This is a genomic window from Kitasatospora sp. NPDC056076 (genome assembly GCF_042266305.1).
GTDB lineage: Bacteria > Actinomycetota > Actinomycetes > Streptomycetales > Streptomycetaceae > Kitasatospora.
This window is the reverse complement of record NZ_JBHJWG010000016.1, coordinates 41992-94894: the sequence shown is the minus strand read 5'-3', so window position 1 is coordinate 94894 and position 52903 is coordinate 41992. Positions and strand designations below refer to the sequence as shown.

Sequence of the window (52903 nt, the reverse complement as noted above, 5' to 3'; positions counted from 1 at the left end):
ACTGGTCGCCGCGGACTACGGGGAGAACGCCGAGACCGGCTCCAAGCACTACTGGGACGAGGTCTCCAAGGCCTTCGAGGCGGCCAACCCCGGCATCAAGGTCCAGGTCGAGGTCGACAGCTGGACCGACATCGGCAAGAAGGTCGACGACATGATCGCGGCCGGGAAGTCGCCCGACCTGCTGCAGACCGGCGGCTTCGCCGAGCAGGTCGCGGCGGACCGGCTGTACGCGGCCGCGGACGTCCTCTCGATGGACACCCAGGCCAAGTTCATGGACAACTTCTCGCACGCCGGGCAGGTGCTGGGGACCCAGTACGGGATCCCCTTCGTCTCCTCCTCGCGGGTGCTCTTCTACAACAAGGCGATCTTCAAGCAGGCCGGGATCACCCAGCCGCCGACCACCTGGAACGAGCTGCGGGCCGCGGCCGAGAAGATCAAGGCCAAGGTGCCCGGGGTGACCCCGTACGGGCTGCCGCTGGGGCCCGAGGAGGCGCCGGCCGAGTCGATGCTGTGGACGCTGAGCGGGGGCGGCTCGCTCTCGGACGACGTCGGCAACTACACCATCGACAGCGACCAGAACCAGGCGACCTTCACCTGGCTCAAGAACAACCTGGTCAGCACCGGGCTGACGTACCCGGACCCCGGCAAGATGAACCGCACGCCGGTGTTCCAGGACTTCGCCTCCGGGAAGGTCGCGATGCTCAACGGGCACCCGACCCTGCTGCGGATGGCGTCCGCCGGGAAGATCGACTTCGGGACGGCGGTCATCCCGAAGAAGGACGGCGTGGGGAGGACCGGGAGCCTCGGCGTCGCGGACTGGATGATGGCGTTCAAGGCCAACGGGCACAAGAACGAGATCAAGAAGTTCCTGTCCTTCGTCTACACCAAGGACTACCAGCTCAAGTTCGACGAGCAGTACAACCTGCTGCCGGTGACCCAGGACGCCTTCAACCAGATGTCCTCGGACCCCAAGCACGAGGACCTCAAGCAGTTCGCGGTGGGGCTGACCAACGCCAGCTTCTACCCGTTCGGGGACCCGGCCTGGGGTGAGGTCAGCAACCGGATCAAGACGGGGATCGGGCAGGCCGTGACCGGGGACCCGAAGCAGGTGCTGCAGGGGCTGCAGGACGCGGCGATGAAGGAAGCGGGCCGGGTCCGCAAGCAGTGAGGCCCCCTGCCGGGGGCGGGGGGCTCACCGCGAGGGCCGGTGCCGGGGCGGGGTCAGGGGAGCGTGATCGCGTAGGCCTTGCGGAGGGTCTCGTGGACCGTCCAGGTGGTGCGGTCGCCCTCGCGCAGGACGGCGCAGTCGCCGGGGCCGACGGACAGGGTCGGGCCGCCCTCGATCTCGATGGTGGCCCGGCCGCTCAGCACCACGAACATCTCGTCGGCCTCGACGTCGGTGACCACGCCCGGGGTGATCTGCCAGATGCCGCGCAGCTGGCGGCCGTCGGGGGACTCGGCGAGGACCTTTCCGGTGACCTCGGGGGTGCCGGAGACGATCTGGGACGGGTCGAGGGGCTCGGGGTCGAGGTCGGCGGTGGGGATGTGGACGGCGAAGCTGGTCATGGGGGTGACGCTAGCCGGGCGGGGGCACCGGGGTGGGGGGCAGAGTGTGTCGGGGGCGCGTCCGAGAATGACACTTCGTAGGTCCGTGGGGGATGCGGGGGGATGTGCGGAGGTGGTGCGTGGTGGGCGAGCCGAGTGGGCTGAGTGAGCGGGACCGGGCGGTGCTGGCGCTGGAGGGGCGGCAGTGGCGGACGGCGGGGGCCAAGGAGCGGGCGATCCGGGAGGAGCTGGGGCTCTCCTCCACGCGGTACTACCAGGTGCTGAACGGGTTGTTGGACCGGGAGGAGGCGTTGGCGTTCGCGCCGGTGCTGGTGAATCGGTTGCGGCGGGTGCGGGAGGGGCGGCGGGGGGCGCGGTGACGGCCGCTGCGCGGGGCTGTTGGTGGGTGGGGGGCTTTCGGGAGGGTGGGTGGGTCCGGCAGCGCGTCCCTCTCGCCTCGGTCGGGTGGGGAGGGGGAGGGGGTGCTGTGGGTGGGGTGGGTGCGGGCTTCGCCCTGCGCGGGGCCGGGGTGGGGGTGCCGGTTCCGGGGCGGGGTATGGGTGTCGGTATGGGTCTTGACGAGATGGTGGTGCCGGCGACCGAGGCCGGGCGGGACGGGTTGCGGGCGGTTCTGGCGGCGCCCGGTGAGGCGGTGGTCGCCCTGGACTTCGACGGGACGTTGGCGCCGATCGTGGCGGATCCCTCGCGGGCGCGGGCGCATCCGGGCGTGGTGGGGGCGTTGCGGGGGTTGGCGGCGGTGGTGGGGGCCGTCGTGGTCGTGACCGGGCGGCCGGCGGGGTTGGCGGCGGAGTACGGGGGGTTCGCCGGGGTGCCGGGGCTGGTGGTGCTGGGGCACTACGGGGCCGAGCGGTGGGAGGCGGGTGAGCTCTCGGCGCCGGAGGTGCATCCGGGGGTGGCCGGGGTGCGGGGCGCGTTGCCGGGGGTGTTGGAGCGGGTGGGGGCGCCCGAGGGGACGTGGGTGGAGGACAAGGGGCGCTCGGTGGCGGTGCACACGCGGCGTACGGCGGAGCCGGAGCGGGCGCTGGAGTCGTTGCGCGGACCGGTGGGGGAGTTGGCGGCCGAGTACGGGCTGGTGGTGGAGCCCGGGCGGCTGGTGCTGGAGTTGCGGCCGCCGGGGGTGGACAAGGGGGCGGCGCTGACCGGGTTCCTGCGCGAGCGCGGGGCGCGGGCGGTGCTGTACGCGGGGGACGACCTGGGGGACGTGGCGGCGTTCCGGGCGGTGGAGGAGTTGCGGGGGCAGGGGCTGGCCGGGCTGTTGGTGTGTGCCGGCGCGGTGGGGGACGCGCCGGTGCGGGAGCTCGCCGACCTGGCGGACGTGGTGGTCGACGGGCCCGACGGGGTGGTGGAGCTGTTGGGGGCGCTGGGGGAGGCCCTCAGAGGGCGTTGAGCTGGTCGAGGAACCACTGCTGCGGGGGGAGCGCGGTGGCCGCGGCGGCCAGGCGCTTGGTGCGGTCGGCGCGTTCCCCGGGGCTCATGGTGAGGCCGGTGTGCAGGGCCTCGGCGGTGGCGATGACGTCGTACGGGTTGACGGTGAGGGCGTCGTCGCCGAGTTCGGCGTGGGCGCCGGCCTCGCGGGACAGGACGAGGGCGCAGCCGTGGTCGGAGACCACCGGGACCTCCTTGGCGACCAGGTTCATGCCGTCCCGGATCGGGTTGACGAGGGCCACGTCGGCGAGGCGGTAGGCGGCGAGGCTGCGCGGGAAGTCGTCGTTGACGTGCAGGATCAGGGGCTGCCAGGCGGGGGTGGCGAACTCGGCGTTGATGGCGGCCGCGAGGCGTTCGACGGCGGCGGTGTAGTCGCGGTACTCGGCGAGGTCGGTCCGGGACGGGTAGGCGAAGGCGATGTGGACCACCCGGTCGTGCCACTCGGGGCGGGTGCGGAGCAGGTGCCGGTAGGCCTGGAGGCCGCGGACGATGTTCTTGCTCAGCTCGGTGCGGTCGACCCTGACGATGGTGCGGCGGTCGCCGACGGCGGTGCGCAGGGCGGCGAGGCGTTCGTCGACGTCGGGGCGGTGGGCGCGTTCGCGCAGGAAGTCGGCGTCGGCGCCGAGGGCGTGCACGCCCAGGTGGGTGGTGCGGCCCCCGTGGGTGACGGTGAGGGCGGCCGGGTCGAAGGCGGCGCCGAGCAGGTCCTCGCAGCAGGCGGCGAAGGCGCGGGCCCAGCGTTCGGTGAGGAAGCCGGCCCGGTCGGCGCCGAGGATGCCGGTCAGGACGGCCCGGGCGACGTCGTCGGGGAGCAGCCGGTAGTACTCGGGCGGCGCCCACGGGGTGTGGGAGAAGTGGCCGATCCGCAGGTCGGGGCGGGCTTCGCGGAGCAGCGCCGGGGTGAGGGAGAGGTGGTAGTCCTGGACCAGGACGGCGGCTCCCGGGGCGGCCTCGGCGGCGAGGGCGTCGGCGAAGGCGGCGTTGTACGCCTGGTAGGCGGCCCACTCGGTGCGGAAGCCGGCGTCGAAGGAGGGCGCGGTGGGGGTCGCGTAGAGCAGGTGGTGGACGAACCAGAGGGTGGAGTTGGCGACGCCGTTGTAGGCGCGGGCGAAGGTCTCCGGGTCGATGTCGAGCATCCGTACGGCCTGTCCGCCGACCTCGTGCCCGGCGAGGTCGAGGCGGCCGGCGGGGGCCTCCCGGGCGGCTCTGCGGTCGGCGTCGCTCAGCGCGGCACAGACCCAGACGGCGGTGGGGTCGTCGATCGCGGACAGGCCGGAGACCAGGCCCCCGCCGCCGCGGCGCAGGGTCAGCGTGCCGTCGTCGGCGGTGCCGAAGGACACCGGTCCCCGGTTGGAGGCCACCAGGACGGGGGCGGTTCCGGTCGCACTCGAACGTTCGGTCGTGAGATCGCCCATGGTTGGGATGTTGCCGGGGGGTCGGGGCGGCAAACCCGTCAACGGCGGGTGGCGTATTCCGGGACGGTGTGCATCGGGGGGCGTTCCAGGGCCGTCACGGGGTGGGTGTGGGCGGTGAAGGCGCGGGTGTGGGGGTCGCGGGTGAACTGGGTGAGGTGGGGGTGGACGAGGTCGGCGGAGGCCTTGAGGCGGTGGGAGCGGTCGAGGCGTTCCAGGGCGGTGCGGTAGATGGTGGCGGCCATCCGGCCGAGGGCCTGGCCGTCCTGGTGGCGGTGGTGCCGCACGCCGACGTCGACCTGGGCCAGCGCGTCGAGGCCGACCTGGTCCAGGGCGTCGACCAGGAGGCCGAGTTCGACGCCGTAGCCGGTGGGGAAGGGCAGCCGTTCGAGCAGTGAGCGGCGGGCCGCGTACTCGCCGCCGAGGGGCTGGACGAAGCCGGCGAGTTCCGGCCAGTGGAGGTTGAGCAGGGGGCGGGCGACGAGTTCGGTGACCCGGCCGCCGCCGGCCGGGACGATCGCGCCGCTTTCGGTCTCGAGCGGGCGGTCGTACATGGCCTTGACCAGGTGGATGCCGGGGTCGGTGAGCAGCGGGCCGACGATGCCGGAGACGAAGGCCGGGTCGAACTCGCGCAGGTCGGCGTCGATGAAGCAGACGATGTCGCCGTGGGTGACCAGAAGGGAGCGCCAGAGCACCTCGCCCTTGCCGGGGACGGCGGGCAGCCGGGGGAGGATCCGGTCGCGGTGTTCCACCCGGGCGCCGGCCTCGGCGGCGACGGCGGCGGTGGCGTCGGTGGAGCCGGAGTCGACCACGACGAGTTCGTCGACGAGCGGGATCCGGTCCATGAGCTCGCGCCGGACGGTGCGGACGATGTCGCCGACGGTGGCCTCCTCGTCGAGGGCGGGGAGGACGACGCTGACCGTCCGGCCGGTACGCCGTTTGGCGGCGAGGAGGGCGTCGACCGGCCGCTCGGCCGCGCTCCACGAGCGGCGGCGGAGCCAGGACGCCGCCTGTGGGAGGAGGGCGTGGGTCGGTTCGGCGGGCACGGTGACTCTCCTCGGCGGGATCGGGTGGGACGGGTCATCTCGCTTGGCGGACGGTCCCGTTCAGGGTTGGCGCCTTCGGATACAGTCTTCGTACAGCGGTCGGACCTTTGCACGCCGGGGTCGCCGCTGCGCACCACCACAATTTCACAAGCTCATCCAGAGGGACTGAGGGAACGGCCCGTTGACGTCCCGGCAACCTTCTCGCTCGGCTGTCGTTGACAGGCCCCGGCGGGACAGGTGCCAATTCCGGCCTGTGGCGCGACCGCGCCGCGGGGAAGATGAGGAGAGAGGCCTCCGCCATCATGGCTATCGACATCGCCGCACCTGTTTCCGTCGACCTCGGCCCCGCCGCCGCCCTGTCCTGTCGGGAGTGCGGAACCCGCTTCCCGCTCGGCCCCAGCTTCGCCTGTGTGGAGTGCTTCGGGCCGCTGGAGATCGCCTACGAGTTCGGCAGCGAGCGCGCCGAGGAGCTGCGCAAGCGGATCGAGTCCGGCCCCGCGTCCATCTGGCGGTACGCGCCGCTGCTGCCGGTGCCGGCCGACGTCGCCTCGAAGCCCAACCTGAACCCCGGCTGGACCCCGCTGGTGAAGGCGGACAACCTGGGCCGGGAGCTCGGGTTCACCGCCCAGCTGCACGTCAAGGACGACTCGGGCAACCCGACGCACTCGTTCAAGGACCGGGTGGTGGCCTGCGCGATCGAGGCGGCCCGGGCGTTCGGCTACACCACGCTGTCCTGCTCGTCGACCGGCAACCTGGCCGGTGCGGTGGGTGCGGCGGCGGCCCGGGCCGGGTTCCGCTCCTGCGTGTTCATCCCGCACGACCTGGAGCAGGGCAAGGTCGTGATGGCCGGGGTGTACGGCGGTGAGCTGGTCGGCATCGAGGGCAACTACGACGACGTGAACCGGTTCTGCTCGGAGCTGATCGGGGACCCGGCCGGCGAGGGCTGGGGCTTCGTCAACGTCAATCTGCGGCCGTACTACGGCGAGGGCTCCAAGACGCTGGCCTACGAGATCTGCGAGCAGCTCGGCTGGCGGCTGCCGGAGCAGATCGTCATCCCGATCGCCTCGGGCTCGCAGCTGACGAAGATCGACAAGGGTCTGCAGGAGCTGATCAAGCTGGGCCTGGTGGAGGACCGGCCGTACCGGATCTTCGGCGCCCAGGCCGAGGGCTGCTCGCCGGTGTCGGCGGCGTTCAAGGCCGGCCGGGACGTGATCAGGCCGGTGAAGCCGGACACCATCGCCAAGTCGCTGGCGATCGGCAACCCGGCGGACGGCCCGTACGTGCTGGACATCGCCCGCCGGACCGGCGGCGCGGTGGAGGACGTCACGGACGCGGAGGTGGTGGCGGCGATCCGGCTGCTGGCCCGGACCGAGGGGATCTTCGCGGAGACCGCGGGCGGGGTGACCGTCGGCGTGTTGAAGAAGCTCGTGGAGACCGGTCAGCTGGACCCGTCCAAGGAGACCGTCGCGATCAACACCGGGGACGGCCTGAAGACGCTGGACGCCGTCTCCGAGGCGGGCATGACCGCCGTCATCCGCCCGACGCTGGACTCCTTCCACGCCGCCGGCCTCGCGTCCGTCTGATCCACCCCCCCACCCCGCTAGGAGAGTCATGAGCGCCAACGTCCGCATCCCCACCATCCTGCGCACCTACACCGGCGGTGCGGCCGAGGTGCCCGCCGAGGGGGCCACCCTGGGCGAGGTCATCGCCGACCTGGAGCGCAACCACGCGGGCATCGCGGCCCGGATCCTGGACGACACCGGCAAGCTGCGCCGCTTCGTCAACGTGTACGTGAACGACGACGACGTGCGGTTCGCCGAGGGTCTGGCGACCGGGATCGCGGACGGTGCGAGCGTTTCGATCATTCCGGCGGTGGCCGGCGGCTGCTGAGCCGTTCCCGCTTCCCGGCCGTCCGCGCGTACGGAATTCCGCTCTCCGTACGCGCGGACGGCCGTCGGCATTTCGGTGGGAATATTTTCGGTCCGAGTCGGAGTAGAGTGTGGCTCTGCTGGGAACAGGGCTTCCCCTTCCGGCGGTGGGTGCTTCGCCGGAGCCCGTCCGGGCGCTGAGACCGGCCCGGGGCCCGGGCGGTGAAACATGTCAGGCAGATGTCAGAATTCCTGCAGGCATTTGAGTAATTCGTCCGCTATGTCCGGCGCTAATTGCCGATTTCCTCCCGGTTTGTTCGCTCTTGTCTCTCGACGGGGCTGCGGAATTCCCGGCGGCGGACCCTGTTGCAGAGGGCGTCGATCCGGATACATTCAGCGGCGGTCGACGTAATCAACCGCTCACGGAAGCCGTCCGGCGCCCCCGTGCGGAGGATTGCGGCGTGCACGGCTGCGTCCAGGGGGGGTTCCCCGGGCCGGCCTTCAAACCAGACCCGGGCCCGCGACCTGCTGGCCCGTGAAGGGCCAGCACAGCACTAGGGGAGTTCGGAATGGCTCAGGGCACCGTCAAGTGGTTCAACGCGGAGAAGGGCTACGGCTTCATCGCGGTCGACGGTGGTGCGGACGTCTTCGTCCACTACAGCGCGATCCAGATGGACGGCTACCGCACCCTCGAGGAGGGCCAGCGGGTCGAGTTCGAGATCTCCCAGGGACAGAAGGGCCCGCAGGCGGACATGGTCCGCGCGGCGGTCTGACCTCTTCCGGAACCCAGGAGCTCGGCGCGGCCCACGGCTGGTGACCACTCGCTTCTCGACGGGCCCGTACGACACGCGTCGTACGGGCCCGTTCGCGTTCCCGCGCCGGGCCGTCCGGGGTGCCGGGCGGGGGTGGGCGGGGGTGGGCGGCGGCTCGCGGGTCGGCCGTGGGGCTTGCACTCGACCACCCGGAGTGCTAATCATTGGCGTTAGCACTCACAGTGTGAGAGTGACAGCGGACCGGGTCGGTGAGGCCCCCGGGAGCGGCAGGGGAATGGACCTCCGCACACCAGGGCCGTCCGTCGCGGGCACCCCTTGGTCCGAGCAGTCGACCGTGTCCCGGAGGACCACTTCTGATGGCCAAGATCATCGCCTTTGATGAGGAAGCTCGCCGCGGCCTTGAGCGTGGCATGAACCAGCTCGCCGACGCGGTGAAGGTCACGCTCGGCCCCAAGGGCCGCAACGTCGTGCTGGAGAAGAAGTGGGGCGCCCCCACGATCACCAACGACGGTGTCTCCATCGCCAAGGAGATCGAGCTCGAGGACCCCTACGAGAAGATCGGCGCGGAGCTCGTCAAGGAGGTCGCCAAGAAGACGGACGACGTCGCGGGTGACGGCACCACCACCGCCACCGTGCTCGCCCAGGCCCTGGTTCGCGAGGGTCTGCGCAACGTCGCCGCCGGCGCCAACCCGATGGCCCTCAAGCGCGGTATCGAGAAGGCCGTCGCCGCCGTCTCGGACCAGCTGCTGGCCCAGGCCAAGGACGTGGAGACCAAGGAGCAGATCGCCTCCACCGCCTCCATCTCCGCCGCTGACACCCAGATCGGCGAGCTCATCGCCGAGGCCATGGACAAGGTCGGCAAGGAAGGCGTCATCACCGTCGAGGAGAGCAACACCTTCGGTCTGGAGCTCGAGCTCACCGAGGGCATGCGCTTCGACAAGGGCTACATCTCCGCCTACTTCGCCACCGACCTGGAGCGCATGGAGGCGACGTTCGAGGACCCGTACATCCTCATCGCCAACTCCAAGATCGGCTCGGTCAAGGACCTGCTCCCGCTGCTGGAGAAGGTCATGCAGAGCGGCAAGCCGCTCGTCATCATCGCCGAGGACGTCGAGGGCGAGGCCCTGTCGACCCTGGTCGTGAACAAGATCCGCGGCACCTTCAAGTCCGTCGCCGTCAAGGCCCCGGGCTTCGGCGACCGCCGCAAGGCCATGCTCGGCGACATCGCCATCCTCACCGGTGGCACCGTGATCTCCGAGGAGGTCGGCCTCAAGCTGGAGAACGCCGGCATCGACCTGCTGGGCACCGCCCGCAAGGTGGTCATCACCAAGGACGAGACCACCATCGTCGACGGTGGCGGCGACAGCGACCAGGTCGCCGGCCGCGTGAACCAGATCCGCGCCGAGATCGAGAACAGCGACTCGGACTACGACCGCGAGAAGCTCCAGGAGCGCCTCGCCAAGCTGGCCGGCGGCGTGGCCGTCATCAAGGCCGGCGCGGCCACCGAGGTGGAGCTCAAGGAGCGCAAGCACCGCATCGAGGACGCCGTCCGCAACGCCAAGGCCGCCGTCGAGGAGGGCATCGTCGCCGGTGGTGGCGTCGCGCTGCTGCAGGCCGGTGTCGCCTTCGACAAGCTGGAGCTGGAGGGCGACGAGGCCACCGGTGCCAACATCGTCAAGGTCGCGCTGGAGGCCCCGATCAAGCAGATCGCGACCAACGCCGGCCTGGAGGGTGGCGTCGTGGTGGAGAAGGTGCGCAACCTCCCCGCCGGTCACGGCCTGAACGCCGCCACCAACGAGTACGTCGACCTGGTCGCCGCGGGCATCATCGACCCGGCCAAGGTCACCCGCTCCGCGCTGCAGAACGCCGCCTCCATCGCGGCGCTGTTCCTCACCACCGAGGCCGTCATCGCCGACAAGCCGGAGAAGGCCGCCGCGGCCGCCGGCGGCGGCATGCCGGGCGGTGACATGGACTTCTGATCCTGATCGGACTCCGATCGGATCGGCTGATCCTCGTCCGCGTGGGCGGTTCCCTTCGGGGGGCCGCCCACGCGGCGTTTCCGCCCCGGGGCGTTCCGGCTCCGGGGCGTTGCGGCCCCGGACCCGTTTTGAAGCCACGGGCGGGCCGCGGAGAATGGACGGATGGCTTCCGACGACATCGAGACCGCCCTGCACAACGCCCGGGCCCAGATCCTGGCCGACCTCACCGCGCGGGACGTGGCGGACGCCGCCGTCGTCTCGCTGGTGGAACAGGCCGTCACCCACCGCCGCTGGTGGCTGGAGCAGTGGCCGGACGGCACCGAGTACGTGCTCGGGCTGGTCGCCCAGGACGTCCAGGACGCGCTGCTGGAGGCGTACGGCCGGTGGCCGCTGTGCACCGGCTGCGCGGCCGACGGGGACCCGCACGCGCTGAGCGTGGAGCCCGAGCTGGGGCCGGAGCCGCACTGGGTGTGCGGCAAGCAGGGAGCCGTGGTGGCGCCGGTGGGGGAGCTGGGTTAGTCCTCCAGGCGCTGGAGTTCGGTGGTGAGGTTGGTGCGGGCCGGTTCGGCGAGGCGCCGGTGGGCGTCGGGGGTGCGGTAGAGGGCCGGGAGCGCCAGCAGGTGGCGCAGGACGGCGGCGCGGCCGGTGCGGAAGTCCGGCTCGGGGACGAAGGCGTACTCCTCCCGGACGGCGGCCGCGTACGCCGCGTAGGCCTCGGGGGTGCCGCCGAGGACGGCGAGGTCCGCGTCGCAGAGCACCTCGCCGTCGCGGTCGCCGGGGGCCGGGTCGTGGCCGACGGTGAGCAGGACCAGCCGTTCGACCTCGGCGACGCGCTCGGCGGGCAGGCCGACGGCGGTCAGCGCGCGGACGGCGAGGGCGGCGCTGCGCTCCTCGTTCTCGGTGCGGTCGGGGCGGTACACGGCGTCGTGGAACCAGGCGGCGAGCCGGACGGTGTCGGGGTCGGCCGCGTGCCCGGCGAGCGCGTCGACGTGGCGCAGGACGGCGCGCAGGTGCTCGGCGGTGTGGTACCGGCGGCGCGGGTCCGACCAGCGGCGCAGCAGTTCGCGGCCGTACGGCTCGGGGTCGTCGGTGGCGCCGCAGCGGTGCAGCAGGGCGGTCCAGGCGGTGAGCAGGTCCTCGGTCGGCATGGGGCACATTGTGGCGGGTCGGGTCAGGTCAGGTCGGACCGGATCGGGTCGGATCGGCACGGGCCGGCGCTGGACCTATAGGTAGGTTGACGATATATGTAGTCGTATGACAGAACGCTCCATGCAGGAGCCCACGCTGCTGCTGCTCACCGCCCTGGCCGACCAGCCCAGACACGGCTACGCGCTGATCCAGGAGGTCGCCGCCATCTCGGACGGCCGGGTCAAGATGCGTACCGGCACCCTGTACGGCGCCCTCGACCGGCTGCTGGGCCAGGGCCTGATCGAGGTCGCCGCCGAAGAGGTGGTGGACGGCCGGGCCCGGCGCAGCTACGCGCTGACCGCGGCCGGCCGGGACGCTCTGGCCGCCGAGGCCGGGCGGCTGCGGGCCGTGGCCACCGAGGCGGAGCGGCGGCTGACCAGGATCCGGTCGATGCTGCCGGGCAGGGCCGGGGAACGGCCCGCGACGGGGGGAGGACTCTCATGACCATGCCGGTGATCGGCCCCGCGCCCTCGGCGGTGCTGCGGGCCGCGCTGCGGCTCTACCCGGCGCGCTACCGGCACGAGCGCGGCGAGGAGCTGGCCGAGGTGTTCGCCGACACGACGGCGGCGGGCGGCCGGGTGGCCCTGGCCCGGGAGGTGCTCGGTCTGGCGGTCTACGGGCTGCGGGTGCGGCTGGGGCTGACCGGCGGGTCGGCGGCCGGACGGCTGCTCGCGCTGGTGGCGCCGATGATCGCCGGTGCGGCGGTCGGGGCCACCATGGTGCCCTGGGCCGCCCACCTGGAGCGGACCACCAGGTGGCTCGCCTGGGACGACTCCTTCGGCAACCACGTCCGGGCGTTCGCCCCGCCGGCGGCCGCGCTGCTGCTCGGGGTGGCGGCCCTGCTGGGGCGGTGGACGGCCGTCCGGGTCACCGCGCTGCTGCTGGGCGCCATCGGGCTGTACGACCTGGGCCGGGCCGTCTGGGAGCCGGGCGGCCTCGACGTCTGGTGGGTCGGCTACATCGGGATGGCCACGCTGCCGTTCGTGGTGGCCGCGCTGCTGCTGGCCGTCGCGCCGACCGACCTGCTGCCCCGGCCGAACCTGCGGACCGCCGCTCTGGTGCTGGCCTCGGCGGTCGTCGGCGGGGTGCTGGAGGTGGTCCAGGACTGGGACGACACCAGCTTCCGGCTGGACCTCCAGTGGTTCGTGGTGCTGCTGCTCGCCCCGACCCTGCTGACCTTCGCGGGGCTGCGCGGGCGGACGGGGCCGGCCGCGGTGGGGCTGGCGGTGCTGGTGCTGACCGGGCCCGGCAGCCTGTTCAACATCTGGCGGGAGGCCCGCGGGGTCTCGCACCTGCTGCCGGTGGCGGTGCCGGTGCTGGCCGTGCTGGTCCTGGTGGCGCTGGCGGAGCGGCGGTTCGGTCGGCAGGAGTCCTTCGGGATGGTGCCGGGACGGGTGTGACCGGCTCCGCCCCGGGCCTGCCGCGTCCCCGCCCCCCGGCGTGACCGCACCCCCGCTCCCGGCGTGACCGGAACGGGGGTGCGGGTCTCGCCGGGGGCGGGGGGATGTGGCAGGCTGTCTGATATGTCTAGACCAATTTTCGAAGTCATCGCGCTGACGCCCCAGGACGCCCAGGCAGCCGAGTCCGGCGGCGCCGACCGGCTCGAACTGGTCACCGACATGGCCGCCGACGGACTCACCCCCTCCGTCGAGGACTTCGCCCGGATCCGGGCCGCCGTCGACCTCCCGCTGCGCGTCATGCTCCGGATCCGGGACGGCTTCGCCCCCGGCGACCTCGACGAGCTGTGCGCCCGGGCCGCCGCGCTGCGGGCCGAGGGCGCCGAGGAGTTCGTGCTCGGCTTCCTGGACGCCGGGGGCGCCGTCGACCTGGCCGCCACCACGGCCGTCGCCGAGGCGATCGCCGGCTGCCGCTGGACCTTCCACCGGGCGATCGACCACAGCGCCGACCGGGCCGCGCTGCGCGCCGCCGTCGGGGCCCTGCCCGGGCTGGACACCTTCCTCACCTCCGGCGCGGCCGCCGGGGTGGACGCCGGCCGGGAGGTGCTGTCCGCCGAGCTGGCCCGGGCGGGCGAGCCCGGGTACGCCCAGCGGATCCTGATCGGCGGCGGCCTGCGGGCCGAGCACGTCGAGGGGCTGCGGGCGGAGGGCTTCGACGCCTTCCACGTCGGCGGCGCGGTGCGGGCCGACGGCTGGCTGACGCCGGTCGACGCGGCCAAGGTCGCCGAGTGGCGGGCGATGATCGACGCCTGAACCAGGCGCCCGACCCTGTCGGAGGGGCCGGTCCCGGTGTCGGGACCGGCCCCTCCCGCGCGTTACCCGAGCTGCTCCGGCAGCGGCTCGGCGTGCAGCACCGTCAGGCCGGAGACGGCACGGGTGAGCGCCACGTACAGCCGGCGCAGGCCGGTCCGCTCGTCCGGCTCGCCGGCCACCACGGCGGCCGGTTCGTCCAGCACCACGTAGTCGTACTCCAGACCCTTGGCCAGCGAGGCGGGGACGAGGGTCAGCCGGCTCTCGGCGCTGGTCTCGGTGCCGGGGGAGAGGTGCGCCAGTCCGGCGGCGGTGAGCAGCTCGGCGAGCCGGGGGATCCGGGCGTCGGCGGCGATCAGGCCGGTCGAGCCCTCGTGCTCCAGCGCCTCCCGGCAGGCCGCCAGGACGGCCGCGTCCAGGTCCGGCTCCGCGCCGTCGACCGGGCGGATCTCCAGGGCGCCGGGGGTGTCGCGGACGGAGGTCGCCGGGGCCAGGCCCGGGGCGATCGCGGGCAGCAGCCGGGAGGCGTAGGCGATGACCTCCTCGGGCACCCGGAAGCCCTTGGTCAGCTCCTCCACGTGCGCCTCGGGCTTGCCCAGGTGGTGCAGGGCGTCCGGCCAGCTCGCGGTCGCCCACGGGGTGGTGCCCTGGGCGAGGTCGCCCAGGACGGTCGCCGAGCCGGTGGTGCAGCGGCGGCCGACCGCGCGGTACTGCATGGGGGAGAGGTCCTGGGCCTCGTCCAGCACCACGTGCCCGAGCGAGGGCGTGCGCTGGACGAGGTCCGTCGCCTCGTCGACCAGGACGGCGTCGGCGGGGGTCCAGCGGGCGGTCTTCACCGAGCGGCCGGGCTTGGGCCAGAGCACCGCCCGCTGCTCCTCGGCAGTCAGCACGCCCTCGGCGCACGCGGCCAGGAACTCCGGGTCGGAGAGCAGCCGCAGCACCAGCTTGGCCGGGTCGACGGCCGGCCAGCACTCCTTGACCACGGCCTTGACGGCGGCGTTGCGGGCCACCGCGTCCTGCACCCGGTCGTCCGGGGCCTCGCCGCCCTGCTCCATCTTGAGCAGCACGGTGTGCGCGATGCGCTGCGGCAGGGCGTCCCGGGCGGCGCCGTAGCGGACCTCGCGGGCCTTCAACTCCTCGATGATCCCGATCAGTTCGTGTGCCGGGACACGCCAGCGGCGGGAGCCGCGGACCACCACGCAGGGTTCGGTGGGCAGCGTGATGCCCGCCCGTACGGCCCGGCGGAGCACCTCGGCCATCCGGGCGTCGCCCTTGAGCCGGGCCGCCTCCGGGTCGTCCTCGCCCCGCACCTCGACGTGGGCGACCAGCTGCTGCACGGTGGCCTGGGCGACCTCCAGCTCGCCGAGGGCCGGCAGGACCTGCTCGATGTAGGAGAGGAAGGCGTTGTTCGGCCCGATCACCAGGGTGCCGGTCCGGGCCAGCCGCTCGCGGTGGGCGTACAGCAGGTAGGCGACGCGGTGCAGGCCGACCGCGGTCTTCCCGGTGCCGGGCGCCCCCTGGACGCAGATGGTGCCCGTGATGTCGGAGCGGACGATCTCGTCCTGCTCGGGCTGGATGGTGGCGACGATGTCGCGCATCGGGCCGACGCGGGGCTTCTCGATCTCGGCCGCGAGCAGGGCGGAGGAGGTCTCCTGTTCGGCGGGGTCGGTGAGGTGCTCGTCCTCGTAGGCGGTGAGCTCGCCGCCGGTGTAGCCGAAGCGGCGGCGGCGCTCGACGTCCATCGGGTCCTTGCGGCTGGCCCGGTAGAACGGCTGGGAGACCGGGGCGCGCCAGTCGATCACCATCGGGTCGCCGTCGGCGTCGTGGACGTGCCGGCGGCCGATGTAGAAGTTCTCGCCCCCGCCGCCCTCGCTGAGTTCCTCGCTGACCGCGTGGAGGTAGTCGAGCCGGCCGAAGAACAGCGGGGTGTCGGAGAGGTCGGCCAGGGCGGCGATCCTGGCCTCGATCTGGTTCTGCAGGATGACGGCGGTGACCCAGGTGCCGGTCACGTCGCGGATGTCGAGGGACTGGACGTCCTCGCGCATCGCCCGCAGCGCGGACCGGGACGAGGCCAGGTGGTCGCGCTCGCGCTGGAGCGGGTCGGTGGTGGGGGTGGCGGGCACAGCGAACCTTCCCGGCTGCCCCGGAGGCGGGCGCAGCGGATCGATGGAGCTCACGGTGGGGTACAGCCGACCGGTTGCCGTGCGGTCGGCACCTCCCCCGGCTGCCGGCGGAAAACGCGCCAGGTACCACGGTTCGGGAGGGGGCAGACGGACGATCTTAGACCCGTGCGCCTCGGGGTTCCAGCCCCGCAGGTCTCAGGGGGTGCCGGGGGTCCCGTACACCCGCAGGAGGACGTCCGTCCTGGTGGGTACGGCCTTCGGAGTGATGCCCTGGGCCGTCCGGGTGCCTACCGTTGGAGACATGAGCACCGAGAACCGCAACCCCCGTACGGGCCCGGCCGGCGCGACCGCCGTCCAGGGCCGCCACCGCAACCCGCTGAGCACCGCCGTGCGCAACGTCGGGATCGCGCTGGACACCGCCGCGCGCGTGATCTTCCTCGGGCGCGACGGTGTCCGGTACTGAGGCCCGCTAGAGGACGTCGTCCGCGTCGATGATGCGGTAGGCGTAGCCCTGCTCGGCCAGGAAGCGCTGCCGGTGGGCGGCGAAGTCCTGGTCCACGGTGTCCCGGGCGACCACCGAGTAGAAGTGCGCCGAGTGCCCGTCCGCCTTGGGGCGCAGCACCCGGCCGAGGCGCTGGGCCTCCTCCTGGCGGGAGCCGAAGGTCCCGGAGACCTGGATGGCCACCGTGGCCTCGGGCAGGTCGATCGAGAAGTTCGCGACCTTGGAGACGACCAGGACGCCGATCTCCTTGTTCCGGAAGGCGTCGAAGAGCTTCTCGCGCTGGGCATTGCTGGTCTCGCCCTTGATCACGGGCGCGTCCAGGGCCTCGCCGAGCTCGTCCAGCTGGTCGATGTACTGGCCGATGATCAGCGTCTGGTCCTTCTCGTGCTTCTTGACCAGGGCCTCCACCACCCGCCGCTTGGTCGCCGTGGTGGCGCAGAAGCGGTAGCGCTCCTCCGGCTCGGCGGTCGCGTAGGCGAGCCGCTCGGAGTCGGTCAGGGTGACCCGCACCTCGCAGCAGTCGGCGGGCGCGATGTAGCCCTGGGCCTCGATCTCCTTCCACGGGGCGTCGAAGCGCTTCGGGCCGATCAGGCTGAACACGTCGCCCTCGCGGCCGTCCTCGCGCACCAGGGTGGCGGTCAGGCCGAGCCGGCGGCGGGCCTGGAGGTCGGCGGTGAACTTGAACACCGGCGCGGGCAGCAGGTGCACCTCGTCGTAGACCACCAGGCCCCAGTTGCGGGCGTCGAACAGCTCCAGGTGGGCGTAGACGCCCTTCCGCTTGGTCGTCATCACCTGGTAGGTGGCGATGGTGACCGGGCGGATCTCCTTCCGGGTGCCGCTGTACTCGCCGATCTCGTCCTCGGTGAGCGAGGTGCGCTTGACCAGCTCGTGCTTCCACTGGCGGGCCGAGACGGTGTTGGTGACCAGGATCAGCGTGGTCGACTTGGCGTGGGCCATGGCGGCGGCGCCGACCAGCGTCTTGCCGGCGCCGCAGGGCAGCACCACGACGCCGGAGCCGCCGTGCCAGAAGCCCTCGACGGCCTGGGACTGGTACGGGCGCAGCTGCCAGCCGTCCTCGTCCAGGTCGATCGGGTGCGCCTCGCCGTCCACGTAGCCGGCGAAGTCCTCGGCGGGCCAGCCGAGTTTGAGCAGCACCTGCTTGATCTGGCCGCGTTCGGAGGGGTGCACCACCACGGTGTCGGGGTCGACCCGGGCACCGACCAGCGGGACGATCTTCTTGGAGCGCAGCACCTCCTCCAGGACCGGGCGGTCGGTGGTGGTCAGCACCAGCCCGTGGGTGGGGTGCTTGGACAGCTGGAGCCGGCCGTAGCGGCCCATGGTGTCCGCCACGTCGACCAGCAGGGCGTGCGGCACTGGGTAGCGGGAGTACTTCACCAGGGCGTCGACGACCTGCTCGGCGTCGTGCCCGGCGGCCCGGGCGTTCCACAGCCCGAGCGGGGTCACCCGGTACGTGTGCACGTGCTCGGGTGCCCGCTCCAGCTCGGCGAACGGGGCGATGGCGCGGCGGCAGTCGGCGGCCTTGGGGTGGTCGATCTCCAGGAGGAGAGTCTTGTCGCTCTGGACGATGAGCGGTCCGTCGTTCACGCGGGGGAGCCCTCCACTGGCTGACAGGCTGACTGACTGGGTCTGACGCAGACCCTCCAGTGTCGCTCATTTCGCGCGGAACGTGGGCGGGCTACTTCCATTCGTAGAGCACGGCCCGGCCCGCGCCGGTGGGCTCGTTGTCGAACTCGAACAGGCCGACCAGGTCGTTGAGGCGCAGGAAGGCGTCGGCGGCGCTCTCGAAGTAGATGCTGCCGCGCCAGCTGACGGCCCCGCCCTGGGTGAAGTGGCCGATGCCGCTGCCGTGCCAGCTGTAGGTCTCGCCCTTGTCGGTCATGCCGACGCCCTGGCCCTCGCCGAACAGCGAGCCGTCGGGCCGCAGCTCGGACTCGTAGGTGACGAACTCCCGGACGGAGTGGCCGAGCACCTGGCCGACGCCGGTCATCGACACCTCCAGTGCGGGCCCGCCGACCGTGGCCAGCACCCGTCGGCCGCTCTCCGTGGTGGTCAACTCCGCGATCCGGTCACCGAGCATGGTGGGTGCCTCCTTGTCGAGAACCCCCTGTTCCCGGAGTACGCCCGTGGGCGCGGCCCGTCAACTGCTCCGAGTGACCACGGTGCGTGCTCGCTCGTTGAGCCGGGCATGAAGAACTCGAAGCGCGTTCTCACCGCCCTGGCCCTGATGGGCACGGCCTTCGCCGCCACCGCCTCCTCGGCCGGCTCCGCCCACGCCCTCGCGGGCATCGGGGAGGGGCCCGGCGGGCTGCTGGCCGCCCCCGGATTCCTGATCGCCGACCAGGTCGGCGGCGGCTCGCTGCCGGTCGGCCAGGGCCAGATCGGCAGCCTGGCGGACCAGGCCGTCAAGCAGAAGATGAAGGAGTCGCAGGGGCACTGACGCCCCTTCACCTCCCGTCCCGCTCGTCCCGCGCTACTCGTCCAGTTCCGCGACGCCGGTGATCCGGTGCAGGGCGAAGGTGCGGAGTTCGTCGGCGTGGTGGTCGAAGGCGGTGACGAAGCCGCCCTCGACCTTCACCGGGTCGATGATCCGCTGGCTGGCGATGCCCTCGGCGTTGAGGTAGCCGATCCACATCCGCTCGCCGAGCAGGACGGCGGTCTGGAGGGTGGCGAGGGTCTCGGCGGCGGCGGTGCGGGGGAGTTGGCGCGGGTCGGGGGTCGGCTCGCGGCGGCTGGCGGTGGCGGCGCGGTCGCCGGCCCGGACGGCCTTGATCGCGGCGGCGAGCAGGGTGTCGTCGGGGGTGGGCGGCCCGTCGGGGACGGGCGTGGGGGCGCTGCGGGGCGGGGTGCGGTGGCTGTCCGGCCGGGTGATCAGGACGTCGCCCTCGGCGGATTCGGCGGCCGGGGCGTAGCCCATGGTGCGCAGGGCGGCGAGCAGGACGTCCGGGGCGGCCTGGGCGGCGAGCACGGTGGGGGCGAGCAGGCGCAGCCGCAGGTCGGCGGCGCGGCGGTCGGCGAGCACCTCGTTCAGCAGGGCCGGGTCGTCGCAGCGCAGGTACGAGGAGGCGGCGCCGACCCGCAGGATGCCGTGCCGCCGGGCGACGTCGTCGATCAGGTAGGCGAGCGGCTGGGGGACGGGCGTACGGCTGTGCTGGGCCAGGAAGGCCTGGAGGTCGGCGGCGGTGCGGCCGGCGTCGAGGGCGCGGCGTACGGAGGTCGGGGTGAAGCGGTAGACGGTGGCGCCGCCCTTGGACTCGATGTCGGCGCAGAGCGCGAGCGCCTGGGCGAGCGGGGTGAGCAGCGGGCCGGGGGCGATCGCGGTGAGGTCCGGCTGGAGGATCACGTGGTCCAGCGGCCGCGGGAGCAGCGGGGCGAGCACCTCGGCCGGGTCGGACTCGGCGGTGAGCAGGGCGCGGGCGGGGGCGCCGAGGGCGCCGCGGCCGGTGATGCCGAGCAGTTCGGCCTCGGCGAGGGTCCAGGTGGTGAGGTCGTCGCGCAGCTCGTGGCTGTCCGGGCCGGTGGGGCCGCCGCGCAGCGGGCGCTGCCAGCGCAGGGTGGGCAGCAGTTCCGCGGCGGTGGCCGGGGTGCCGGGCGGGAGTTCGGCGAGCAGGGCGAGGGCGGCCCGGCGTACGGACGGGGCGAGGGTGCGGTCGAGTTCGGGGCCGAGGGCGGCGCGCGGCTTGCCCTTGCCGTCCTGGGTGCCGGTGAGGGCGGGGACGCGGGTGGCGGTGAGCCAGGCGCCGGCCAGGACGGACCAGCGTTCGGCGGTGTCCAGTTGCAGCCAGCCGTCGTAGGCCGGGGTCGGCGCCCAGCATTCGTCGGCCTCGCCGTCGGGGGCCAGCAGCCCGGCGGTGTAGGCGAGTTCGAGCCAGAAGGCGGCCTGCTGCTCGGTGGCTTCCAGGGTCTGGGCGGCGCGCTTGAGGTCGCGTACGCCGAGGCCGCCGGCCCGCAGGGTGGGCGGCGGGGTGAGGCCCCAGGTGTCGAGGAGTTCCTCGACGGTCTTGACGGCGGTGTGCGCCTGGCCGGCGGCGGCGCTGTCCACGGTCTGTGGATCGCGCGGGGGCGCGGCGGGCTCGGGCTCGGGCTGGAGCGGTTCGACGGTGCGGTGGGTGCGGCCGCCGCGCAGGTGCAGGGCCAGTTCGCGGGGCAGCACCACGCTGCCCGGGCTGGTGGGCAGCAGCAGGCCGCGGGCCAGCAGCCATTCGACCGGGCTCTGCGCGTCCTCGGCGGTGACCGGGCGGGTGGCGTCCGGGACGGTGCCGGTGGGCGGTCCCCAGACCAGCCGGTCCAGCAGCCGCAGGGCCGGCTCGGGGGCGGTGTCCAGCAGGGCGGTGCAGCGGGCGCGGTCGGTGAGCAGGGCGGCCAGGGCGGCGACCGCGGTGACCGGGTCCGGGGTGGCGGGCTGCCCGGCGGAGGCGAGCAGTTGTTGCAGCCGGGCCGGGGACATGCCGGTGGTGGCGTCGGCGAGGGTCGGGCCGAGGCCGGTGCGGCCGGGGTTGGCGGCGGTCGGGGCGAGCGCCTCGCGGACGGCGAGCACCAGCCGTAGGCCGTTGTCGGGGCCCCAGAGCAGCGCCCGGTCGCGCAGGACGGCGACGGCGCGGGGGAGCGCGGCGGCGACGGCGGCGCGGTCGGCCGGGGTGAGCGGGGTGGCGCCCGGGTGCGGCTTGACCTTGGCCGGGCCGGTCAGCAGGGTGCGGACGGTGGCCAGGGAGGTGCCGTCCGGGGCGGTCGCCAGGGCCTCGGCGACCTGGAGGGTGAACCGGTCGAGCCGCTCCAGGGCGCGCAGCGCCGAGGCGCGCGAGGACAGCCGGGCGGAGAGCTGGGTGAGGTCGCCGGGGACGGGGTTCAGCAGGTCGGGGCGGGACCGGAGCAGGGCGGCGAGCGCGTCGTCCGGGCGGGCGCGCAGCTCCTCGGCGAGGGTGCGGGGGCCGGCGGGCGTCCTGCTCTGGCGTTGAGGGCCCTGCTGTGTGGTCATTCGACCTAGGTTAGTCGGGCGCGCCGACGGTGGGGCGTGCTCCGGTGGCGGGCCGGGGTCGGTGCGCTCGGGGGCGGCGGTGTGCGCGGCGGTGTGCGCGGCGGGTTCGTGGCGGGACTCGCGTCGGCGGGGCACGGTGGGTAGCGTCACCGCCGAGGGCGGTTCGGTGGGCGGTCGCCGCTGTTCGGCGGACGGCGTGGGCGAGGCGGGGTGTCGGTGATGACGGACGGCGAGTGGTGGCGCAAGAGCGGGCCGTGGAGCGAGCGGTCGGGGTCGTCGGGCGCGGCCGTGCCGTCGACGCCCGCCGCGCCGTCGACGCCTCCCCCGGCCGCTCCGCCGGCCGGTGCGTCCGAGGGGCCGGCGGCGGAGGACAGTGTGTACGGGCCTTCGGTCGCGTCCGGGTACACCGGGACGGGCGCCATCCCGAACGTGTCGCTGGACCTGCCGGGCGTCTCCTCGCCCGAGGCCGGTGCGGAGTCGATCCCGCCGCCGACGGTGCAGAGTTCGAGCCCGTGGACGATGACGATGCTCGACTTCTCGGACGCGCCGCGGCCGGTGCCGAAGCCGATCCCCGAGCAGCGCGCGGAGGAGGCGGCGCAGGACACGGCGCAGGCCGGGGGACCGGCCGGGCAGGCCGGTGGGCGGCCGGTGCGCCTGTCGAAGCGGCAGCGGAAGGCACAGGCGAAGGCCGTGCAGGCGAAGGCCGCCGCGGCCCAGGGGGCCCGCAGGCCGTCCCCGCTGATCCTGTTGTCCTGCGGGCTGTTGGTCGGCGGTGCGGTGTCCGGATTCTTCCCGGCCATGCTGGCGGGCTGGGGGCTCGGCTACCTGTCCCGCCAACTCTCCGATCTGACGCGCAAGTTCGTGATCCTGGGGATTCCGCTGGTGACGATGAGCGCGACCGCGCTGTTCGCGATGCGAACGGCGAAGCAGGGGGCGGGCGGTGGCGGCGGCGGGGCGCAGACCGGTTCCCCGCTGGGGCAGTTCAGCTGGTCGATGGCTCCGGGCGTGTTGCGCACCGCGGCGGTGCTGACGGCGGTGGTGCTGTTGCTGCTGAGCATGCGCCGCCGGCCGCCGCAGCAGGGCTGAGCCCTCGGGCCGTCCCTGTCCCCGTGCCCGTGCCCGTGCCCGCCCCCGTCCCCGGGGCCGAGTCCGGGGGCGGCCCGGCGGTTCAGCAGAGCGCCGTGAAGCCCGTGCAGAGCAGGCGGATGCTGCGGACGTACTTCTCGTCCTGGCCGATGCGCGGGATCAGGTCGCCCATGACCAGCGGGAACCGTTCGCACAGGTCGGCGTAGAGCTCGGCGGTGACGGTCGGCGGGGCGGCGGGCTGGTTCTGCTCCTGGAGTACGAAGCCGGTGACGTGGCTGAGCAGGGTGTCGGCGGCGGTGCCGCAGTGCTCGGCGGGCAGGCCGGCGTCGAGGAGGGTGCGCAGCAGGCGTTCCATCAGGGAGAGGCCGCCGGTGCTGAGCACGCCGGGGCTCTCGGCGAGGAGTTGGGCGCCGCCGGCGTGCTGTTTGATCTCGTGGCGCAGGGTGGTGGCCTGGGCCTCGACGCGGTCCTGCCAGCGGGCGTCGGGTGGGAGGGCGGCGAGGGCGGCGGTGCCCGCGTCGTAGGCGCGGCGGCTGATCCGGTCGGCCATCAGGGCGAGCAGTTCGTCCTTGCCGCGCACGTGGTAGTAGAGGCTGCCGGCGTGGGCGTCGAGGCGTTCGGCGACCTGGCGCATGGACAGGTTCTGGTAGCCGACCTCGGCGAACACGGCCATGCCGGCGTCGACGATGCGCTCCTTGGTGAGCTTCATGCGGTCCACCGTACCTCGTTTTCCAACGCTGTTCGAAAACTGTGCTAGCTTGGCCCCATCAGGTTTTCGAACGGCGTTGGAAAACGTCGGAACCGGGGGGAGGGCCAGTCATGGACGCCATCGTCTTCAACGTGACCACGGCCGCGCTGATGGTCATGATGGTCAACTGCGGGCTCGGCGTGGTCGGCCGTGACACCCTGCGCGGACGGCCGCTCCCGTGGGCGGCGATCGCCCTGACCGCCGTCGCCGTCGGCGGGGTGCTGCTCCAGCTGGTGTGGTCCGGCGCCATGGACGCGCTGGACGCGGACCCGGCCCGGTCCGGCTGGTGGCGCGAGTACACCTCGGTGTTCATGCAGAACGGCGGCCTCTTCGGCGGCCTGTGGAACCTCGTCACCCTCGCCGCCGTCGCCGCGCTCGCCCAGTGGTACTGGGGCGGCACGCTCACCCTCGGCTTCTTCCTGGCCGGCATCCTGCTGCCCGGCCGGATCGACACCCTGCTCGGCATCGGCGGCGGCCCCAGCACCGACCCCCGCAACTTCGCGGGCAGCTCCGGCGCCACCTACTTCCTCGGCGCCACCCTGGCCCTCGCCTTCCTCACCCGCACCCGGCTCCCCAAGGAGCTCGCCCTGGCCGCCGGCGTCCCGGTGCTCGGCCTGGCGATGTGGTTCGCCCAGGAGAACGGCCACGGGCTGGTGTCGGTCTACGGCTTCGTGCTCGCCGGGGCGGTCTGGGCGGTCCGGCGGCAGGTGGTGGCGCGGCGCGGGGCGGCGGACCGGGCGGCGGCCTGACAGTAGCGCGGCCCCCGGGCCCGTCGCCCAACTCCCTTGCGGGGTACGGTGACGGGCCCGATCCCGTTCCGCGACCCGGAGGTGCCCGGTGGCCCGTCTGTACGTCCGTTCCGACCTCGACCCGAGCGACCGGGAGGCGCACGTCGCCGTCCTGGTCGTCGACCCCGACGGCACCCCGGGCGAACGGGCGCTGGACCGGCTCGGCTCGTACTGCTACGAGGGCGACCGGGCCTTCTTCCTGCTGGCGACGGACGGTTGGGCCGAGCAGAGCCGGGACGGCGACCGGTTGACGGTGTCGGTCGCCGTCTACCCGTACGCCCTGGTGCAGGTGCGCGTCGACCCGTTCGACTTCCCGCTCCGTTCGGCCCTCGATCCGGAGGCCGCCGTGGTCCTCACCGCCGAGGTGACCGTCCCGGGCCTGCCGGCCCGGCTCTCCGAGGCCACCGCCGTGTTCACCGGGGCGGCCGACGTGCCCCTGGAGGTACTGCTGGCCTCCGAGGAGGACTGGCCGATGGTCCTCGCGCCCGGGCCGGCCGAGGACGAGGACGATGAGGCGGACGGGGCGTACGAGGGCGCCAGGGCGGTCAACTGACCTGCGAGGCGGCCATGGTGAGGATCCCGTCGAGGACGGCCGCCGGGTCGTCCGTGGTGAGCGAGTGCCCGGCGCCGGGCACGATCCGGACCCGGGCGGCCGGGGCGAGCCGGTGCAGCCGCTCGGCGACGGCCCGGGCGTCGTGCAAGGCGCTGCGCTCGCCGAGCAGGAAGAGCGCGGGCACGTCGAGGCGGGCCAGTTCGGCGTCGTCGAGGGTGGTGGCCAGCGGCAGGCGGCGGCGGAAGCCGGTCGAGGCGCGCATCAGGGTCATCAGCTCGGCCTCCAGGATGGCGCTGTTGCCGACCGCCCGGGCCAGGCGGGGGCGGAGCGCGCGCGGGGCCAGGGCGGCGAGGCCGCCGAGGATCACCCAGGTGTAGAAGCGGCGGCCGACGTCGGCCAGGCCGGCCGGGTCGACCAGGGTGAGGGTGGCGGTCCGGCCGGGGTGGCGGAGCTGGTGGTGGAGGGCGATCCAGCCGCCGTAGGAGCAGCCGACCAGGTGGGCGGTGGGGACGTCGAGCGCGGCGAGGAGGTCCTCCAGCCAGTCGGCGGCGTCGTGGCCGTCCCTGATCGGGGTGGTCTGCACGCTGGCGCCCGGTTCGCCGACGGTGTCCACGGCGATGACGGGGTGCCGCTGGGCGAGGCGTTCGACGTACGCGTGCCACATCAGCGCGTTGCCGCCGGAGCCGGGGAGCAGGACGACCGGCTGCCCGTGGGCGGGGCCGGCGCGCAGGACGCGGGTGGCGCCGAAGGCGGTGGGCACGGTCGTCGCGGTGCGCTGCCCGGGCCAGAGGCGGGTCAGGGCGTGCTCGTAGGCGGTGCGGAAGCGGGCTTCGGCCTTGCCGTTCGTGAACTCGCTGATTCGCATGGTACATGTGTATCACATGCATGATACGTGTGTACCAACGTGCACCGGGACAAGGGAGGCCGAACCGTGGCCGAGAAGGTCGACCATGAGGAACGCCGACGGCAGATCGCCGAGGCCCTGCTGCGCATCGCCGACACCGAGGGCCTCCAGTCGGCCAGCATGCGGGCGGTCGCGACCGAGGCCGGCGTCTCGCTCCGGCTCGTCCAGTACTACTTCACGACCAAGCAGGGCCTGCTGCTGGACGCCCTGGCCCGGCTCGGCACCCAGCTCCAGGCCCGGATGGAGCGCTGGATCGGCGAGGCCCGCGCCCCGCGCGAGGTGGTGACCGCGATCCTCTCCTGCATCCTGCCGACCGACGCCGAGAGCCGCCGGATCACCCGGACGTACGCGGCGTACTACACGCTGGTGCTGGGCGACCCCGAGGTGCTGGAGCAGCGGGCCGCGCAGCCGCCCGTCGTCCTGGAGGGCTTCCTGGTCAAGCAGTTGCGCGCCGCCCAGGCGGCCGGAACGATCGCACCCGGGCGGGACGTCGGGATGGCCGCCGCCGGGCTGCTGGCGATGGTCAACGGGCTGGGGGCGAGCGTCCTCGGCGGCCAGCGCACCGGCGAGCAGGCGCTGGCCGTCCTCACCCACCACCTGGACGAGCTGTTCCTGGCGCCGCGCGGTTAGCGCCCTGGTGAGCCAGGCACTGGTACAGCCGTCGTGCCCCCACCAGCGGGCGCGGTCGGGCGCGCTACGTCGGCCAGGCTCTCATACAGCCCGTCCGCCCACTCCTCGGTGAACTCGCAGAGGTGGGTGGGGTCGGAGCCCTTGGGGGACTGCATCACGGCCGAGGCGTAGCCACCGTTGTCCGTGGGCCACTCGACGCGGCAGTAGGCGATGCCGTTGTTGCTGGGCTTGTCGTCGAGGTACTCCTGCCCGTCCACGGCGTCCGCGATCCGCACCGGGTGCGCGCCCGGCTCGGCGCTGTACGGGCCCCGGTAGGTCTGCGCGCTGGCGAAGTTGTACGGGAGTCGGGCGGAGCCGTCGGTCCACCAGTCGCACCGGCGGCGCTCGGGCTTGACGTCCTCGGGGCCCCGCTGGGTGAGCCCGAGCTTGGTGGCGAGCGCGGCGGGGACGTCGCAGGGGGTCGGGAGGTCCGGCAGCGCGGGCGGCCGACTGCTGACCGGCAGCGCCGCGGCCCCGGTGGTGGCCCCGGCCTCGGGGTCCTGGGACGTGTCGTCCCCGGGGAGCCAGGAGATCAGGACCCCGGCCACCGCGGCCAGCACCAGACCGACGAACACGGCCGTGGCCGTACGGGAGGAGCGCGGGGCCGGGGCGTCCGTCGGCGCCGTCGCCACCGGGGTCGTCGCAACCGGGGTCGTCGCCACCAGGTTCGTCAGTACCGGGTTCGTCGGCGCGGGCGCGGTGGTCGCCGCCGCGAGCGGGTGGTCGAGCACGGTGGGCACCGCCGGGACCGAATCGTCGAGCATCGCCAACGCCTGTGCCGTGCCGGGCCGTTGCTCCGGCTCCTTGGCCAGCAGTGCCAGGATCAGCGGCGCCAGCCGGCCGGCGTTGCGCGGCGGCGCGGGCGGGTCGAACAGCACGGCGGTGAGCGAGGCCGTCGCCGAGTCCCGGCGGAACGGCGAGACGCCCTCGACCGCCTGGTACAGGGTGACGCCGAGGGAGAACAGGTCCGAAGCGGCCTGTCCGTCCACGCCGCGCGCCCGCTCGGGCGCGATGTACTCGATCGAGCCGACGAACGCCCCGGTCGCGGTGAGCGTCGTGTCGGCCTGGTGGACGGCGATCCCGAAGTCCGCGAGCAGCACCTCGCCGTCGTCGGCGAGCATCACGTTGGCGGGCTTGACGTCCCGGTGCACCACCCCGGCCGCGTGGGCGGCGCCGAGGGCGGTCAGCAGGGCACGGGCGACGTCGGCCACCCGCTCGACCGGCAGCGGCCCGTGCGCGGCCAGCCGGTCGCTCAGCGAGCCGCCCGGGACCAGCTGCATCACCATCCACGGCATGCCGTCCTCGACCAGCACGTCGTGGACGGCCACGATGTGCGGCCGGTCGCGCAGCCGGGCGGCGTTGCGCGCCTCGCGCTCGGCCCGGGCCAGTCGTTCGGTCCGCTCACCGTCGGAGGTCGTGGGCGGCAGCCACAGCTGCTTGACGGCCACCTCGATGCCCAGCGTCTCGTCGTGGGCGTGCCAGACCCGCCCGAAGCCGCCGGCTCCCAACTGCCGGACGAGCCGGTAGCGCTGCCCGACCAGCCGTCCTGGTATCGCCTCTTCGGTCACGGCCACGCCCCGCTCTCGATCGCCCCGACGTCCCCGACGCCCCCGATGTCCCCGATGCCGCCGCGAGCCGACAGTACGGGCACGGCTCCGGGTGGATCAACCGGCCGTGGAGGCGCCCCCGGCCCCGGGCCTGCTGCCACCCCTCCGGCTGCGGGGGTTAACACCCGTACGGGAAGGGTGCTTTCCCCGTTCTACGGCCGTGTCCGGCGCACCAGACTCGGGGCATGCCCACACAGCCCGTGACGATGACCAAGGCCGCGCCGGCTCCGGCGGCCGCCGCCCCGCAGCCGGAGGGCGGCGGCAGCGACTTCGCCCAGCTGAGCCGCCGGATCGCCGCCGAGGGCCTGCTGGAGCGCCGCCCCGGTTACTACGCGGCCCGCATCGGGCTGGTGCTCTTCGCGTTCGTCGACGGCTGGTGCGCCCTGTACGCGATCGGCGACACCTGGTGGCAGCTCCTCCTGGCCGCCGTGATGGCCGTGGTCTTCGCCCAGGTCGCCCTGCTCTCGCACGACCTGGCGCACCGCCAGGTGTTCACCCGGCGGGCGCCCAGCGAGATCGGCGGCCGGATCGCCGCCAACCTGCTGATGGGCATGAGCTACGGCTGGTGGATGAACAAGCACACCCGCCACCACGCCAACCCCAACCACGAGGAGCGCGACCCGGACGTCTCGCCCGACCTCGTCGTCTGGTCCCAGCGGCAGGCCCGGCAGGCGAGCGGACTGGCCCGCTTCATCGGCCGCCGGCAGGCGTACCTGTTCTTCCCGCTGCTCCTGCTGGAGGGTCTCAACCTCAGCTTCAACAGCTTCCGCGCGCTGCGCGGCCCCGCGGTGAAGCGGCCGGTGCTGGAGGGCGTCCTGCTGGTCGTCCACTTCGCGGCCTACTTCGGCCTGGTCTTCGGCGCGCTGCCGTTCGGCAAGGCCGTGGCCTTCGTCGCCGTGCACCAGGCGCTGTTCGGCGTCTACCTGGGCTGCGTCTTCGCGCCGAACCACAAGGGCATGCTGATGGTGACGCCCGGGATGCGGCTCGACTTCCTGCGCCGCCAGGTGCTCACCTCGCGCAACGTCCGCGGCGGCCCGATCCTCGACGCGCTGATGGGCGGCCTCAACTACCAGGTGGAGCACCACCTGTTCCCCAGCATGCCGACCCCCGCGCTCGGGCGGGCCGCCCGGATCACCCGGGAGTTCTGCGCGGAGAAGGACATCCCGTACTACGAGGTCGGCCTGCTCCGCTCGTACCGGGAGATCCTCACCCACCTGCACCGGACCGGGGAGCCGATCCGTTCCGGGAGTTGAGGGGCCGCCGGGGCCGCCGGGGCCGGTACGGCGGGGATGCGCAGGAAGTCGGCGGGGCCGACTTCCTGCGCCGTGGTCTACTCCCGGCCGTTCCGGCCCGGGAGGGCACCGGGGCCGGGCGGAAGCTGGGGCGGCAGGCCGTCCCCGCCCGCGGTGAGGGTGTCCGGCATGGTGGCCGCGGTGCAGAAGCCGTACACGTACAGGTCGAACGGCTGCGAGCTGTTGTTCCGCCCGCCGGCCATCCACCCCCGGGGGCCGTGGTTCCACCAAGGCGTGCTGACGGTCATGGTGAAGTCGCCGGGGCCGGCACTCGACTGGACGCCGCCGCTGATGGCCATCTCACCGGCCGGGCACTGCCTGCTCAGCACCGTGGCCTCCTCCCCCGGCTGGAGGGTGAGGTAGTTCCCCACCGCGTGGAGCAGGAGCGGCTCGTCGGCGATCCGGGCGGGGCCGGCCTGCTCCGCGAAGGCGATGCCGGAGCCGACGGCGAGCGCCGCCAGGACCGACACGGCGATGACACGACTGCGTTTCACGAGGACCTCCCGTACGACCGATGCGTCGCGAGGCTCCATCACCGTTCCGCGGGCCTTCCACCGCCCCGTTCACCCGGAGGCCGCAAGAGGCAACGATTCTCCGCCGCCTCTTCGAGTGAGGTCAGGCAGCCCCCACCGGATGGTCGGGGTCGTCCAGCCACACCGCCTGGCCGTCCGGCGAGACGGTGAGCCCGAACCGGTCGAAGCCCGGGCGGCCGTGGGCGTCCCACCGGTGCCAGGCGGCCCCGACTTCGTCCCAGAGCCGTCTGGGGCCGGACTGCACCACCTCGTAGGCGGTGCGGCCGGGCTCCCGGTCGACGGTGGCCCAGGAGGTGACGGCCGTGTCGTGCAGCCACAGGGTGTAGCTGCCGTCGGCGTACCGCTCGACCAGGGGGAAGACGCCCGGGACTTGCACGCCGACCGCGAACATCGCCGGCCAGCTGCTGACGGCCTCCGGGGAGAGGGACGTCGAGGACCTGGTGCCGTTGGCCGGCCACGGGCCGGACAGGTACTCCAGGCTGTGCGGCCGGGAAGTGCGCTGGCGGCGCAGCCGCATGAAGGCGGACGAGCCGACGAACCGGCCGCTCGCCGTGCCGTCCCGGCCCACGGTGAGCCGGGCGATCGCCTCCCCGCCGTACTCGGGCCCCCACGGCGCGACGATCACGGCCCCCGGGCGGGACTGTGCCACCCAGGCGTACGGGAGTTCGCGGACCGAGCAGGTGGCGATCACCCGGTCGTACGGCGCGCCGGCGGGGTGGCCGTCGAAGCCGTCGCCGACCACGCAGGTCGGGGTGAACCCGGCGCGGTTGAGGCGGAGTCGGGCCTCGGTCGAGGTGTCCTGGTCCACGTCGACGGTGACGACCCGGTCGGAGCCGAGCCGGTGCGAGAGCAGGGCGGCGTTCCAGCCGGTGCCGGTGCCGATCTCCAGCACCCGGTGGCCGGGGTCGGCGGAGAGGGCGGCGAGCATCGAGAACACCATGGTCGGCATGGAGTTGGAGGACGTGGGGGTCGTGCCCCGGCCGGTCCCGCAGTGCTCGCCGTCGTCCCACTGGGTGGTGAGCGGGATGTCCGAGTAGACGGCGCTCCACCAGCCGGCCCGGTCGACGTGCCGGTTCACGGCCTCCCCCTGGCGGACGCCGTCCCCCTGCCCGGGCCAGACGAGGGCCGGGACGAACCAGTGCCGGGGCACGGCGTGGAAGCTGGGCAGCCACGCGTCGGTGAGGGCCCCGTTCGCGGTGAGCGCGGAGGCCAGCCGGGCCCGGCCGACCTCCGCTTCGTGCTTGTCGCTCACGGGTTAGCGCCCCGACGCCGGACCGCTGCCGTCCGAGGAGTTCCCACCCTCGTCGCTGCCGCCGCCCCCGTGCTTGTTGCCGCTGCTGGAGTCGTCCTGCTGCCCGCCCCCCTTGCCGGACCCGGACCCGCCCCCGTGCTTGCCGTCGCTGGACATGGGCATGTGATTCCCCTTTCAGGGGCGGCGCGGAAGGCCGCCCTCGATCAGCAAGGTAGGCGGGGACAGGGAGGGGAGGGGCCGGTGATTCTTGAGTATTCCGGCATCCGGCAGTCGAGATCCGCAAGGATTCCGAGCAGTCTCGAACGGTTCTCGTCCAGCTCCGGACGGGTCTTCCGTCGGCCGAGAATCATCGAGAATAGCCTCTGACAGTAGGCGAGTTGGCCTCGATCATGGGAACCCTCCGGTCGTTGGGAGAGAGGATTGGCCATGGCGAGGCGACTGCGGGTCCTTGGTAGCACTTCGGGAGTCGGGGACTGCCCGACGCTGTACGAGGACGTCGACACCGGCGAAGTCGTGGTGCAGGGAGATGTCGTGACGGATCCCGAGGATGTGGCGCAGCTCAAGTATGTGAAGCAGGATGAAGGCTTCGTAGTCGTGCCTCGCGAACTGCTCGTGAGGTTCGCGCCGAAGGAGTCGACGGTCGTGCCGGAGTTCGTGCCTCAGCAGAAGATCAATGAGTTCATCAACGATGGATTCGAGCACACTGCTTGGCGGTTGGAGACCAGGACCGGCTACCTCTCCGACCAGCAGATGCCCTCCTACGCCGAGTTCCTCCGCACGGGCGACACCGCTGGTGAGGTCGGGCATCCCTGGTTCGACAACGTCCGCCGCATGGTCGGCAAGGGGAAGCGGTTCGAGCGGGTGCGACTGGTGGACAACCCGCCGACCGAGGGGCAGCGGTACCTGCTCGCGTGCGCCCGGACCAACGTCGCAGCCGGTGAGGACATCCGCTGCATGTGGCGTGCGGATGCCGAGGCGGCCGGGCTGGGCGGGCTGTCGGACTTCTGGCTGTTCGACTCCCGCACGGTCGCCCGCTTCCACTTCGAGGGCGAGCGCACCATCGGCATGGAGTTGGTCACCGACCCGTTGGAGGTCCTTCGCGCCTGCCAGGCGCGCGACGCGGCCTGGCACCACGCGATCCGCTACAGGGAGTTCCTGGCTCAGGTACCTTCCGCCATGTGAGCACCGACTTCCAGCAGGCGCGGGTGGCTCTCGGTGCCCGGATGCGTGAACTCCGCACCGAGAGCGGCCTGTCGGGGCGTGCGCTGGCCCTGCGGCTGGGGTGGCCGCAGTCGAAGGTCAGCAAGGTGGAGACCGGTCGGCAGTCGCCCACGGCGGCGGATGCGGTGGCATGGGCCGAGGCGGTCGGACGGCCGGATGCGGGCGCCGAACTGGTGGGTCGACTTCGGACACTGGAGACGCAGTACCGTTCGTGGCGGCGCCAACTGGCCGGTGGTGCCCGGCCGGTTCAGGAGGCCCATGCCGCGCAGGGCAGACGGACCAAGGACCGGCGGTCGTTCGATCCGACCCTCGTTCCGGGCCTGCTGCAGACCGCTGATTACGCGCGGGAGGTGCTCACCCGGTACACCAGGATCCATCCGTCGGTGCGTGATGTCGAGGCCGCGGTGACGGCCCGTATGGAGCGCAAGCTCGCACTCCGGGACGGGGCGCGATCGTTCCACTTCCTGGTGTGGGAAGGGGCTCTCGTCTCTCGGCTCTGTCCTCCGGCCGTGTTGGCAGACCAGTTGGAGGCATTGGTGCCGCTGCTGGCGCGGGTGAACGTTCGACTCGGGATCGTGCCGTTCGATGCCGATCTCGCAGTGCCCGCAGGAGTCGGATTCTCGATCCACGACGGCACGCTGGTCATCACCGAGTCCTGGCATGCGGAGATGTGGTTGGACGATCCGTCGGACGTCGCACTTCACCTCAGGGCGTGGGAGGCCCTGGAGGAGAGTGCCGTCTACGGGCCGGCGGCCCACCGGGTGATCGCTCGCGCCGGTCAGGCGCTTCGGCGGAGTCGCTGAGGCCCGGGGGCGACGGATCGGAACGTGAAGACACTCTCGTCCCCGGGCCCGGCGGGGGCCGTCTCCGCTACGGGAGGTCGGCGACGGCGACCGTCGCAGTGTGGTCGTCGGCCTCGGCGAGGGGGGTGCCGTCGGGGGACCAGAGGGCGGCGCCGCCGCAGCCGGTCCAGGGGCCGGAGGGGCCGACGTGGTTGGCGAGGACGACGTGCATGCCGGTCTGCCGGGCGATGCCCGGGTAGACGGTGGCGCGTTCGTGGATGCCGCCGCCGGTGCCGTAGAGGGAGCTGGCGAGGTGGACGTCGCAGCCGTCGGTGCCGCCCCGGCCGGTGAGGTCGGGGAAGTGGTTGTCGAAGCAGGTGGCGAGGGCGAAGCGGAGGCCGCCGAGTTGGAAGCGGCCGTCCTGGTCGCCCGCGGTGAAGGTGCCCTGTTCATTCTCGTAGAGGTGCTGCTTGAGGTAGGTGGTGATCAGTGTGCCGTCGGGCCCGTAGACGTAGGTGCCGATGGCGGGTCGGGGCCCGTCGGTGGGGACGGCGCAGTTGAGGACGACGGCGATGCCGGTGGCCCGGAGCGGGGCGAGGCGGGGGTCGTCCGGGGTGACCCAGAGGGTGGGGTCGGCGGCGAGGGCTTCGAGTTCGTAGCCGGTGAGGGAGAGTTCGGGGAAGACGATCAGTTCGGCGCCCTGGGCGCGGGCCTGCTCGGCGAGGGCGACGTGCTCCCGGATGTTGGCGGGGATGTCGGCGGGGGCGCAGGTCAGTTGGGCGGCGGCGATCTTCATGGTGGCCAGCATCGCAGGAAGTCGGCCTGGTCGACTTCCTGTTTTCGGTGCCCCCGAAGCACTCCCGGAGGCACCTCCGAAGGTGCCTCCGGGAGTGCTTCGGGGGCCGGGGAGTGCCTCTCGACGTGACTAGATCAAATGTTCCTCAGATGAGCTCACGAACCGCCGAACCGCGACCCTAGAGTCGCTTCGCACACCCTCCGGTTCACACCCCTGATGGAGCATCATGACTGTGATACGTCTGGCAGTCCTCGCGGCATCCCTGCTGGTTGCCCCGGTCGCGGGCGCCACCACCGCCCAGGCCGTTCCGGCCGACCCGACCCCGCCCCTGAGACAGGTCTCGGTCGAGATCGACGACAGCGCCGCGCCCGTCGCGGCCGGGACGGTCTCCGCCTTCGCGGACACGAAGCTCAGCAGCGGGGTGCTGAGCTTCTGGGCTCAGAGAGGTAGCCAGGCGGGCGGCAGCTACTACTCGATGAACGCCGGGATCTCGTACAAGAAGGACAAGGGCGGCAAGATCAACGCCCGGTTCTTCTACGAGGAGGGCGGCAACAAGCACTGGGACCAGGGGGCGTTCGAGCAGAAGGCCGGCGAGACCAAGAGTTACGGCTGGGGCGGCGCCGCGCTGCCCGCGAACTGCAGCGCGGTCGGCGGCATGGAGGTCACGGGCCAGGGCACCTTCCTGACCCCGCCGGAGCACCCCTGCTGAGGGGCGTCCGGTGAGTGAGTGAGCAGGTCGGTGGGCGCTCGGGGGCGTCCACCGGCCCGCTGCGTTGTCCGAGAGAAGTGCTGCCGGAAGAGCTGATGATCGAAGCGAGTCTGTCCGCCGTTCCCGCCCTGCTGCCCGTGTTCGGGGTGGTGGCGTTGCTGTTCTGTTCCGTCGCCGTGTGGCTGGCCCGTCGGACGGGGGCGCCGGTGGTGCCGGCCAGGCTGCTGGGGGCGTGCCTGGCGGGGGAACTGGCGGTGACCCTCACTCCGACGACCGGGGGAGCGTCGTCGCGGCCCAGCTGTTCGATCGGGCCGGAGGTGTGGGGGGAGGCGCTGTCCGAGCAGGGGGTGCTGAACGTCGGGCTGTACGTGCCGGTGGCATGGCTCGGGGTGTTGGTGTTCCGGCGGCCGGTGACGGTGCTGGCGGGCTGTGGGGTGCTGTCCGCGGTGACCGAGCTGAGCCAGACCCTGCTCGGGACGGGGCGGGCGTGTGACGCGGCGGACTTCGTCGACAACTCGGCGGGTGCGGTGCTGGGGGTGCTGCTTGGGGTCGCTTGGGTGCTGGTGCGGCGGGGTGGGTTTCCGAGGCCGGTGCGGGACGTCCGGAACGGGGTGGTGCTGGGCGTGGTGGGGGCGGTGGTCGTGGGGCTGGTGCTGGGGGTTGCCGTTCCGGTGCACCGGGATCCTGTGGGCTTCGTCCGGTCGGAGACGGAGGATATCGGGACGGTGACGGAGGACGCGAAGCGGTTGTTCGGGGCGGAGGTGAAGGTGCTGACCACCTCGTCGGGCGCCGCTGTGCTGAACGTCGGCACGGACCGGGGCACCTTCGAGCTCGAACAACCGGGTGGGCGGCTGGTCTCCGTGGTTGCCGCGGACCATGCCGTGGACGGCGGAAGCCTTACGGAGGAGCAGGTGCGGAGCGTCGGGCGTGCGTTCGCGGAGGCCTGGTTCGCCGACCAGATCGTGGGCGCGGAGCAGACGGCTGCTCCGGTCGGTTCCAACGGCGATGCCCGCGTGATCAGTTACCGGCGGCGGAACGCCGAGGGCGTGCTGATGCCGATGCGGCTGGACATCACGGTGTCGACGTCGGGCCGCATCATGGCAGCGACGGCGAGGCGGGTCGCTGATCCTGAACTCCCGCACGTCACCGTGACGGTGGAGGTCGCGAAGAAGGCGGGGACTGCCGCACGGCCCGGGACGCGGGCCGATACGGCGTTCCTGTTGGCGAAGGAGGTCGGGGGGATGTGGCGACCCTGCTGGGCGGTCAACCTGGTGAGGGAGGGTGAGGCGAAGGCTGCGGGCTTGGTGGCCTTCGTTGATGCGGTCTCCGGGCAGGTCGTCGCACAGCAGGGCTGAGGGTTAGGCGTGCTGGTCGAACTCCATGGCCTTGATGCCCTGGAGGAGCGCGGTGAGGGCAGCCGGTGTGGTGCGGAGGACGACGCGGCCTTCGTCAGACTCGCGCAGTTCGACGGCCCCGCTGGCTATACGGACCTCCACGCACTCGTTCGAAGCCCCGCTGTAACTGGACTTCTGCCACATGGAGTCACGCATACTTGCCTCGCATCTCATACTCGATGGATCGAATGAACTCCCGCGACTTGGGCTCGGAGAGCGCAACGGAGTTTAGGCGTGCGAACACATCTCGATGGCGCGTCAGGCTCGGCTGGGCGTCGAAGTACATGCTGCCCATTGCAGTATCCATCTGGAGTGTGGCGAGTTCGGGTACGGGGCCCTCGATGAACATGATGTTCTCGCCGCCGCCGGGGAAGGTGTCGAGGTCGAAGGGCACTACGCGGACGGAGATTCGACCAGTCAGCGAGTCGTCGACGAGATGATTCAGCTGATCGGCGAGGACCCGGGGTCCTCCGAACTGCATTCGCAGCGCTGCTTCATGGATGAACGACGCGTACGGTGTTTTGCCATGTCGAACAGCCTCCTTCCGCTGCATGCGGAAGGACGTCCGTGCGTCGAGGTCGTGGCTGGGAGGCGAAGGAGTGAAGCGTGAGAACATCGCAGCCGCGTAGTCCTCGGTCTGCTGCAGGCCTGGGACGTACGTCGTGGCCCAGGTCGAGATGCTGTGCGCGTTCGCCTCAAGCTCGGCGATCTCCAGAAAGTCCGTGGAAAGCGTCCCGCGATACTTCTCCCACCAGCCCTTCCCGCGCTCCGAGACCATGTCGGCCAAGGCATCGATCAGTGGCTGGTTGCCGCAGAGGCATGCCGCGGCTATGGTGCGCAGCCGCTCGACGCTGATGCCGCTCTTCCCGGTCTCCATCTGGGTGACCTGGGCGGCGTGGATGCCGAGTTCGCGTGCCAGCTGGTTGCCGCCGAGGCCGGCCTGCTCCCGCATCCTTCGCAGCTCAGTCCCCACTCGCCGTTGGCGCAGGGTCGGGTTCGGTCGAAGGGCCATGGCGTCCTCTCTGCGGGTACTGCGACCAGTCTGCCCCACGTTAGAGGGAAGTTTTGCGCGAAGGTCTTAAGCGAAAGACTGTGTGCGCTATCGTCGTTCTCACCTCGATCCGACGGATCGTCAGTAACGCTTGCCAGCAAGCGCCGCAGAGCAGCCATGCCCATCTGCCTGGCCTGGCTCACGGCGACGTGTGTCCGCCGGATTCCCCCTCTCAACCACGCCCGGGAGAACTCCCATGCGTCACCTCAACACGCCCTCGCTCGCCCTCGGCCGCCAGTCCCTCCAGGACGCCATGGTCCGCCTCGGCTGGCCCGCCACCACCATCTTCGAGGCCGAACTCTGCCTCCACGAACTCCTCGTGAACGCCTGGCACCACGGCAAGACCCCCGCCCCCGTCGTCCAGATCCTCGCGATGACCCGCAACACCCTCCGGGTCTCCGTCTCCGACGAGAGCCCGCTCTTCCCCGACCTCCACGCCCCCTCCGTCCTCGCCGAGTCCGGACGAGGGCTCCAGCTGGTCGAGGGCCTCACCACCCGCTGGGGCGTCGACCCCCGCGAGCACGGCAAGGTCGTCTGGTTCGAGCTGGACGGTGCCCAGTGAGCCGCCACCCCATGCAGCCGACCGATCCCCGGATCCGCGCTTTCACGGACGCCCACATCCGTACGCTCCTCGCCGAACTCGACGAGCGCGGGCGCAAGTTCGGCCTGATCTTCCCCTCGGTCGCCACCGACCGCACCCTCGACGGCCGCGTCCTGGTCTGCTTCAACACGGCCCCGGCGTCGACCCTGCTGAACCTCCTCACCCTCCTTCTCGACGCCGACCGCGACCGCGACCGCGAGCGGAACACCCCGTGCGGTTCCTGATCGCCGCCGCCTTCGCGACGCTCCTCGCCCTCGCGATCGCCACGGTCGCCCTGGGCGTCGTCACCGCCCTCCGGGCGGCTCCGCCGGAGCCCGACGAGGAGGCCTGAGCGCGAACAGCCGAAGAGGGCCGCCACCGCCCCCGGCGATCACGGCCCCCTGCTGTTCTGCCGCCCTGCTCGGGCCTTCTTCTCGAACCCCGCGATCAGTTCGCGCGGGTCGAAGGTGACCCGGATCCGCGCGATCTTCCCGTCCTCCACGTGCATCCAGTTCGCCGTCGGTGCCGGCGGCGCGATGCTGGTGTTCAGCTCGAACCAGGTGATGACCTCGTCGCCCTCCGCCACCCGCACCTTCACGTCGATCTTCTCCAGCACCTGACCGAGCCCCCGCAGCCCGCCCAGCGCCTGGTCGATCCCGGCCGCCTTGCCGAGCGGGCCCACGAAGTCGACGTCCTCGGCCAGCAGGCCCCGGAGGGTGTCGAAGTCGCCTGCCTCCCAGGCGGTGAAGTAGGTCTCGGCCAGCTCTCGCGCGTTCTTCGTCGTCGTCATGCCTCCATCCTTCCGCCACCTCATCCATCCGTCCAACAGATAGATCCGATGCCAGTTATCATCATCAGTTATGGAGATGCACCAGCTGCGCTACTTCGCCGCCGTCGTCGACGAGGGTTCCTTCACGGCCGCCGCCGCCCGCCTGCATGTCAGCCAGTCCGGAGTGAGCACCCAAGTGGCCAAGCTGGAGAAGGAGTTGGGTCAGACCCTGCTCGACCGCAGCGGCCGCCGGGTCCACCTCACCCCGGTCGGCGAGGCCATCCTCCCGCTCGCCAAGAACGCGCTGGCCACCCTGGACGCCATCCAGCACACCGCCGCCGAGTTCGCCGACGCCGTACGCGGCCGGGTCCGGCTCGGCATGATCATGGGCTGCTCGATCCCGCCGTTCCTGGACACCGTGGCCGACCTCGGCCGTACTCACCCCGGTATCGAGCTGAGCCTCCACGAGGGGCACTCCGACCTGCTCCAGTCCCGGGTCCTGGCGGGCGCCCTCGACCTGGCCCTGATCGGCTACGCGGGCGAGGTGGCCCCCGGCCTGGAGGTCGGGGTGGTGGTCGACGACCCGATCGCCGCCGTCGTTCCCGTCGGCCATCCGCTCGACCGGCCCGGGCTGACCCTCGCCGACCTGCGCGGCGAGAAGATCCTCTGCCTCTCCCCGGGCACCGGGCTCCGCGCCGCCTACGACCGCTCCTGCGCCCAGCTCGGCCTCGACCCGCGCGTGGACATCGAGGCCAGCTCCCCGACGGCGGTGCTCCGCCTGGCCGAGCGCGGCGCCGGGGTGGCCGTGCTCAGCGCCTCCGCCGTGGAGGGCGTCGGCCTGCGGGCCGTCCCGCTGACGGACGCCGCCACGAACGCCCGCCTCGGCCTGGTCGCCCGCCGCGACCAGCACTCCCCGGCCGTGCGCCTCCTCCACGACAAGCTCACGGCGGCGATGCGGACCGACTGAACTGCCACTCCTGACGGGCGATGTGATGGAGTGGAACTCCGAGCCCGAGCCCGAGGAGGCCGCCGTGTCCCGCACGCCGCAGGAGATCTTCCAGAGCTACGTCTACGCCGGTGCGATGACCCGCAACGCCGACGCCCTCGCCGAGTGCTTCACCGAGGACGGCATCCTGGAGGCACCGCTGATGCCCGCCGGCGCCGCCTTCCCCCGGCGGCTGGTGGGTCGCGAGGAGATCCGCACCGTCATGGCCGCGTACTACGCACGGAGCGAGGCGAAAGCCGACCGCCCGCCGAACGTCGAGAAGTCCGCGTACGTGCTGCACACCACCGCCGACCCGGACGTGTTCATCGCCGAGATCGACACGGTCTTCGACGGGGACGAGGGCGAGGAGGACAGGGCCGTCTCCCTGGTGCAGATCGTCCGCGTCCGGGACGGCAGGATCGCCCGCCTCCGGGACTACTTCGCCCCCGACCTCATGAGCTGAACGGGCCGGCCGGCCCCTTCCATCGCCGGTCAGCCCGTCCAGCGCCGGCCGGCCCCTTCCGCCGCCGGTCAGCCCTTCCACCGCGGGTCACGCCCCGAGGCCGCCAACGCGCGCTCCCACGCCGAGGCGTCCTCGGGCACTGCCACCGGCTCCGCGAACCCGCCGTACTGCCGGAAGAGTTCGGCGTTCTCCGCGACGATCCCGCCCACCAGCAGGGCCAGTTCCTCGTCCACCTCGATCGCGCCGCCGACGGCCCGCGCCACGTCCCAGCCGTGCAGCAGCAGCTCCAGGACCAGCATCCGGGCGATCCCCACCGCCGGGAACGGCGAGCCGCCGAGGTCGACGTCCCCCTCCCAGGCCGCCGGGTCGGCCCAGGCCGCCACCGCCCGCTCCAGCTGGGCCGCGTACCCGGCGCGCCAGTCCGGATCCGCCGTGAAGTCCCGCTCGACCAGTGCCGCGGGCAGTTCGAGGCGCCGGGCCCGGTGCTCCAGGCCGTGCGAGGTGTACAGCACCCAGTGGTTGATCAGCGTCCGGGTGTCGAACTCCCCGCAGGGCGTCGGCGCGTCCATCGAGGCCCCGGCCGGGACGCCGGCGGCGACCTCGGAGGCGACGGCGGCGGCACGGGCCAGGAAGGGGTGCAGGGGGTGGGCGTTCATGCCCCGATCGTGCGCCGGGGGGCGCCGCCCGGTCTTGAAGAAACGCGACGGCTAGCCTGGCCCCATGGTTGCCCCCGACCCTCCCGACCTCGGGCGCGGCGTGCTCCACCCGGCCCGGGCCGCCGAGCTGATCAGCGTCGAACGGCTCGCCCCCGCGCCCGCCGTGGCGCGCTTCGTGGAGTTCTACTGGGTGGTTCGCTGGGACCTGGCCGGCCGGCCGCCGTACGAGCAGAAGGTGCTCGCCCACCCGAACGTCCACCTGGTCTTCGAGGCCCCGCGGGCCCGCGTCTACGGGGTGGACCGCTCGCTCTTCGTCCGCCGCCTCGAAGGCACCGGGCACGTGCTGGGCGTGAAGTTCCGGCCCGGCGCCTTCCGGCCCTTCGCGGGGCACGCGGTGAGCGCCCTCGCCGACCGGTCCGTCCCCGCCGCCGACTACTTCGGGCCGGGGGCGGACGAGGCCAACGCCCTGGTCCTGGACGGGCCGGGCGCCGCGCGGGCCGACGCCTTCCTGCTGCCGCGCCTGCCCGCGCCCGACCCGGTGGCCGAGGAGGTCGCCGCGATGGTGGAGCGGATCACCGGCTCCCCGGACCTGCGCCGGGTGGACGACCTGGCCCGCGAGCTGGGCCTGAGCGTCCGCCGTCTCCAGCGGCTGTTCGCCGAGTACGTCGGCGCCTCCCCGAAGTGGGTGCTGCGCCGCGCCCGGCTCCACGAGGCCGCCGAACGCGCCGCGGCGGAAGGGGCGTTGGACCTGGCGGCGCTCGCCGTCGAACTCGGCTACGCCGACCAGGCCCATCTCACCCGGGACTTCACCGCGGCGGTCGGCACCTCCCCGGCCCGCTACGCGGGTTCGGGCTGAACATCAGGCGACTCAGGCGGCCGCCGTCGCCGCCGCGGCCGCCTCGGCGGCGGCCCGGCCACGGGCGCCGGCCCGCTTGGCGTAGGTGATGGTGAAGTAGATCAGCCCGCCGAGCACCGCGAACGGAAGGACGCTGTTGATGGTGACCACCGTGCCGTGCGAGAGCGTGTAGACGAACACGATCCGCAGCGCGGCCTCCAGGATGAACGCGGTGCCCCAGACGACGGTCAGGTTGCGCTGCACCAGCCGGAAGCCCGGGTACTGCCACATCGAGTTCCACCAGGAGACCATCTCCGGGGTGCCGTCGGTGGCGAACTTGCGGCCGAAGTAGAACATGATCGGCTTGGGCGCGGCCAGCGAGGCGAGGTAGAGCACGCCGAGCAGGCCCGAGACGAAGGAGTCCTTGGCCAGCAGCATCTTCGGGTCGGTCGGGCCGACCAGCGAGACCACCAGCGTCAGGGCGACGAAGACCAGCGAGACGACGGCGAACTCGTCGATCCGGCGGTGCCAGGCGAGGTAGATCACCGTGTCGAGCACCGGGCCGAGGCCGGAGAGCAGGATGGCGGTGGACTCGTTGTAGCCGTGGTCGTGCAGCTGGTTGTAGATCATGATCGGCGCGACCACGTTGAAGGCGATGCTGATCAGCCAGCCGAGCGCGGCGGCCTTGCCCTTGCGGGCAGGAGCGGTCGGAGCTACCGCAGTTGACATGGTGGTGTCCCCCGGACGAAACGGTGTGCATGGGCGGCGCCATTGTGGCGGAAGCGACGGTCGGCTGCACAACCCGACGATGTCGACTAATCGTCAGTGGGCGGACGAGGCCCGCCCGCGGCCCGGCCCCACACCAGCCCCAGCCCCAGCCCCAGCCCCAGCCCCAGCCCCAGCCCCAGCCCCAGCCCCAGCCCCGGCTACGCCCCGAGGAAGCGCTGGAGCTCGTCCAGCACGAAGTTCGCCCCGGTGTACCCGATCCCCTGGAACCACAGCTGGTCGTCCACCGGGAACGCCCGGTGCGCCTTGACCGCCCCGAGGCCCTGCCAGCCCGGGCTCGCCAGCGCCGCCTCCTCGCCCGCCTTCTCCGGATCGCCGTAGGTCGCGTACAGCAGCAGGTCGCCGTCCGCCCTGCCGATCTGGTCGAGCGGGATCTCGAAGTCGGACTGGTCGACGTTCTGCGCGTCCGGCCGCCCCACCTCGGCGTCGGCCAGCACACTGCCGGGGAAGCTCTGCCGCCCGAACAGCCGGATCCCGCCGCCCTCCGTGAACCGCACCAGGCTCACCTTGCGCCCGGACAGCTTCGCCGCCGCCAGCGCCCCCGCCACCTGCCCGGCGTGCTTCTGGTACGAGGCGACGAAGGCCGCCCCGGCCGCCACCCGGCCCAATGCCTGGGCGTGCAGCTGGAAGTTCGCCTTCCAGGGCGCCCCGGTGGTCTGGGTGAGCACGGTCGGGGCGATCGCCCGCAGCTGCTCGTACCGGTCGCCGTCGCGGGTCTGGTTGGAGAGGATCAGGTCCGGCCGCAGCGCCCGCAGGGCGGCGAGGTCGGGCGCGCCGGCCGGGCCGACCAGCCGGACGCCCGCCGTGCGGGAGGCCGGCCAGTAGGCGGGGAAGCCGGTGTCGGCGGCCGGGAGCGCGGCCCCGACCGGGGTGATGCCCAGGGTCAGCATGGAGTCGAGCACGTCGGTGTCCAGCACGACCACCCGCAGCGGCTCGCCCGGCACCTGCACCGGCCCGGTCGCGGCGTTCACCGTCACCGGGGGCAGCGGGGTGGGGGAGGGCGTGCCGCTCGCCTCGAAGTCCGCGGCCGGCGGCTGCGAGCCCCCGGAGCCGCTGCACGCCGTCAGCGCGGCGGCCCCGCCGAGTCCGCCGAGCCCGGCGAGGAACGTACGGCGGGAGATCCGGGAGATCCGGGGCATCGGCGGGTCCTCGGGCGGTGAGGCTGCGGTGGGCCCGTCGATTATGTCCGAAATGGTGGCTAAAAGGTCGTTAAGCGTCCACGGCACCGGCGGTTTCCGCCGCCACCGTCCACGGCGCCCCCGGCACGACCAGCGGAGTGCCCGTCACCGGGTCCGGCACCACCACCGAGTCCAGCCCGAACACCTCGCGCACCAGCTCCGCCGTCACCACCTCGCCCGGGGGGCCCTCGGCGACCACCCGGCCGTCCCGCATCGCCACCAGGTGGTCCGCGTACCGGGCCGCCTGGTTGAGGTCGTGCAGCACGGCGACGACCGTCCGGCCGCGCTCGACGTTCAGCCGGCGCACCAGGTCCAGCACCTCCACCTGGTGCGCGATGTCCAGGTAGGTGGTCGGCTCGTCCAGCAGCAGCACGTCGGTGCCCTGGGCGAGCGCCATCGCGATCCAGGCCCGCTGGCGCTGCCCGCCCGACAGCTCGTCCATGCTGCGTTCGGCCAGCTCCGCCGTCGAGGTGCGCTCCAGCGCCTCGGCGACGGCCGCCTCGTCCTCCGCCGACCACTGCTGCCACCAGCTCTGGTGCGGCTGGCGGCCGCGCGAGACCAGGTCCGCCACCGAGATGCCCTCCGGCGCGGTCGGCGACTGCGGCAGCAGGCCGAGCCGCTGGGCGATCCGCTTGGTCGGGATCCGGGCCAGCTCCTCGCCGTCGAGCAGCACCGCGCCGCGCACCGGCTTCAACAGCCGGCCCAGCGCCCGCAGCAGCGTCGACTTGCCGCAGGCGTTCGGGCCGACGATCACCGTCACCCGCCCGTCCGGGATGCCGACGTCCAGGCCCTCGACGACCGTGCGCGCCTCGTAGGCCAGGGTGAGGCCCCGGGCCTCCAGGCGGTGCGGGCCCGCCGTCGTACGGTGCGTGCTCGCGGTCATCGGGAACCTCCACGGCGGGATCGGATCAACAGCCACATCAGGTACGGCGCGCCGACCATGCCGGTCACCACGCCCACCGGCAGCTCGGTCGGGGCGAGCAGCCGCCGGGCGATCAGGTCCGCCAGGACCACCACCATCGCCCCGGTCAGCGCCGAGCACAGCAGCGGCACCTGCGCCGAGCGGGCCAGCCGCAGCGCGATCTGCGGGGCCATCAGCGCCACGAAGTCCACCGGCCCGGCGGCGCCCGCCGCGCAGGAGGCCAGCACGATGCCCAGCAGCGCCATGCCCAGCCGGATCCGGTCCAGCCGCAGCCCGAGGCCCACGGCCGTCGCGTCGTCGAAGGAGATCGACCGCTGCGCCCGCGCCGCCCACAACGCCACCGGCAGGGCCGCCAGCAGCACCCAGGCCAGCCATCCGGCCTGGTCGAAGCCGGTGCCGTTCAGACTGCCGGTCATCCACACCTTCGCGGCCTGCGCCTGGAAGCCGTCGCCCTTGGTCAGGAAGACGGAGGTCAGCGAGGACAGCGCCACGCTGATCCCGATCCCGATCAGCACGAAGCGCTGGGCGTGCAGCCCCCGCCGCCAGGCCAGCGCGTACACCAGCAGCCCGGCCGCCAGCCCGCCGCCGACCGCCGCGTACGGCGCCTGCCCGGTCGAGCCGACCACCCCGTACGCCGTCAGCCCGACCACGGTGACGGTCGCGCCCCAGGTCACGCCCACCACGTCCGGGCTGGCCAGCGGATTGCGGGCGACGGTCTGCACCAGCGCCCCGGCCAGCCCGAGCGCCGCCCCGACCAGCAGCCCCACCACCACCCGCGGCAGCCGGAACTCCCCGACCACCAGCTCGTCCGGACTCGGCTGCCCCAGCACCACCTTGACCACCTCGCCCGGCGAGACGGTCGACTCACCCAGGCACAGCGAGGCCACCACCGTCGCCGCCAGCACGACCAGCAGCCCGGCGGCGGCCAGCGCCGACCGCCGGTGCAGCAGGAACGAGGCCCGCCCGGCCCGCACCACCGAGTAGCCCCGGAGCGAAACCGACGTCATGCGCCCACCTCGCTGCGCTCGGCAGGGGCATGCCCCAACGCGCGCCTCTCAACGGTTCCCTCGCTGCGCTCGCTCACGCCGCCACCACCTTCCGCCGCCGCACCAGGGCCACCAGCACCGGCACCCCCACCAGCGCCGTCATCACGCCCGCCGGGACCTCCGAGGGCGGGAACAGCACCCGGCCGAGGGTGTCCGCGAGCAGCAGCAGGGCCGGGCCGAGGACGGCCGAGAAGGCGAGGATCCAGCGGTGGTCGGCACCGGCCACCGCCCGGGCGGCGTGCGGCACGGCGAGGCCGATGAAGGCGATCGGGCCGGCCGCCGCGACCGCCGAGCCGGTCAGCACGGTGGCGCCCAGCGCGCCGACCGCCCGGACCAGGCCGGTCTTCGCGCCCAGCCCCTTCGCGGTGTCCTCGCCGAGCGCCAGCGCGTCCAGCCCGCGCGCCACCGCCACCACCAGCACGGTGCCGACGGCCAGGAACGGCAGCAGCTGCCAGGCCACGTCCGCCGTCCGGCCGGAGAGCGAGCCGACGTGCCAGAACCGGAACTGGTCCATGGTGGCCGCGTCGGTGGTCAGCACCAGGGTGTTCAGCGAGGCGATGAACGCGGACATCGCCGAACCGGCCAGCGCCAGCTTGATCGGCGTCGCCCCGCCCCGGCCGCGCCCGGCCAGGCCGTACACCAGCACGGTGGCGATCACGGCGCCCGCGAAGCCGAACCAGACGTACCCGGTGAGGGTGGAGACCCCGAAGCCCGAGATGGCGACCACCACGCCCGCCGCCGCGCCCTGCGAGACCCCGAGGATGCCGGGGTCGGCGATCGGATTGCGGGTCAGGCCCTGCATCACCGCGCCGGCCAGCCCGAGCGCGGCACCCACGGCCAGCCCGACCACCGTCCGGGGCACCCGCAGCTCGCGGATCACCACGGCGTCGGCGGAGCCGCCGCCGTGCAGCAGCGCGTCGACGGTCGCCGACAGCGGCACCGTGCGGCTGCCGACCGCCAGGCTCAGCAGCACCGCGACGGCCAGCACGGCCAGTGCGGCGGCGAGCCACAGTATTCGGTGACGGGGTGTCCGCCGTCTGCCCGGCGGTGCGGTGGTGGTGCCGGTCGGTGCGGTGGTGTCGGTCATGAGCCCTCTCCGCGGAAAACTCAGGTAAACCTAAGTTCCGCCTCGGAGGCGGGGCAAATCGCCTCGTCCCGGCCCGGGCCCGTTGGGTAGCCTGGCGGCATGCCCGCGACCCCGCCCGCCCCGCTCACCGTCGGCTTCGACCTGGACATGACGCTGCTGGACACCCGGCCCGGCATCCACGCCACCTACCGGGCGCTCTCCGCCGAGACCGGCGTCCCCGTCGACGCCGACCTGGTGGTCACCCGGCTCGGCCCGCCGCTGCTGGACGAGATCCGCAACTGGTTCCCGGCCGAGGAGGCCGAGCGGGCCGTCGCCCGCTACCGCGAGCTGTACCGGGAGCACGCCTTCGCCCCGACCGTGCCGCTGCCCGGCGCCCACGCCGCCGTCGAGGCGGTCCGCGCCCACGGCGGCCGGATCGCCGTGATCACCGGCAAGTACGAGCCGAACGCCCGCCTCCACCTGGAGCACGCCGGACTGGACGCGGACGTCCTGGTCGGCGACCTCTGGGCGGAGACCAAGGGCGAGGCGCTGCGCGCGCACGGCGCGAGCATCTACGTCGGCGACCACCTCGGCGACATCGTCGGCGCCCGGCACGCGGACGCCGTCGCGGTCGCCGTGGCCACCGGCCCGTACGACGCCGACCAGCTGCGCGAGGCCGGGGCGGACGTGGTGCTCACCGACCTCACCGGCTTCCCGGAGTGGCTCGACCGGCACCTCGGCCCGAACCAGGACTCCAGGGGCCAGGACTCCCGGGGCTAGGACTCCTGGGGCGCGATCCGGGCGCGCTGGGCCCGGGCGTTCAGGAACAGCCCGGTCAGCGCGGACAGGAAACCGGCCGGCATCAGCATGCTCAGCCAGTACATGGCCGTCGGCAGCGGCGTCAGGTGCAGGAACAGCGGGACGAAGGTGACCAGGGTGGCGAGCGTGCCGAGCCCGAAGACCACCGTCCCGGCCTTGACGTACACGTCGCCGGGTTCGGCGCTCTGGCTGCTCACGTCCGCTCACTCCTCCGAGCCGCGCCGGGCCGCCCGTCCGGGGCCCGGTCCGCGCCCCAGTCTGGCAGAACCGCCCCCGCGGCGGCCCACCGGAGCGGCTCGGTCACGTTGCGCAGTTTCCCGGCAGCGATGCGTTTTGATCCCTGCTGGGCGAGGGTATGCAGGGGGTGCCGAGGGGCGCTACAGGTGCGTCCCGTGTCCTCAGACCCGGGGGTGTGAGCCGATGGACTGCGCAGAACCGCGCCCCGGCCGTGCCAGTACCGGGTCGTCCGTGACCGCGAGATCCCCGCGCGCCCGTCGGCCCCTCCGGCCCTCGGAACGCGGAGCGATCGCGGACCGCTGACGAGGCAGTGACGGACCATTAGTCTGCTCCTGACAACGCGCCGGCCGTGAGCGCCCACGGGCTCCGAGTCGAGGTCGGCCGTCTTTCTCCCCACACCACCCAGTGATCCCCGGCCAGGGCCGGGATCCCTCACACCCATTCGAGGACTGTTCGAGATGCCCACCGGCCAGGTCAAGTGGTTCAACGAGACGAAGGGCTTCGGCTTCCTGTCGCGCGACGACGGTGACGACGTCTTCGTCCACACCAAGGCGCTGCCCGCCGGTGTCACCGTGCTGAAGCCGGGCCAGCGGGTCGAGTTCGGCGTGGTCGCCGGGCACCGCGGGGACCAGGCGATGGCCGTGCAGCTGCTGGACGCGCTGCCGTCGGTGGCCGCCGCCCAGCGCCGCAGCGCCGACGACATGGCGCCGATCGTCCAGGACCTGATCACCACCCTGGACGCGGTGCTGCCCGGCCTCCAGCGCGGCCGCTACCCGGCCAAGCCGACCGGCCAGAAGCTGGCCGGCCTGCTGCGCGCGGTGGCCGACCAGTTCGACGTCTGAGGCCCCGAGGGGTCTAGAACGCGAGCGCACCCGGGTCGAGCGGGGGCACCAGCCCCTCCGCGGCGGCCCGGGTGAGCAGCGCGCGGACGGCTTGGTAGCCCTCCTCGCCGAGGTCGGCGGTGAACTCGTTGACGTACAGCCCGATGTGCTGGTCGGCCACGGCCGGGTCCATCTCCTGGGCGTGCGCCAGCACGTACTCCCGGCTGGCGGCCGGATCCGCCCAGGCCTGCCGGACGGACGCGCGGATCGTCGCGGCGAGCTCGCGCAGCCGCTCGGCGCCCAGCGAGCGCCGGGCCACGATCGCCCCCAGCGGGATCGGCAGGCCGGTCTCCGCCTCCCAGGCCTCGCCCATGTCGGCCAGGCTGTGCAGGCCGTACTGCTGGTACGTGAAGCGGGCCTCGTGGATCACCAGGCCGGCGTCCACCCGGCCGTCCCGGACGGCGGGCATGATCTCGTGGAACGGCAGGACGACGATCTCGCCGAAGCCGCCCGGCACCGCCTTCGCCGCCCAGAGCCGGAACAGCAGGTAGGCGGTGGAGCGCTCGGAGGGCACCGCGACGGTCCGCCCGGCCAGGTCCGCGGGCGAGGCCACGCCCGGCAGGGTGAGCACCAGCGGCCCGCAGCCGCGCCCCAGCGCGCCGCCGCAGGGCAGCAGGGCGTACTCCTCCAGGACCCACGGCAGCGCGCCGTAGCTGATCTTCAACACGTCCAGCTCGCCGCGCTCGGCCAGGCCGTTGGTGATGTCGATGTCGGCGAAGGTCACCTCGGGGGCGTCCGCCCCGGGGACTTCGCCGTGCGCCCAGGCGTGGAACACGAAGGTGTCGTTCGGGCAGGGCGAGTACGCGATGCTCAGCCGTTCAGCCACGGCCGGCCTCCTCGATCAGTTCTCGGACGGGAAGCGCGGCGAAGGCCCGCTCCAGGGCGGCCAGCGCCTCGCCGATCCGCCAGGCGGCCCGGTCGCGCGGGCCCACCGGGTTGGACACGGTGCGCAGCTCGAAGGCCGGCACGCCGAACCGGGCGGCGGCCTCGGCCACGCCGAAGCCCTCCATCGCCTCGGCCGCGGCCCCCGGGTGACGGGCGGCCAGCGCGGCGGCCCGCTCGGTGCTGCCGGTCACCGTGGAGACGGTCAGCACCGGGCCGGTCACGGCCCGGACGTCGCGGTCCGCCAGGGCCCGTTCGGCCAGGGCGACGACGGCCGGGGGAGGGGTGTGCCGGGTGGTGCCGAAGCCCAGCTCGGTGACGTCGGCGAAGCCCTCGGGGGTCTCGGCGCCGAGGTCGGCGGCCACGACCGCCGACGCCAGCACGGTCGCGCCGACCGGCGCGTGCGGGGCGAAGCCGCCGGCGATCCCGGCGGAGGCGACCAGGCCGTACGGGCCGGCCGCCAGCGCGGCGCAGGCGCCCGCCGCTGCGGCGGCGGGGCCGACGCCCGCGGCCAGCACGTCCACCGGCGCGCCCGCGCAGCGGTGCAGGGTGCCGCCGGGCAGCGGCAGGTCGGCGGCGCCGCCGGGCAGGCCGCGCAGCACCGCCTCGGCCTCGGCCGGCACCGCGACGACCACGAGCAGCCGGGCCCGTTCGGGGCCCGGCTGCCCGGGGTGCGCTTCGGAGACCTGTGCGGTCATCGCGGGGAGCGTCAGTCGTTCTTGGTGTTCAGCTGGAAGTACCACACCGCGATCGGGCTCTCCGACTTCTTGTCGATCTCGACCACGGTGATCACGGTCTTGCCGCTGGAGTTCAGCACCTTGCCCGCGGTCTGGGAGCCGGAGAAGCTCGGGCCCTGGGCGTAGGAGAACAGGCTGGTCTGCCCGCCCTGGCTGCTGGCGCCACCGTTGCTGGAGGCCCACCAGCCGGTCTTGGCCACGTTCGGGCTGACGCCGACGCCGATCCGGTCGCTCGCCCGCACGTCGGACTGCGGGAGGTCGCCGCTGGCCAGGGCCTGCTTGGCCGCGGTCTGGCACTGGTCCTGCTGGTCGTCGCTCAGCGGGCTGCCGCCGTTCCAGCACAGCGGGTCCGCGACGGTCGACGTGGTGCCGACCTGGAGGGTGGCCCGGTGGGTGTTGTGCTCGGTCTGCCCGGCGGCGATCGCGACGGAGGTGCCCACCGTGGCGGCGCCGACCACGACGACGGCGCCGAGGGCGGCGATGACACGGGTATTGAGGCTCATGCGACAGAATCTACCGGGCCCGGGCGATCACGCGACGCGGGGGTCGGCCACCGCGTGTTGCCCCGTCGTGGAAACCGACCGGTTCAGGCCGTTTCAGGCCACCCTGGGCGCGGCCGGGTGCCGCCGCAGGCCCAGCCGCAGCAGCGAACGGGCCGTCCACAGCAGCACCAGGCCGACCACCGAGGCGGCGATCGACAGGCCCAGCACCCCGTTCAGCGGCAGCACGATGCCGACCCCGCCGCCGACCACCCAGGACATCTGCATCAGGGTCTCCGAACGGGCGAACGCCGAGGTCCGCACCGCCTCCGGGACGTCCCGCTGGATCAGCGCGTCCAGCGCCAGCTTGCCGAACGAGGCCGCCATCCCGGACACCGCGGCGACCAGAACCACCGTCACCACGCCGTACCAGAGCGCGGCCGCCGCCGTCACACAGGTCGCCAGCAGCAGCATCGCGGTGACCGTCGCCTCCGGGCCCCGGGTGCGCAGCCAGGAGCCCAGCACCGAGCCCAGCGCGTTGCCCGTCCCGGCGGCCAGCGCCACCAGGCCCAGCGCCAGGGTCGGCCGCAGGCCGCCGATCGGGTCGGTGCGCAGCAGGAAGGCCAGGAAGAACACCAGGAAGCCGACCAGCCAGCGCATCCCCGCCATCGCCCGCAGCGCCAGCACCACCGAGGGGCCGACGGTGCGCAGCGAGGCCTTGACCTTCGGGGGCTTGTGGTGGATCAGGTGCGAGCCGCCGCCCGGGGCCTCGGCGGACACCTCGGCGTGCAGCACGGCCCGCTGCTCGCCCTTCGCCGAGTCCACCGCGTGCGGCAGGTGGAAGGCCATCAGGGTGCCGATCACGAACACCAGGAAGGCGCCGCGCAGCGGCCAGCCGGGCCCGATCAGGTGCAGCAGCCCGCCCACCGCGGCCGCCACCCCGGTGGCCAGCAGCCCGGCCAGGGTGACCCGGGAGTTCGCCTTCACCAGCGACAGCCGGCTCGGCAGCAGCCGGGGCACCACCACGCTGCGCACCACCCCGTACGCCTTGGACGCCACCAGCACGCCCAGTGCCTCCGGGTAGAGCGCGATGCCGCCGCCGGAGATCACCCCGGCCATCGTCCAGGCCAGTACGGCCCGGGCCAGCATCGACATCGCCATGGCGGCCCGGCGGCCGTGCGGCAGCCGGTCCAGCAGCGGGCCGATCACCGGGGCGAGCAGGGCGAACGGCGCCATCGTGATCAGCAGGTAGAGCGCGACCCGGCCGCGGGCCTCGCCGGTGGGGACGGAGAAGAAGATGGTGGAGGCCAGCGCGATGGTGATCAGCATGTCGCCGAAGGAGTTCAGCGCGTGCAGCTCGATCAGCTTCGCCAGGCCGGACTCGCCCGCGCCCTCGGCCGAGGTGGCCCGGCGGATCCGGCGGCCGGTGCCGTGCACCAGCTTGCCGGTGCGCAGGCCGGCGGCGGAGGCGGTGCGGACCAGGAAGGGGCGGTGGGGCTCGGGGGCGTCCTCGTCGGCCTCCTCGGCGGCTCCCGCGACCGCTTCCGTGACGGTTTCCTCGTCGGCGCCCGTGACGGCTTCCGCGACGGCTTCCGTGACGGCTCCTGTGACGGGGCGGTCGGGCTTCTCCAGGTCGACCCGGTCGGCTGCGGACGGCCCGCCGCCCGCCACCGGCTGCGGTTCGCCCGCATCGGGGAGGGGAGACTGTTGTCGCGGCGCGGCCTGCGTCTCGTCGGGGCTGCCGGCCTGCGAGGGGCGCAGTGCGTGCTGCGACGGGTTTTCGTCCGCCACAAGCCCATCCTGCCCCAGATTCGCCGGGGTGACGCGGGATTCGGCTCCGCTCGGCGCGGCCTCCGGAAGGCTCGGCTCCGCCCCGGACTGTGCCGGGGCGCCGACCGGCGGGTAGCCTGCCCCAAGGTCCGCCCGCGTGGGCGCCGGGGCGCCGGCAGGCCGGACGGGCGGCGCGGTCGGTACCCGTGGCGGCCCCAGGTCGCGCAGAATGGACGCGGGACTACCGAGCCGCGACGGAGAAGGCAACACGCCGTGGGCGACAGAAGAACTGGGAGAGAATCGACGCCGTGAGTGCTGCGATGCGAAGCCGTACCCCCGACCGGCTCTGTGCCGACGCCGTCGAACTCGCCCGCCAGGCTGCCGAGGAGGCCGTCGGGCCCGAGGCCGTCGGCCCGCACCTCGGTGCGCAGGCGGACGCCGACCGCGTCGTCACCCACAGCTTCGAGTGCCTGGACGCGGCCTACCGCGGCTGGCACTGGGCGGTCACCGTCGCCCGGGCCCCGCGCGCGAAGAACGTGACCGTGGACGAGGTCGTGCTGCTGCCCGGCCCCGACGCGGTGCTCGCGCCGGAGTGGGTGCCGTGGAGTGAGCGGCTGCGCCCGGGCGACATGGGCCCCGGCGACCTGCTGCCCACCGGCGCCGACGACGCCCGGCTGGAGCCGGGCTGGACCGGCGAGGACGAGCCCGCGCCGAACTCCGCCGTCGCCCTGGCCGCCGAGGAGGACGTGGTCCTCAGCGACCCGCACGTCCAGCCCGCGCCGGCCCGCGCCCGGATCAACGCCGTCGCCGAGGAGCTCGGCCTGGGCCGCAGCAGGGTCCTCTCCCGGCTCGGCCTGCACCTGGCCGCCGACCGCTGGGAGAAGGCCCACGGCTCGCAGACCCCGATGGCGCAGGCCGCCCCGGCGGCGTGCGGCAGCTGCGGCTTCCTGATCACGATCGGCGGCTCGCTCGGACAGGCCTTCGGCGTGTGCGGCAACGAGTTCGGCCCGGCCGACGGCCAGATCGTCTCCTTCGCGTACGGCTGCGGCGGGCACTCCGAGGCGGCCGTCATCCCGGCCCCGCCGGCGCCGTCCGAGCTGATCCTGGACGAGCTGGTGGTCGAGCCGCTGCAGCTCCACCCGGACCGGACCTCCGGCTCGGTCGAGCCGGACGCCCCGGCCGAGGAGCTCGGCCACTCCTGACGTTCCCCGTCCGCGGGCCCGCCCCCCGCACCCGGGGGGGGGGGCGCCCCCGGGGGGGGGGGGGGGGGGCCCCCCCGGGGGGGGGGCCCCCCCCCCCGCCCGCCCGGGGGGGGCCCCCCCGCGCGGTGTAAAAACAACCCGCC

At 73.3% G+C, this 52903-nt stretch carries 59 protein-coding genes and 1 riboswitch (1 of these 60 cut by a window edge); of the genes, 30 read left to right on the top strand and 29 right to left on the bottom strand.

Annotated features, from left to right (window positions below; translation table 11 throughout):
* Positions 1-1168: the 3' portion of an extracellular solute-binding protein gene (locus ACFC1T_RS15955; RefSeq protein WP_375888710.1), read on the top strand. The gene continues 71 nt to the left of window position 1, outside the view; the window shows 1168 of its 1239 coding nt (coding positions 72-1239); its start codon lies beyond the left edge, outside the window; its stop codon occupies positions 1166-1168.
* Positions 1169-1221: 53 nt separating this feature from the next.
* On the opposite strand, the gene ACFC1T_RS15950 is transcribed toward ACFC1T_RS15955, so the two are convergent.
* Positions 1222-1566, bottom strand: coding sequence for a cupin domain-containing protein (locus tag ACFC1T_RS15950; RefSeq protein WP_375888707.1), 345 nt, complete (start codon positions 1564-1566; stop codon positions 1222-1224).
* A gap of 122 nt (positions 1567-1688) precedes the next feature.
* Between ACFC1T_RS15950 and ACFC1T_RS15945 the strand changes: the two genes are divergently transcribed.
* Positions 1689-1925, top strand: coding sequence for a DUF3263 domain-containing protein (locus ACFC1T_RS15945; protein ID WP_375888705.1), 237 nt, complete (start codon positions 1689-1691; stop codon positions 1923-1925).
* Between the two features lie 188 nt (positions 1926-2113).
* Positions 2114-2953, top strand: a complete 840-nt coding sequence (otsB, locus tag ACFC1T_RS15940) for a trehalose-phosphatase (RefSeq protein ID WP_375888702.1) — start codon at positions 2114-2116, stop codon at positions 2951-2953.
* Here otsB and ACFC1T_RS15935 read toward each other — a convergent pair.
* Positions 2940-4406 (bottom strand): trehalose-6-phosphate synthase, encoded by a 1467-nt coding sequence (locus ACFC1T_RS15935; RefSeq protein WP_375888699.1) that lies wholly within the window; start codon positions 4404-4406, stop codon positions 2940-2942. The two genes, otsB and ACFC1T_RS15935, sit on opposite strands and share 14 nt — an antisense overlap.
* Positions 4407-4444: 38 nt before the next feature.
* Complete coding sequence (locus ACFC1T_RS15930; RefSeq protein WP_375888696.1) at positions 4445-5449, bottom strand: glucosyl-3-phosphoglycerate synthase; 1005 nt, start codon at positions 5447-5449, stop codon at positions 4445-4447.
* Between the two features lie 149 nt (positions 5450-5598).
* A riboswitch (SAM riboswitch) is annotated at positions 5599-5734 on the top strand.
* Positions 5735-5751: 17 nt separating this feature from the next.
* Here ACFC1T_RS15930 and thrC point away from each other — a divergent pair.
* The 5 genes from thrC (at position 5752) to ACFC1T_RS15905 (ending at position 10588) form a co-directional block, all read left to right on the top strand.
* Complete coding sequence (gene thrC / locus ACFC1T_RS15925; RefSeq protein ID WP_375888693.1) at positions 5752-7032, top strand: threonine synthase; 1281 nt, start codon at positions 5752-5754, stop codon at positions 7030-7032.
* Between the two features lie 28 nt (positions 7033-7060).
* Entirely contained in the window at positions 7061-7339 is a 279-nt protein-coding gene (locus tag ACFC1T_RS15920; RefSeq protein ID WP_375888691.1) for a MoaD/ThiS family protein, read from the top strand.
* A 547-nt stretch (positions 7340-7886) separates the two neighbouring features.
* Positions 7887-8090, top strand: a complete 204-nt coding sequence (locus ACFC1T_RS15915; RefSeq protein ID WP_030289665.1) for a cold-shock protein — start codon at positions 7887-7889, stop codon at positions 8088-8090.
* A 356-nt stretch (positions 8091-8446) separates the two neighbouring features.
* Positions 8447-10069, top strand: coding sequence for a chaperonin GroEL (gene groL, locus ACFC1T_RS15910; protein ID WP_375888688.1), 1623 nt, complete (start codon positions 8447-8449; stop codon positions 10067-10069).
* A gap of 162 nt (positions 10070-10231) precedes the next feature.
* Positions 10232-10588 (top strand): hypothetical protein, encoded by a 357-nt coding sequence (locus ACFC1T_RS15905; protein ID WP_375888685.1) that lies wholly within the window; start codon positions 10232-10234, stop codon positions 10586-10588.
* Here the strand turns inward: ACFC1T_RS15905 and ACFC1T_RS15900 are convergent.
* Entirely contained in the window at positions 10585-11217 is a 633-nt protein-coding gene (locus ACFC1T_RS15900; protein WP_375888683.1) for a hypothetical protein, read from the bottom strand. The genes ACFC1T_RS15905 and ACFC1T_RS15900 overlap by 4 nt on opposite strands.
* Positions 11218-11323: 106 nt before the next feature.
* On the opposite strand from ACFC1T_RS15900, the gene ACFC1T_RS15895 reads away from it, so the two are divergent.
* The 3 genes from ACFC1T_RS15895 (at position 11324) to ACFC1T_RS15885 (ending at position 13467) form a co-directional block, all read left to right on the top strand.
* Positions 11324-11701 (top strand): PadR family transcriptional regulator, encoded by a 378-nt coding sequence (locus tag ACFC1T_RS15895; RefSeq protein ID WP_375888681.1) that lies wholly within the window; start codon positions 11324-11326, stop codon positions 11699-11701.
* Positions 11698-12657 (top strand): hypothetical protein, encoded by a 960-nt coding sequence (locus tag ACFC1T_RS15890; protein ID WP_375888679.1) that lies wholly within the window; start codon positions 11698-11700, stop codon positions 12655-12657. Before ACFC1T_RS15895 ends, ACFC1T_RS15890 begins: the two co-directional genes overlap by 4 nt.
* Positions 12658-12780: 123 nt before the next feature.
* The gene (locus tag ACFC1T_RS15885) at positions 12781-13467 is read left to right on the top strand and encodes a copper homeostasis protein CutC (RefSeq protein WP_375888678.1); all 687 of its coding nucleotides are present in this window, start codon (positions 12781-12783) and stop codon (positions 13465-13467) included.
* Positions 13468-13529: 62 nt separating this feature from the next.
* Here ACFC1T_RS15885 and ACFC1T_RS15880 read toward each other — a convergent pair whose 3' ends face one another.
* Positions 13530-15587: a HelD family protein gene (locus tag ACFC1T_RS15880; protein WP_375888675.1), complete on the bottom strand. Its 2058-nt coding sequence runs from the start codon at positions 15585-15587 to the stop codon at positions 13530-13532.
* A 301-nt stretch (positions 15588-15888) separates the two neighbouring features.
* On the opposite strand from ACFC1T_RS15880, the gene ACFC1T_RS15875 reads away from it, so the two are divergent.
* Positions 15889-16050, top strand: a complete 162-nt coding sequence (locus tag ACFC1T_RS15875) for a hypothetical protein (RefSeq protein ID WP_375888673.1) — start codon at positions 15889-15891, stop codon at positions 16048-16050.
* A gap of 6 nt (positions 16051-16056) precedes the next feature.
* Here the strand turns inward: ACFC1T_RS15875 and ACFC1T_RS15870 are convergent, their stop codons facing one another.
* Together ACFC1T_RS15870 and ACFC1T_RS15865 are read right to left on the bottom strand one after the other, a co-directional pair.
* Complete coding sequence (locus tag ACFC1T_RS15870) at positions 16057-17694, bottom strand: DNA repair helicase XPB (RefSeq protein WP_375888672.1); 1638 nt, start codon at positions 17692-17694, stop codon at positions 16057-16059.
* Between the two features lie 91 nt (positions 17695-17785).
* Positions 17786-18187 (bottom strand): hypothetical protein, encoded by a 402-nt coding sequence (locus ACFC1T_RS15865; protein ID WP_375888670.1) that lies wholly within the window; start codon positions 18185-18187, stop codon positions 17786-17788.
* A gap of 108 nt (positions 18188-18295) precedes the next feature.
* Between ACFC1T_RS15865 and ACFC1T_RS15860 the strand changes: the two genes are divergently transcribed.
* Complete coding sequence (locus tag ACFC1T_RS15860; RefSeq protein WP_375888668.1) at positions 18296-18547, top strand: hypothetical protein; 252 nt, start codon at positions 18296-18298, stop codon at positions 18545-18547.
* A gap of 33 nt (positions 18548-18580) precedes the next feature.
* On the opposite strand, the gene ACFC1T_RS15855 is transcribed toward ACFC1T_RS15860, so the two are convergent.
* The gene (locus ACFC1T_RS15855; protein WP_375888664.1) at positions 18581-21082 is read right to left on the bottom strand and encodes a helicase C-terminal domain-containing protein; all 2502 of its coding nucleotides are present in this window, start codon (positions 21080-21082) and stop codon (positions 18581-18583) included.
* A 429-nt stretch (positions 21083-21511) separates the two neighbouring features.
* On the opposite strand from ACFC1T_RS15855, the gene ACFC1T_RS15850 reads away from it, so the two are divergent.
* Complete coding sequence (locus tag ACFC1T_RS15850; RefSeq protein ID WP_375888661.1) at positions 21512-22168, top strand: hypothetical protein; 657 nt, start codon at positions 21512-21514, stop codon at positions 22166-22168.
* Positions 22169-22250: 82 nt separating this feature from the next.
* On the opposite strand, the gene ACFC1T_RS15845 is transcribed toward ACFC1T_RS15850, so the two are convergent.
* Entirely contained in the window at positions 22251-22877 is a 627-nt protein-coding gene (locus tag ACFC1T_RS15845; protein WP_375888658.1) for a TetR/AcrR family transcriptional regulator, read from the bottom strand.
* A gap of 110 nt (positions 22878-22987) precedes the next feature.
* Between ACFC1T_RS15845 and ACFC1T_RS15840 the strand changes: the two genes are divergently transcribed.
* The gene (locus ACFC1T_RS15840) at positions 22988-23665 is read left to right on the top strand and encodes a hypothetical protein (RefSeq protein ID WP_375888656.1); all 678 of its coding nucleotides are present in this window, start codon (positions 22988-22990) and stop codon (positions 23663-23665) included.
* Positions 23666-23753: 88 nt separating this feature from the next.
* Positions 23754-24257 (top strand): hypothetical protein, encoded by a 504-nt coding sequence (locus tag ACFC1T_RS15835; protein WP_375888654.1) that lies wholly within the window; start codon positions 23754-23756, stop codon positions 24255-24257.
* On the opposite strand, the gene ACFC1T_RS15830 is transcribed toward ACFC1T_RS15835, so the two are convergent.
* Positions 24250-25122, bottom strand: a complete 873-nt coding sequence (locus ACFC1T_RS15830) for an alpha/beta fold hydrolase (RefSeq protein ID WP_375888652.1) — start codon at positions 25120-25122, stop codon at positions 24250-24252. The genes ACFC1T_RS15835 and ACFC1T_RS15830 overlap by 8 nt on opposite strands.
* Before the next feature lie 66 nt (positions 25123-25188).
* On the opposite strand from ACFC1T_RS15830, the gene ACFC1T_RS15825 reads away from it, so the two are divergent.
* Positions 25189-25791 carry a TetR/AcrR family transcriptional regulator gene (locus ACFC1T_RS15825; protein ID WP_375888650.1) on the top strand — a complete coding sequence of 201 codons (603 nt, stop codon included), beginning with the start codon at positions 25189-25191 and terminating at the stop codon, positions 25789-25791.
* On the opposite strand, the gene ACFC1T_RS15820 is transcribed toward ACFC1T_RS15825, so the two are convergent.
* Positions 25788-27404: a protein kinase gene (locus ACFC1T_RS15820; RefSeq protein ID WP_375888647.1), complete on the bottom strand. Its 1617-nt coding sequence runs from the start codon at positions 27402-27404 to the stop codon at positions 25788-25790. The two genes, ACFC1T_RS15825 and ACFC1T_RS15820, sit on opposite strands and share 4 nt — an antisense overlap.
* A 218-nt stretch (positions 27405-27622) precedes the next feature.
* Here ACFC1T_RS15820 and ACFC1T_RS15815 point away from each other — a divergent pair, with 218 nt between their 5' ends.
* Positions 27623-28690, top strand: a complete 1068-nt coding sequence (locus tag ACFC1T_RS15815; RefSeq protein ID WP_375888645.1) for a fatty acid desaturase family protein — start codon at positions 27623-27625, stop codon at positions 28688-28690.
* A 77-nt stretch (positions 28691-28767) separates the two neighbouring features.
* Here ACFC1T_RS15815 and ACFC1T_RS15810 read toward each other — a convergent pair whose 3' ends face one another.
* The 3 genes from ACFC1T_RS15810 to ACFC1T_RS15800 form a co-directional block, all read right to left on the bottom strand.
* Positions 28768-29223 (bottom strand): hypothetical protein, encoded by a 456-nt coding sequence (locus tag ACFC1T_RS15810; RefSeq protein ID WP_375888642.1) that lies wholly within the window; start codon positions 29221-29223, stop codon positions 28768-28770.
* A 121-nt stretch (positions 29224-29344) separates the two neighbouring features.
* Positions 29345-30514 carry a methyltransferase domain-containing protein gene (locus ACFC1T_RS15805; RefSeq protein ID WP_375888639.1) on the bottom strand — a complete coding sequence of 390 codons (1170 nt, stop codon included), beginning with the start codon at positions 30512-30514 and terminating at the stop codon, positions 29345-29347.
* A gap of 3 nt (positions 30515-30517) precedes the next feature.
* Positions 30518-30676 carry a hypothetical protein gene (locus tag ACFC1T_RS15800; RefSeq protein WP_375888637.1) on the bottom strand — a complete coding sequence of 53 codons (159 nt, stop codon included), beginning with the start codon at positions 30674-30676 and terminating at the stop codon, positions 30518-30520.
* Positions 30677-30940: 264 nt separating this feature from the next.
* On the opposite strand from ACFC1T_RS15800, the gene ACFC1T_RS15795 reads away from it, so the two are divergent.
* Together ACFC1T_RS15795 and ACFC1T_RS15790 are read left to right on the top strand one after the other, a co-directional pair.
* The gene (locus ACFC1T_RS15795) at positions 30941-31696 is read left to right on the top strand and encodes a DUF6879 family protein (protein WP_375888634.1); all 756 of its coding nucleotides are present in this window, start codon (positions 30941-30943) and stop codon (positions 31694-31696) included.
* Positions 31693-32538, top strand: a complete 846-nt coding sequence (locus ACFC1T_RS15790) for a helix-turn-helix domain-containing protein (RefSeq protein ID WP_375888632.1) — start codon at positions 31693-31695, stop codon at positions 32536-32538. The genes ACFC1T_RS15795 and ACFC1T_RS15790 overlap by 4 nt, the downstream gene beginning before the upstream one ends.
* A gap of 67 nt (positions 32539-32605) precedes the next feature.
* Here ACFC1T_RS15790 and ACFC1T_RS15785 read toward each other — a convergent pair whose 3' ends face one another.
* Entirely contained in the window at positions 32606-33313 is a 708-nt protein-coding gene (locus tag ACFC1T_RS15785; RefSeq protein WP_375888860.1) for a carbon-nitrogen hydrolase family protein, read from the bottom strand.
* Positions 33314-33539: 226 nt separating this feature from the next.
* Here ACFC1T_RS15785 and ACFC1T_RS15780 point away from each other — a divergent pair, with 226 nt between their 5' ends.
* Both ACFC1T_RS15780 and ACFC1T_RS15775 read left to right on the top strand, forming a co-directional pair.
* Positions 33540-34022 (top strand): hypothetical protein, encoded by a 483-nt coding sequence (locus ACFC1T_RS15780; RefSeq protein ID WP_375888629.1) that lies wholly within the window; start codon positions 33540-33542, stop codon positions 34020-34022.
* A gap of 14 nt (positions 34023-34036) precedes the next feature.
* On the top strand, positions 34037-35377 hold the full coding sequence (locus ACFC1T_RS15775; RefSeq protein WP_375888627.1) for a VanZ family protein: 1341 nt from the start codon (positions 34037-34039) through the stop codon (positions 35375-35377).
* Positions 35378-35380: 3 nt separating this feature from the next.
* Here the strand turns inward: ACFC1T_RS15775 and ACFC1T_RS15770 are convergent, their stop codons facing one another.
* Both ACFC1T_RS15770 and ACFC1T_RS15765 read right to left on the bottom strand, forming a co-directional pair.
* Positions 35381-35560 (bottom strand): DUF397 domain-containing protein, encoded by a 180-nt coding sequence (locus ACFC1T_RS15770; RefSeq protein WP_375888624.1) that lies wholly within the window; start codon positions 35558-35560, stop codon positions 35381-35383.
* A gap of 4 nt (positions 35561-35564) precedes the next feature.
* Entirely contained in the window at positions 35565-36428 is an 864-nt protein-coding gene (locus tag ACFC1T_RS15765; protein ID WP_375888622.1) for a helix-turn-helix domain-containing protein, read from the bottom strand.
* A 235-nt stretch (positions 36429-36663) separates the two neighbouring features.
* Between ACFC1T_RS15765 and ACFC1T_RS15760 the strand changes: the two genes are divergently transcribed.
* Together ACFC1T_RS15760 and ACFC1T_RS15755 are read left to right on the top strand one after the other, a co-directional pair.
* The gene (locus ACFC1T_RS15760; protein ID WP_375888620.1) at positions 36664-37029 is read left to right on the top strand and encodes an ATP-binding protein; all 366 of its coding nucleotides are present in this window, start codon (positions 36664-36666) and stop codon (positions 37027-37029) included.
* Positions 37030-37040: 11 nt separating this feature from the next.
* A complete protein-coding gene (locus ACFC1T_RS15755; protein WP_375888618.1) occupies positions 37041-37292 on the top strand; it encodes a hypothetical protein in 252 nt (83 codons plus the stop codon).
* Between the two features lie 146 nt (positions 37293-37438).
* Here ACFC1T_RS15755 and ACFC1T_RS15750 read toward each other — a convergent pair whose 3' ends face one another.
* The gene (locus ACFC1T_RS15750) at positions 37439-37837 is read right to left on the bottom strand and encodes a nuclear transport factor 2 family protein (protein WP_375888615.1); all 399 of its coding nucleotides are present in this window, start codon (positions 37835-37837) and stop codon (positions 37439-37441) included.
* A gap of 70 nt (positions 37838-37907) precedes the next feature.
* On the opposite strand from ACFC1T_RS15750, the gene ACFC1T_RS15745 reads away from it, so the two are divergent.
* Positions 37908-38783, top strand: a complete 876-nt coding sequence (locus ACFC1T_RS15745; RefSeq protein WP_375888613.1) for a LysR family transcriptional regulator — start codon at positions 37908-37910, stop codon at positions 38781-38783.
* A gap of 64 nt (positions 38784-38847) precedes the next feature.
* On the top strand, positions 38848-39264 hold the full coding sequence (locus ACFC1T_RS15740) for a nuclear transport factor 2 family protein (protein WP_375888612.1): 417 nt from the start codon (positions 38848-38850) through the stop codon (positions 39262-39264).
* Positions 39265-39332: 68 nt separating this feature from the next.
* Here the strand turns inward: ACFC1T_RS15740 and ACFC1T_RS15735 are convergent, their stop codons facing one another.
* Positions 39333-39920: a TIGR03086 family metal-binding protein gene (locus ACFC1T_RS15735; RefSeq protein WP_375888610.1), complete on the bottom strand. Its 588-nt coding sequence runs from the start codon at positions 39918-39920 to the stop codon at positions 39333-39335.
* A gap of 64 nt (positions 39921-39984) precedes the next feature.
* On the opposite strand from ACFC1T_RS15735, the gene ACFC1T_RS15730 reads away from it, so the two are divergent.
* Entirely contained in the window at positions 39985-40776 is a 792-nt protein-coding gene (locus tag ACFC1T_RS15730; RefSeq protein ID WP_375888607.1) for a DUF6597 domain-containing transcriptional factor, read from the top strand.
* A 12-nt stretch (positions 40777-40788) separates the two neighbouring features.
* Here ACFC1T_RS15730 and ACFC1T_RS15725 read toward each other — a convergent pair whose 3' ends face one another.
* The 5 genes from ACFC1T_RS15725 to ACFC1T_RS15705 form a co-directional block, all read right to left on the bottom strand.
* Positions 40789-41484 (bottom strand): VC0807 family protein, encoded by a 696-nt coding sequence (locus ACFC1T_RS15725; RefSeq protein WP_375888604.1) that lies wholly within the window; start codon positions 41482-41484, stop codon positions 40789-40791.
* Positions 41485-41681: 197 nt separating this feature from the next.
* Complete coding sequence (locus ACFC1T_RS15720) at positions 41682-42680, bottom strand: ABC transporter substrate-binding protein (RefSeq protein WP_375888602.1); 999 nt, start codon at positions 42678-42680, stop codon at positions 41682-41684.
* Positions 42681-42750: 70 nt separating this feature from the next.
* Positions 42751-43602: an ABC transporter ATP-binding protein gene (locus tag ACFC1T_RS15715; RefSeq protein ID WP_375888600.1), complete on the bottom strand. Its 852-nt coding sequence runs from the start codon at positions 43600-43602 to the stop codon at positions 42751-42753.
* A complete protein-coding gene (locus tag ACFC1T_RS15710; RefSeq protein ID WP_375888598.1) occupies positions 43599-44648 on the bottom strand; it encodes a FecCD family ABC transporter permease in 1050 nt (349 codons plus the stop codon). The genes ACFC1T_RS15715 and ACFC1T_RS15710 overlap by 4 nt, the downstream gene beginning before the upstream one ends.
* Before the next feature lie 73 nt (positions 44649-44721).
* The gene (locus tag ACFC1T_RS15705; RefSeq protein WP_375888596.1) at positions 44722-45774 is read right to left on the bottom strand and encodes a FecCD family ABC transporter permease; all 1053 of its coding nucleotides are present in this window, start codon (positions 45772-45774) and stop codon (positions 44722-44724) included.
* A 99-nt stretch (positions 45775-45873) separates the two neighbouring features.
* Here ACFC1T_RS15705 and ACFC1T_RS15700 point away from each other — a divergent pair, with 99 nt between their 5' ends.
* Entirely contained in the window at positions 45874-46533 is a 660-nt protein-coding gene (locus ACFC1T_RS15700; RefSeq protein WP_375888593.1) for an HAD family hydrolase, read from the top strand.
* On the opposite strand, the gene ACFC1T_RS15695 is transcribed toward ACFC1T_RS15700, so the two are convergent.
* Entirely contained in the window at positions 46530-46769 is a 240-nt protein-coding gene (locus tag ACFC1T_RS15695; protein WP_375888591.1) for a hypothetical protein, read from the bottom strand. The genes ACFC1T_RS15700 and ACFC1T_RS15695 overlap by 4 nt on opposite strands.
* A gap of 498 nt (positions 46770-47267) precedes the next feature.
* On the opposite strand from ACFC1T_RS15695, the gene ACFC1T_RS15690 reads away from it, so the two are divergent.
* Positions 47268-47651, top strand: a complete 384-nt coding sequence (locus ACFC1T_RS15690) for a cold-shock protein (protein WP_350504961.1) — start codon at positions 47268-47270, stop codon at positions 47649-47651.
* A 13-nt stretch (positions 47652-47664) separates the two neighbouring features.
* Here the strand turns inward: ACFC1T_RS15690 and ACFC1T_RS15685 are convergent, their stop codons facing one another.
* The 4 genes from ACFC1T_RS15685 to ACFC1T_RS15670 form a co-directional block, all read right to left on the bottom strand.
* On the bottom strand, positions 47665-48516 hold the full coding sequence (locus tag ACFC1T_RS15685; protein WP_375888589.1) for a menaquinone biosynthesis family protein: 852 nt from the start codon (positions 48514-48516) through the stop codon (positions 47665-47667).
* A complete protein-coding gene (locus tag ACFC1T_RS15680; RefSeq protein ID WP_375888588.1) occupies positions 48509-49270 on the bottom strand; it encodes a futalosine hydrolase in 762 nt (253 codons plus the stop codon). Before ACFC1T_RS15680 ends, ACFC1T_RS15685 begins: the two co-directional genes overlap by 8 nt.
* 11 nt (positions 49271-49281) lie before the next feature.
* Positions 49282-49812, bottom strand: a complete 531-nt coding sequence (locus ACFC1T_RS15675; protein WP_375888585.1) for a hypothetical protein — start codon at positions 49810-49812, stop codon at positions 49282-49284.
* 93 nt (positions 49813-49905) lie between these two features.
* Positions 49906-51270, bottom strand: coding sequence for an MFS transporter (locus tag ACFC1T_RS15670; protein ID WP_375888857.1), 1365 nt, complete (start codon positions 51268-51270; stop codon positions 49906-49908).
* Between the two features lie 608 nt (positions 51271-51878).
* On the opposite strand from ACFC1T_RS15670, the gene ACFC1T_RS15665 reads away from it, so the two are divergent.
* Positions 51879-52760 carry a DUF3027 domain-containing protein gene (locus ACFC1T_RS15665; RefSeq protein ID WP_375888854.1) on the top strand — a complete coding sequence of 294 codons (882 nt, stop codon included), beginning with the start codon at positions 51879-51881 and terminating at the stop codon, positions 52758-52760.
* Positions 52761-52903: the final 143 nt, after the last annotated feature.

Excerpts from the sequence above, each read along its gene's own strand:
- ACFC1T_RS15845 (WP_375888658.1), bottom strand. The coding sequence starts at position 22,877 with ATGAAGCTCACCAAGGAGCGCATCGTCGACGCCGGCATGGCCGTGTTC.
- ACFC1T_RS15830 (WP_375888652.1), bottom strand. The coding sequence starts at position 25,122 with ATGCGAATCAGCGAGTTCACGAACGGCAAGGCCGAAGCCCGCTTCCGC.
- ACFC1T_RS15800 (WP_375888637.1), bottom strand. The coding sequence starts at position 30,676 with ATGCCCATGTCCAGCGACGGCAAGCACGGGGGCGGGTCCGGGTCCGGC.
- ACFC1T_RS15905 (WP_375888685.1), top strand. The coding sequence starts at position 10,232 with ATGGCTTCCGACGACATCGAGACCGCCCTGCACAACGCCCGGGCCCAG.
- ACFC1T_RS15680 (WP_375888588.1), bottom strand. The coding sequence starts at position 49,270 with ATGACCGCACAGGTCTCCGAAGCGCACCCCGGGCAGCCGGGCCCCGAA.
- ACFC1T_RS15730 (WP_375888607.1), top strand. The coding sequence starts at position 39,985 with ATGGTTGCCCCCGACCCTCCCGACCTCGGGCGCGGCGTGCTCCACCCG.
- ACFC1T_RS15875 (WP_375888673.1), top strand. The coding sequence starts at position 15,889 with ATGAGCACCGAGAACCGCAACCCCCGTACGGGCCCGGCCGGCGCGACC.
- ACFC1T_RS15755 (WP_375888618.1), top strand. The coding sequence starts at position 37,041 with ATGCAGCCGACCGATCCCCGGATCCGCGCTTTCACGGACGCCCACATC.
- ACFC1T_RS15710 (WP_375888598.1), bottom strand. The coding sequence starts at position 44,648 with ATGACGTCGGTTTCGCTCCGGGGCTACTCGGTGGTGCGGGCCGGGCGG.
- ACFC1T_RS15860 (WP_375888668.1), top strand. The coding sequence starts at position 18,296 with ATGAAGAACTCGAAGCGCGTTCTCACCGCCCTGGCCCTGATGGGCACG.
- ACFC1T_RS15750 (WP_375888615.1), bottom strand. The coding sequence starts at position 37,837 with ATGACGACGACGAAGAACGCGCGAGAGCTGGCCGAGACCTACTTCACC.
- ACFC1T_RS15915 (WP_030289665.1), top strand. The coding sequence starts at position 7,887 with ATGGCTCAGGGCACCGTCAAGTGGTTCAACGCGGAGAAGGGCTACGGC.
- thrC (WP_375888693.1), top strand. The coding sequence starts at position 5,752 with ATGGCTATCGACATCGCCGCACCTGTTTCCGTCGACCTCGGCCCCGCC.
- ACFC1T_RS15795 (WP_375888634.1), top strand. The coding sequence starts at position 30,941 with ATGGCGAGGCGACTGCGGGTCCTTGGTAGCACTTCGGGAGTCGGGGAC.
- ACFC1T_RS15690 (WP_350504961.1), top strand. The coding sequence starts at position 47,268 with ATGCCCACCGGCCAGGTCAAGTGGTTCAACGAGACGAAGGGCTTCGGC.
- ACFC1T_RS15720 (WP_375888602.1), bottom strand. The coding sequence starts at position 42,680 with ATGCCCCGGATCTCCCGGATCTCCCGCCGTACGTTCCTCGCCGGGCTC.
- ACFC1T_RS15700 (WP_375888593.1), top strand. The coding sequence starts at position 45,874 with ATGCCCGCGACCCCGCCCGCCCCGCTCACCGTCGGCTTCGACCTGGAC.
- ACFC1T_RS15765 (WP_375888622.1), bottom strand. The coding sequence starts at position 36,428 with ATGGCCCTTCGACCGAACCCGACCCTGCGCCAACGGCGAGTGGGGACT.
- ACFC1T_RS15840 (WP_375888656.1), top strand. The coding sequence starts at position 22,988 with ATGGACGCCATCGTCTTCAACGTGACCACGGCCGCGCTGATGGTCATG.
- ACFC1T_RS15890 (WP_375888679.1), top strand. The coding sequence starts at position 11,698 with ATGACCATGCCGGTGATCGGCCCCGCGCCCTCGGCGGTGCTGCGGGCC.
- ACFC1T_RS15675 (WP_375888585.1), bottom strand. The coding sequence starts at position 49,812 with ATGAGCCTCAATACCCGTGTCATCGCCGCCCTCGGCGCCGTCGTCGTG.
- otsB (WP_375888702.1), top strand. The coding sequence starts at position 2,114 with ATGGGTCTTGACGAGATGGTGGTGCCGGCGACCGAGGCCGGGCGGGAC.
- ACFC1T_RS15865 (WP_375888670.1), bottom strand. The coding sequence starts at position 18,187 with ATGCTCGGTGACCGGATCGCGGAGTTGACCACCACGGAGAGCGGCCGA.
- ACFC1T_RS15895 (WP_375888681.1), top strand. The coding sequence starts at position 11,324 with ATGACAGAACGCTCCATGCAGGAGCCCACGCTGCTGCTGCTCACCGCC.
- ACFC1T_RS15900 (WP_375888683.1), bottom strand. The coding sequence starts at position 11,217 with ATGCCGACCGAGGACCTGCTCACCGCCTGGACCGCCCTGCTGCACCGC.
- ACFC1T_RS15745 (WP_375888613.1), top strand. The coding sequence starts at position 37,908 with ATGGAGATGCACCAGCTGCGCTACTTCGCCGCCGTCGTCGACGAGGGT.
- ACFC1T_RS15780 (WP_375888629.1), top strand. The coding sequence starts at position 33,540 with ATGACTGTGATACGTCTGGCAGTCCTCGCGGCATCCCTGCTGGTTGCC.
- groL (WP_375888688.1), top strand. The coding sequence starts at position 8,447 with ATGGCCAAGATCATCGCCTTTGATGAGGAAGCTCGCCGCGGCCTTGAG.
- ACFC1T_RS15725 (WP_375888604.1), bottom strand. The coding sequence starts at position 41,484 with ATGTCAACTGCGGTAGCTCCGACCGCTCCTGCCCGCAAGGGCAAGGCC.
- ACFC1T_RS15950 (WP_375888707.1), bottom strand. The coding sequence starts at position 1,566 with ATGACCAGCTTCGCCGTCCACATCCCCACCGCCGACCTCGACCCCGAG.
- ACFC1T_RS15735 (WP_375888610.1), bottom strand. The coding sequence starts at position 39,920 with ATGAACGCCCACCCCCTGCACCCCTTCCTGGCCCGTGCCGCCGCCGTC.
- ACFC1T_RS15760 (WP_375888620.1), top strand. The coding sequence starts at position 36,664 with ATGCGTCACCTCAACACGCCCTCGCTCGCCCTCGGCCGCCAGTCCCTC.
- ACFC1T_RS15770 (WP_375888624.1), bottom strand. The coding sequence starts at position 35,560 with ATGTGGCAGAAGTCCAGTTACAGCGGGGCTTCGAACGAGTGCGTGGAG.
- ACFC1T_RS15705 (WP_375888596.1), bottom strand. The coding sequence starts at position 45,774 with ATGACCGACACCACCGCACCGACCGGCACCACCACCGCACCGCCGGGC.
- ACFC1T_RS15715 (WP_375888600.1), bottom strand. The coding sequence starts at position 43,602 with ATGACCGCGAGCACGCACCGTACGACGGCGGGCCCGCACCGCCTGGAG.
- ACFC1T_RS15920 (WP_375888691.1), top strand. The coding sequence starts at position 7,061 with ATGAGCGCCAACGTCCGCATCCCCACCATCCTGCGCACCTACACCGGC.
- ACFC1T_RS15785 (WP_375888860.1), bottom strand. The coding sequence starts at position 33,313 with ATGAAGATCGCCGCCGCCCAACTGACCTGCGCCCCCGCCGACATCCCC.
- ACFC1T_RS15855 (WP_375888664.1), bottom strand. The coding sequence starts at position 21,082 with ATGACCACACAGCAGGGCCCTCAACGCCAGAGCAGGACGCCCGCCGGC.
- ACFC1T_RS15935 (WP_375888699.1), bottom strand. The coding sequence starts at position 4,406 with ATGGGCGATCTCACGACCGAACGTTCGAGTGCGACCGGAACCGCCCCC.
- ACFC1T_RS15815 (WP_375888645.1), top strand. The coding sequence starts at position 27,623 with ATGCCCACACAGCCCGTGACGATGACCAAGGCCGCGCCGGCTCCGGCG.
- ACFC1T_RS15665 (WP_375888854.1), top strand. The coding sequence starts at position 51,879 with ATGCGAAGCCGTACCCCCGACCGGCTCTGTGCCGACGCCGTCGAACTC.
- ACFC1T_RS15885 (WP_375888678.1), top strand. The coding sequence starts at position 12,781 with ATGTCTAGACCAATTTTCGAAGTCATCGCGCTGACGCCCCAGGACGCC.